The organism is Streptomyces sp. GL_140 (assembly GCF_057834465.1).
The window spans coordinates 1,800,215-1,857,053 of the sequence record NZ_CM174404.1 but is presented as its reverse complement, the minus strand read 5'-3'; the positions used below and the strand labels follow the sequence as shown (position 1 = coordinate 1,857,053).

Here is a 56,839-nt window from a genome sequence, read left to right as displayed (position 1 = left end):
GTGGGACGACCCCACCGGGGCCCGTTCGACACCGTTACCCTGGCCGCGTGCACCCTTGAAACCGAAGGGGTGCAAAGCCGACAGCCGTCGCAGCCCAGGGAGCAAAACCATGGCCTCGTTGCCTAACCCGCCCGCAGACACCCAGACCCGGGCAGATGCCCTCCGCCAGGCACTGGCGACCCGCGTGGTCGTCGCCGACGGAGCCATGGGAACCATGCTCCAGGCACAGGACCCCACGATGGAGGACTTCGAGCAGCTCGAGGGCTGCAACGAGATCCTGAACGTCACGCGCCCCGACATCGTGGCCAATGTGCACCGCGAGTACTTCGGGGCCGGGGTCGACTGCGTCGAGACCAACACCTTCGGCACCAACTACGCCGCCCTGGCCGAATACGACATCGCCGACCGCAACCTCGAACTGTCGGTGGCCGGTGCCCGGATCGCCCGCGAGGTCGCGGACGAGTTCACTGCTTCCACGGGGCAGCAGCGCTGGGTCCTGGGTTCGATGGGTCCGGGTACGAAGCTGCCGACGCTCGGCCACATCGACTACGCGACCATCCGCGACGCATACCAGATCAACGCCGAGGGCCTGCTGGCGGGCGGCGCCGACGCACTCCTCGTGGAGACCACGCAGGACCTGCTGCAGACGAAGTCCTCCATCGTGGGCGCCCGGCGGGCGATGGAGGCCCTCGGGGTGTCCGTTCCGTTGATCTGTTCGGTGACGGTGGAGACGACCGGCACGATGCTGCTGGGTTCGGAGATCGGTGCGGCGCTGACGGCGCTGGAGCCGCTGGGCATCGACATGATCGGTCTGAACTGCGCGACCGGCCCGGCCGAGATGAGCGAGCACCTGCGCTACCTGGCGCGCAACTCGCGCATCCCGCTGTCCTGCATGCCCAACGCCGGCCTGCCGGTCCTGGGCAAGAACGGCGCCCACTACCCCCTGACCGCGCCCGAGCTCGCGGACGCCCAGGAGACCTTCGTCCGCGAGTACGGGCTGTCCCTGGTGGGCGGCTGCTGCGGCACCACGCCGGAGCACCTGCGCCAGGTCGTGGAGCGGGTCCGCGGTCTTAACCCGGCCGTGCGCGACCCCCGCCCCGAGCCGGGTGCGTCCTCGCTGTATCAGACGGTGCCGTTCCGGCAGGACATCTCGTACATGGCGATCGGTGAGCGGACAAACGCGAACGGGTCGAAGAAGTTCCGTGACGCGATGCTGGAGGCGCGCTGGGACGACTGTGTGGAGATGGTCCGTGACCAGATCCGCGAGGGTGCGCACATGCTCGACCTGTGCGTGGACTACGTCGGCCGTGACGGTGTCGCGGACATGCAGGAGCTCGCCGGGCGTTTCGCGACCGCGTCCACCCTGCCGATCGTTCTCGACTCCACCGAGGTTCCCGTTCTCCAGGCGGGTCTGGAGAAGATCGGTGGCCGTGCGGTCATCAACTCGGTGAACTACGAGGACGGTGACGGTCCCCAGTCGCGTTTCGCGAAGGTCACCGCTCTGGCCCGGGAGCACGGTGCGGCGCTGATCGCGCTGACCATCGACGAAGAGGGCCAGGCCCGCACCGTCGAACACAAGGTCGCCATCGCCGAGCGTCTGATCGAGGACCTGACGGGGAACTGGGGGATCCGGGAGTCGGACATCCTCATCGACACGCTCACGTTCACGATCTGCACGGGTCAGGAGGAGTCCCGCAAGGACGGCATCGCGACGATCGAGTCGATCCGCGAGCTCAAGCGCCGCCACCCGGACGTCCAGACGACGCTGGGTCTGTCGAACATCTCCTTCGGCCTGAACCCCGCCGCCCGTGTGCTGCTGAACTCGGTCTTCCTGGACGAGTGCGTCAAGGCGGGCCTGGACTCGGCGATCGTGCACGCCTCGAAGATCCTGCCGATCGCGCGCTTCGACGACGAGCAGGTCGGCACCGCCCTCGACCTGATCTACGACCGGCGCGCCGAGGGCTACGACCCGCTGCAAAAGCTCATGGCCCTCTTCGAGGGCGTCAACACCAAGTCCCTCAAGGCCGGCCGCGCCGAGGAACTCCTCGCCCTGCCGCTGGACGAACGACTGCAGCGCCGCATCATCGACGGCGAGAAGAACGGCCTGGAAGCCGACCTCGACGAGGCGCTCCAGACCCGTCCCGCCCTCGACATTGTCAACGACACCCTGCTGGAGGGGATGAAGGTCGTCGGTGAGCTGTTCGGCTCCGGCCAGATGCAGCTCCCCTTCGTCCTCCAGTCGGCGGAGGTCATGAAGACCGCGGTCGCCCATCTGGAACCGCACATGGAGAAGAGCGACGACGAGGGCAAGGGCACGATCGTGCTGGCCACGGTCCGTGGCGACGTGCACGACATCGGCAAGAACCTCGTCGACATCATCCTGTCCAACAACGGCTACAACGTGGTCAACATCGGCATCAAGCAGCCGGTCTCCGCGATCCTCGAAGCCGCGCAGGAGCACAACGCCGATGTGATCGGGATGTCGGGTCTCCTGGTGAAGTCCACGGTGATCATGAAGGAGAACCTGGAGGAGCTCAACCAGCGCAAGCTGGCGGCCGACTACCCGGTCATCCTCGGCGGCGCCGCCCTGACCCGCGCCTACGTCGAGCAGGACCTCCACGAGATCTACGAGGGCGAAGTCCGCTACGCCCGCGACGCCTTCGAGGGCCTGCGCCTGATGGACGCCCTCATCGCGGTCAAGCGCGGGGTTCCCGGAGCCACCCTCCCCGAACTCAAGCAGCGGCGCGTGGCCAAGCGCGACACCCCGGTCCTGGATGCCGAGGAGGCGACGGAGCCCGTTGGCCGTTCCGACACGGCCGTCGACAACCCGATCCCCACCCCGCCGTTCTGGGGCACCCGGGTGGTCAAGGGCATTCCGCTGAAGGACTACGCGTCCTGGCTGGACGAGGGCGCGCTGTTCAAGGGCCAGTGGGGTCTCAAGCAGGCCCGCGCCGGGGGAGCCACGTACGAGGAGCTCGTCGAGTCCGAGGGCCGGCCGCGTCTGCGCGGACTCCTCGACAAGCTGCACACCGAGAACCTCCTCGAGGCCGCCGTCGTCTACGGCTACTTCCCCTGCGTCTCCAAGGGCGAGGACCTGATCATCCTCGACGAGGCGGGCAACGAGCGGACCCGTTTCACGTTCCCGCGTCAGCGCCGGGGCCGTCGTCTGTGCCTGGCGGACTTCTTCCGCCCGGAGGAGTCCGGCGAGATCGACGTGGTCGGTCTGCAGGTGGTCACCGTCGGATCGAAGATCGGCGAGGCCACGGCCAAGCTCTTCGCGTCCGACTCCTACCGCGACTACCTCGAGCTCCACGGCCTGTCCGTCCAGCTCGCCGAGGCCATGGCCGAGTACTGGCACGCCCGCGTCCGCGCGGAACTCGGATTCGGCGGCGAGGACCCCGCCCAGGTCGAGGACATGTTCGACCTCAAATACCGGGGCGCCCGCTTCTCCCTGGGCTACGGCGCCTGCCCCGACCTCGAGGACCGGGCGAAGATCGCCGACCTCCTCCAGCCCGAACGCATCGGCGTCCACCTCTCCGAGGAATTCCAGCTCCACCCCGAGCAGTCCACCGACGCCATCGTGATCCACCACCCGCAGGCGAAGTATTTCAACGCACGCTGACACGGACCGGCGTACACTTGTCGGTCCCATACAGGCCGGTCACCTGTTCCTCCGGGCATGCCCCCAGAGGTGAGGTGACCGGCCTTGTCGTCCCTCAGGACCTTCAGAGAGGTGCGCGCATGACGAGCACAGTTCCCGCCCCCGTCGCCCGTACGGCCGACGGACATGCCCTGCAGGCGGTGCTGCTCGACATGGACGGCACCCTCGTCGATACCGAAGGGTTCTGGTGGGAGATCGAGGTCGACGTCTTCGGCGAACTCGGACACCGCCTCGACGAGTCCTGGCGCGACGTGGTCGTCGGCGGCCCCATGACCCGCAGCGCCGGATTCCTCATCGAATCCACCGGCGCCTCGATCAGCCTCGCCGAACTCAGCGTGCTCCTCAACGAGCGCTTCGAAGCCCGCATCGCCGACCAGGTGCCCCTCATGCCCGGCGCCGAACGGCTGCTGTCCGAGCTGGCCCGGCACAACGTGCCCACCGCCCTCGTCTCCGCCTCCCACCGACGGGTCATCGACCAGGTCCTGCTCACCCTCGGCCGCGACCGCTTCCACCTCACGGTCGCCGGCGACGAAGTCGCACGCACCAAGCCGCACCCCGACCCGTACCTCCTGGCCGCCCGCACCCTGGGCGCACACCCCTCGCGCTGCGCCGTCATCGAGGACACCGCCACCGGCGTGGCCTCCGCCGAGGCGGCCGGCTGCCGGGTCGTCGCCGTCCCCTCGGTCGGCCGGATCGCGCCCGCCCCGGGCCGGACCATCGTGCGCTCGCTCGAAGACGTCGACCTGCCGTTCCTGCGCTCCCTCATCACTCCGATGAACTGACCGCGCACGCTGCGTACCCCACGATCCGCCCGCAGGACCTCGGTCCTACGGGCGGATCTTTCGCGCTGTACCCCGGAGGCCGAAATTCCATCCCTCCCGGGGGAGTTGTCCCAGGTGACCTTTGTCACCCACAAGGCCCCCTTCGCACCACTCCGAACCCCTCCACGCCACCCCTTGTGTCCGCATTGATGAGTACCTGACCGAAAATGCGGACGCCCCCGCGCTCACACCCGGTCCGCTCCCATAACGGTGCGATGACACCCCCGCCCCAACGGGTTCAAGCCACCCCTCCGCAGGCCACTAATGTCGATCCGGGCATAGCGCCGCACCTCAGCCGTCCCGGACACACACCCCTGTTCCGGAACCGCGTGGACCGATCGTCACAACACCGGCCCGATCGTTCCGCCCAGAACGGGCGACCGACGCGATGCCCTCCACGCCGCTTTGAACAAGTGCCGGGTTGAGGGAGTACTTCCAGCATGAACCGCAAGACCATGGTGCTGACGGCCGCCGCCGGACTGCTCACCCCCGCGCTGACCGCATGCGGCAGCACCAGCGGCGGAGGAGCGGGATCCGGAGCGATCATCGTCGGAACCACCGACCGGTTCGAGGCAGCCGACTACGCCCCCGCCCCGCTCGACCCCGCGTACGCCTACGACGCCGGCAGCTGGAACATCCTGCGCCAGACCGTCCAGACGCTGATGCACACCCCGCGCGGCGGCGGCCAGCCCGTCCCCGAAGCAGCCTCCGACTGCCGCTTCACCGACACCGGCAACGAGAGCTACCGCTGCACCCTGCGCCCGGACCTCAAGTTCGCCGACGGCGCCCCCCTCACCGCGCAGGACGTCAAGTTCTCCATCGAACGCGTCCTCGCCATCAAGGACGAGAACGGCCCCTCCTCGCTGCTCTCCACCATCGACACCGTCGAAGCCAAGAGCGCCGACACCGTCGTCTTCCACCTCAAGACCTCCGACGCCACTTTCCCGTACAAGCTCTCCACCCCCGCCGCGGGCATCGTCAGCGCCAAGAAGTACGACGCCAAGAAGCTCCGCGCCGGCTTCACCGTCGAAGGCTCCGGCCCGTACACGATGAAGGCCGAAGTCAAGGACAACCACCTCGTCCGCGCCGTCTTCAGCAAGAACCCGAACTACAAGGGCGACCTGAAGCTGCAGAACGACAAGGCCGAACTGCGCACCTTCGAAGACTCCGAAGCGATGGGCAAGGCCCTGGAACAGGGCAGCATCCACCTGGTCTCCCGCACCCTGTCGCCCGCGCAGATCACCGAGCTGTCCGCCAATCCGCCCAAGGGCATCAAGCTCGTCCCGATGCCCGGCCTGGAGATCCGCTACCTCGGCTTCAACACCGAGGCACCCGTCGTCAAGGACAAGGCCGTCCGCCAGGCCCTCGCGGCCGCCGTCGACCGAAACGCCGTCATCGCCAAGGTCTACGGGAAGTCCGCGCAGCCCCTGTACTCGCTGGTCCCCACCACCGTGACCGGCCACGTCAACTCGTTCTTCAACAAGTACGGCGAGGCCAACACCGCCAAGGCCGCCGACCTGCTGAAGGCCGCCGGGATCAAGACCCCGGTCAAGCTGACCCTCAACTACACCAACGACCACTACGGCGACGGCACCGCGGCCGAGTTCGAAGCCCTCAAGGCCCAGCTGAACTCCACCCAGCTCTTCGACATCACCGTCCAGGGCACCGACTGGGCCGACTTCCGGCCCGCGCAGAAGAAGGGCGACTACGCCGCCTACGGGCTCGGCTGGTTCCCCGACTACCCCGACGCCGACAACTTCCTCGCCCCGTTCCTGGAGCAGGACAACTTCCTGGGCACGCCGTACGCCAACAGCGCGGTGCGCACCAGGCTCATCCCCGAATCCCGGCGGGCGGTCGACCGAGGCGTCGCCGTCCCCGCGATCACGGAGATTCAGGACATCGTCGCCGAGGACGTACCCGTCCTGCCCCTGTGGCAGGGCAAGCAGTACGTCGCCGCGCGCGATGGGATCACCGGAGTGGAGTGGTCGGTCAACGCCATCTCCGACCTCCAGCTGTGGGAACTCGGCCGCGGCGTCAGCGGCTGACCAGCACGGCGGCCGACAGCGGACAACGCGGGCCGGAACAAGTAATCGGATCACCCAGTGAGACTGTGAAGGACGTTCGCGTGATGAGACGTAACCAGTGGTTGGTGGCCCCCCTCGGTGCGGCCACCGCCGCCGCGCTGCTCAGCGGTTGCGGTTCGACGGATGGCTCGAACGCCGGCAGCGGCAAGGGCGTGGTCATGGGCATATCCGACAAGGTGAAGGCCACGGACCCCGCCTCGGGCTACGACCCCGGCTCCTGGCTGCTCTTCAACAACGTCTTCCAGTCCCTGCTGAGCTTCCCCAAGGGCGGCACCACCCCGGAGCCCGACGCGGCGCAGTCCTGCGGGTTCGAAGGCAGCGAGAGCAAGGTGTACAAGTGCACCCTGCGCGGCGGCCTGAAGTTCAGCAACGGTGACAGCCTCACCTCCAAGGACGTCAAGTACTCCTTCGAGCGCACGCTGAAGATCAACGACGACAACGGTCCCGCCGTCATGCTGGCGTCGATCGACTCCATCGACACCCCGGACGACAAGACCGTCCTGTTCCACCTCAAGAACCCCGACGCGACCTTCCCCAGCAAGATCGCATCGGGCGCCGGCTCCATCGTCGACCACGCCGAGTACCCCGCCGACAAGCTCCGCACCGACGGCAAGGCCGTCGGCTCCGGGGTCTACAAGCTGGACTCCATCAACGACAAGAGCGCCAGCTTCTCCGTCAACGAGTCCTACAACGGCAAGGCCAAGCCGCGAAACAGCGGCGTGACCATGAAGTTCTTCAACGAGGACCAGGCCGCCCTCAAAAAGGTCCTCGAAAGCGGCGACGTCGACTTCGCCTTCCGCGGCCTGGCCGCCAAGGACATCGCCGGACTGGCCTCCCAGAGCGGCGACCAGAAGGTCGAGGTCGTCCAGGGCGCCGGCGCCGAAGTCGAACACCTCGTCTTCAACATGAACGACCCGGTCGCCGGAAAGCTCCCCATCCGCAAGGCCATCGCCTACCTCGTCGACCGCGAAGCCCTCGTCAAGCAGGTCTACGACGGAACCGCCACCTCGCTGTACTCGATCGTCCCGGCCGGCATCGCCTCGCACACCACCGCCTTCTTCGACCGCTACGGCGGCACCCCCCAGCCCGACAAGGCCAAGGCCGTCCTGCACGCCGCAGGCATCAAGGACAAGGTGAAGATCACCCTGTACTCGACGCCCTCGCGCTACGGCCCCTCCACGGACCAGGAATTCCAGCTGATCGCCAAGCAGCTGAACGACAGCGGCCTCTTCGACGCCACCGTCAAGTCCGTCGAGTTCGACCAGTACGAGAAGGACATCACCGACGGCAAGTACGGCGTCTACGTCAAGGGCTGGGTGCCCGACTACCCCGACGCCGACAACTTCACGCAGCCGTTCTTCGGCCCCGACAACATCCTGCACAACAACTACGAGAACAAGGAGATCACCGGGACGATCATCCCGTCGACCTCCACGAAGTCCGACCGCGCCGCCGCCAACGCCGAATACAGCCGGCTCCAGGACATCGTCGCCGACGAGATCCCGCTCCTGCCGCTCTGGCAGAGCAAGCAGTACGCCGTCACCCGCCCCAACGTGACCGGCCTGCAGTGGTCCCTCGACGCCTCCACCGTCTTCCGCTTCTGGGAGATCAGCAAGGGCTGAACCGGCCCCCGCACGGCAAAGGCCCGCCTCCGCACCGGGCGCATTCCAGGGGTCGTAGCAACACAGTGATCAACTGGCTGTCGCCAGGAGCTTAGCGAGACGCTCGGCTGGGGTTTCCCAGTCGAGCGTTTTGCGTGGGCGGCTGTTGAGTTCGGCGGCGACGGCGTCGAGGTGTTCGCGGGTATGGACGGAGAGATCCGTGCCCTTGGGGAAGTACTGCCGCAGCAGGCCGTTCGTGTTCTCGTTGGAGCCGCGTTGCCAGGGGCTGCCGGGGTCGCAGAAGTAGACGGGCATGTCTGTGGCGGTGCTGAACTCCTGGTGGAGGTGCATCTCGGAGCCCTGGTCCCAGGTGAGTGAGCGCCGCAGGTGGGCGGGGAGAGCGGAGACGGTCTGGATGAGCGCATCGCGGACGAGGGTGGGGTGCCGGCCGTCAGGCAGGTGGAGGAGAGTGACGAAGCGGCTTGAGCGCTCCACCAGTGTTCCGATCGCGGACTTGTTGGTCTTACCGACAATGAGGTCGCCCTCCCAGTGCCCAGGAATCGCGCGGTCGGCGGCCTCGGCCGGCCGCTCGCTGATCATCACCATGCCTTTCGACATGCGTGGCTGGCGCTTGGAGGACTGGCGGTGTGGCCGTCGCATGGCGCGTCCGGTCCGCAGGGCCCGGGTCAGCTCGCGGCGGAGTTCTCCGCGGCCCTGAACGTAGAGGGCCTGGTAGATCGTCTCGTGGACCACGTGCATCTCCGGCCGGTTGGGGAAGCGGGCCCGCAGAGAACGGCAGATCTGCTCCGGGCTCCAGCGTCGTTCGAGATGCTGCTGGATGAAGTTCCGCAGCTCGGGGTTACGAACGATCTTTCCCGGCTTCGGGCGGGGCCGCCGGGCGTCGGCCCTGGATTGTGCGGCGTGCGGGCGATAGGACCAGCGGGACGCGTTCCCGCGCACGGGCATGCCGTTGCGGCGTATCTCCCGGCTCACCGTCGAGGGGCTGCGGCCCAGCTCGGCCGCGATGGTGCGGATCGATGCCCTTTCACGCAACCGGTCGGCGATTTGGATGCGCTCGGACTCCCGCAGACAGCGGCTTGGGCCTGCCGATGGCGACTCCCGATGGGCCGGGGGAATCGCCTTCGACAGGCCCTTGTGAGCGTGGCGGCCGTTGCGCCACACCCTGCCGGTCCTCGCGTTGATCCCGACGAGCCGGCATGCCTCGATGTTGCTGTAGCCCTGCTGCACGAGCTGGAAGTATGCCGACCGCTCAGCGGCCAGCTTCTTCCGCCCCTGCGGCTTCCGGTCTTCCCGGATCTGGTGGTCCATCGCATCCCCTGAGCTGGGGTGTTGCAACGACCACTAGAACGGAAGCCGAGCGGAGGCGGGCCCTTCCCGTACCGGACGACCCCGCTACTGGCCGGCGCCCGGCCGCACCAGACCGCTCTCGTACGCGTACACCGCCGCCTGCACCCGGTCACGCAGACCCAGCTTCGTCAGCACATGACCCACATGCGTCTTCACCGTGGTCTCGCTCACGAACAGATCCGCCGCGATCTCCGCGTTCGACAACCCCCGCGCCACCAGCTTCAGCACCTCGACCTCCCGCTCGGTCAGCGTGCCCAGCGCATCCGGCATGCTGTCCTCACCCGACGGCAGATGACCCGCGTACTTGTCCAGCAGCCGCCGCGTGATGCTCGGCGCCAGCATCGCCTCGCCACCCGCCACCACCCGGATCGCCTGCACCAGCTCCACGGCGGGCGCATCCTTCAGCAAGAACCCGCTGGCCCCCGCCCGCAACGCCTCCACCACGTACTCGTCCAGATCGAACGTCGTCAGCACCAGCACCTTCGCCGGACCGTCCCGGCCCGGACCCGTGATCTGCCGGGTCGCCTCGACCCCGTCCATCCGCGGCATCCGGATGTCCATCAGCACCACATCGGGCTGCAACGCCCGCACCTGGTCCAGCGCCTGCAGACCGTCCCCGGCCTCACCGACCACCGCCAGGTCCTGCTCCGCCTCCAGGATCATCCGGAAACCGGTGCGCAGGAGCGGCTGGTCGTCGACCAGCAGTACGCGGATCGCCACGGGGTCTACCTCGTATTCGTCGGACGCCATCGGGGGACGCCGCCCATTGTGCCCTGACGCGAAGATCAGCCTTCCGCCCGGCGGTAGCCTGGGGAGATCGTCAGAGGGTAGGCCGGGGGAGTCCCCCCGAACTCGGGACACACCGCCTGATGATCACACCAACCGCACAGCTTCGTCTGCCGCGGCCGCCAGTCACCCGACTCCGTCGCCTCCCGGATCGCATCCCACAGCGCCAGCAGCTTGCGCTCCATCCGCTCCAGATCCTCGACCACCGGGTCGTACGTCACCACGTCCCCACTGCCCAGGTACACCAGCTGGAGCCGCCGCGGCAGCACCCCCTTCAACCGCCACACCACCAGCGCGTAGAACTTCATCTGGAACAGCGCACCCTCGGCGTACTCGGGCCGCGGAGCCTTGCCCGTCTTGTAGTCGACGATCCGCACCTCGCCCGTCGGCGCCACGTCCACCCGGTCGATGATCCCCCGCAGCCGCAGCCCCGAATCCAGCTCAGTCTCCACGAAGAACTCCCGCTCCACCGGCTCCAGCCGCGTCGGATCCTCCAACGTGAACCACCGGTCCACCAGCGCCTCGGCCTCCGACAGCCACCGCGCCAGACCCGCCCCCTCATCACCCTCCGGGAACAGCTCCGTCAGCTCCGGCTTCGACTCCAGCAACCGGTCCCACTGCCCCGGAATCAACGCCTTCGCCCGCGGAGCCGTCCGCTCCGGCGCCGGATGATCGAAGAGCCGCTCCAGCACCGCATGCACCAGCGTCCCCCGGGTCGCCGCCGCACTCGGCTTCTCCGGCAACTTGTCGATCACCCGGAACCGGTACAGCAACGGACAGCGCATGAAGTCACTCGCACGCGAAGGAGACAGCGAAGCCGGCGCCACCGCCACGGGTGCCACCGCCCGGCCGGGCTCGGAAGTGGGCTCACTACTGGCCGCCGCATCGTGCGGACCGCTGCCGGGGCTCGTCGTCATACCCAAAACCCTACGACCCGCCACCGACAGCACGCGCATACCATCGACTCAAAGCCCCCTCGCACTGCATGATCGGAGCATCACACCGCGCTACGGCGCACCCGGACACCACCGGGAAAAAGCAGAAAAACCGCCGACGCGACCACTGCGCCGGACAGCAGCGAACGAAGGAAAACCGTGGCAGACACCGAGGAAACCGGCGAGCGCGCGGGCCGGCGCTCAGGACCGGGAGGCGGACTCCTCATGGGCCGCCCCTTCGGCGTGCCCGTCTACGTCTCGCCCAGCTGGTTCCTCGTCGCCGCCCTCATCACCTGGGTCTTCGGCAACCAGCTCGACCGGATCCTCCCCGACCTCGGACCCGCCCGCTACCTCGTCGCCCTGTTCTTCGCCGTCGCCTTCTACGCCTCGGTCCTCGTCCACGAACTCGCCCACACCATCGCCGCCCTCCGCTTCAAACTCCCCGTCCGCCGAATCCAGCTCCAGTTCTTCGGCGGCGTCTCCGAGATCGAGAAGGAATCCGAGACCCCCGGCCGCGAATTCGTCCTCGCCTTCGTCGGCCCCCTCCTCTCCCTCCTCCTCGCCGGCGCCTTCTACCTCGGCATGAAAACCGTCGAACCCGCCAGCGTCCCCGGCGTCCTCCTCGCCGGCCTGATGCTCTCCAACCTCCTCGTCGCCGCCTTCAACCTCCTCCCCGGCCTGCCCCTCGACGGCGGCCGCATGCTCCGCGCCGTCATCTGGGGCATCACCGGCAAACCCATGACCGGCACCATCGCCGCCGCCTGGGTCGGCCGCGCCCTCGCCGTCGCCGTCCTCCTCGGCCTCCCGCTCCTCACCCACACCGGAGCCCTCGGCAACCCCACCCAGCAAATCGGCGGCATGGACACCGTCATGGACGCCCTCCTCGCCGCGATCCTCGCCGCCATCATCTGGACCGGAGCCGGCAACAGCCTGCGCATGGCCCGCCTGCGCGAACACCTCCCGGAACTCCAGGCCCGCAAACTCACCCGCCGCGCCATCCCCGTCGAGAACGCCACCCCGCTCTCCGAAGCCCTGCGCCGCGCCAACGAAGCCGGCGCCCGCGCCCTCGTCGTCGTCGACGGACTCGGCGACCCCACCGGCATCGTCCGCGAAACCGCCATCGCCTCCGTACCCGAACACCGCCGCCCCTGGATCGCCGTCAGCACCCTCTCCCAGGACCTCACCGACGGCATGAAGGTTTCAGCCGACCTCACCGGCGAAGAACTCCTCGACCACCTGCGCGCCACCCCCGCCTCCGAATACCTCGTACTCGAACCCGGCGGCGCGATCTACGGAGTCCTCTCCACCCTCGACGTCGAGAAGGCCTTCGTGAAGGCCATGGCGCGGCCCCAGTCCTGAAGCCAATACACTGGTCACATGTCCGAACCGACCGGTGCCGCCCGCCGACGCGGGCCCTTCGAGGTCGGGGACCAGGTTCAGCTCACCGACCCCAAGGGCCGCCACTACACGTTCACGCTCGAAGCCGGGAAGAACTTCCACACCCACAAGGGTGCCTTCCCGCACGACGAGCTGATCGGCTCCCCCGAGGGCAGCGTTGTCCGTACCACGGGCAACGTCGCCTACCTCGCGCTGCGTCCCCTGCTCCCCGACTATGTCCTGTCCATGCCCCGCGGTGCCGCCGTGGTCTACCCCAAGGACGCGGGCCAGATCCTGGCCTTCGCCGACATCTTCCCCGGCGCCCGAGTCGTCGAAGCAGGTGTGGGCTCCGGCTCCCTGAGCAGCTTCCTGCTGCGCGCCATCGGCGACCAGGGCATGCTCCACAGCTACGAGCGCCGCCCGGACTTCGCCGAGATCGCCACGGCCAACGTCGAGCGCTACTTCGGCGGCCCCCACCCCGCGTGGCAGCTGACCGTCGGCGACCTCCAGGACAACCTGTCCGACACGGACGTCGACCGCGTCATCCTCGACATGCTCGCCCCCTGGGAGTGCCTGGAGGCCGTCTCCAAGGCGCTGGTCCCCGGCGGCATCCTCTGCTGCTACGTGGCCACCACCACCCAGCTCTCCCGGACCGTCGAATCCATCCGCGAGTTCGGCTGCTACGCCGAACCGCAGCCCTGGGAATCGATGATCCGCAACTGGCACGTCGAGGGCCTGGCCGTCCGCCCGGACCACCGGATGATCGGCCACACCGGCTTCCTCGTCACCGCCCGCCGCCTCGCGGACGGCGTCGAACCGCCCATGCGCCGCCGCCGCCCCTCCAAGGGCGCCTACGGCGAGGACTACGACGGTCCGGGCCGGGGGCCCCTCCCAGCGGTAGCTGGGGGACAGTCCGGCAGCAAGTCCGACAGCAAGGCGGCGGCCCCGGCCGCCCCCGCCGTCACGGACACCACCCCCGACTCCGCCGACCTCGGCTGAGCCACAGGACGAACCGGCCCGCCAAGGCCACCCAACACAAAGACGCTGTGGCGCAGTTCCCCGAACCAACCGGGAACTGCGCCACAGCGTCTTTTCGTTGTCGTAGGCATACACCCGCCCGGTCCGGACCCACCCGTTCCACCCCGCTGTGAGGTGTGGCACGATGCTGGCTCCCCGTCACCCTTCGCACAGGAGACACCCCGCGTGCCGCACAGCCCCGCCGAGCCGGCGCCGACCCCGCAGACCCCGGCGCACCACCGGGCCCGGCCCGTCCACTGGCTCGCCACGGCCTCCGCCCTGGCCGCCGTCATAGCCGCCGCGGGATTCCTCCAGCCCGAAGAGGCCACCGGAGCCGCAGCGGGACCCGCAGCCTCCCCCCGCCCCACCGGCACCACCGGCCCTACGGACCCCACACACCCCGCGGAAAGCCCCGCGGCACAGGCCCCGGACGCGCACGCGGTCACGTACCCCCTGGACTGCCGGGGCGCCCCCCAGGCCGTCACGGCCACCGCCGAAGGCGACCTCGACGGCGACGGCCGCCCCGAGACCGTGGCCGCCGTACGCTGCGACGCCGGATCCGGAACCCCACCGCACGCCATCTACGTACTCACCCAGGACAAGGCCAAGGGCTCGGCCCCCCGTGTCGTCGCCACCCTGCTCGAAGCCGGCCGCAAACAGACCGCGACCGACCTCACTCTGCGCGACGGGACCGTCACCGCCACGCTCCACGGGTACTCATCGCCCGAAGTGCCCCGCTACAGCCCCGACACCGAGCAACTCGCCAAGTGGCGCTGGACCGGCGGAAAATTCCGCCAAGAGCTTACGGACTCGACCCCCACAGGTGTTTGAATCCTTACTCGGCGTCCGGACCGAAGACCTCGACCCTGTCCGAAACACGCCTTACATGGATGCAGTCGCCAGGACATTCCTTCGCCGAATCCACAACGTCCTGCAACAGCACCAACGGAACCGGAGTGGTCGCCCCCGCCTCCACGAGCAGCTCGTCGGCAGGGCTCTTCACATACGCCAGACCGTCGATGTCCAGCTCGAACACCTCCGGCGCGTACTGCACACAGATGCCGTCGCCGGTGCAGAGGTCCTGGTCGATCCAGACCTCAAGGGGCTCCGACACCCCGCCGGCGCCATCCGCCGGTGCCTCCTGCTGCACGGTCATATCTCCTGCCGTTCCCTGCTCCGAGTGATCCATCCCGGACACAACTCGCGGCAAGTCGCACGAGCTCTGACGGGTGTTGAACACTTCGACCTTACAACCGGCTGCTTTCCGATGTTGAAGGGTGGGTATTTCCTTGACGTGAGGGAGTACGCAAGGGTGAAGATCGGACACACCCCTACCGTCTTTGTGATCTAGGGGTTTCAATCACCACCAGCCCAGGTAGGGTCAGAAAGCGTCCAGCTCCCCTTGGAGGAGGTGAGGACCGTGGCAGCCCACGACGACGACATCAACCGCGGCATCCGGCCCGCGCGAGGGTCCGAGGACCCCGCCGGCCAGGTTGCCTATCTAGAGCAGGAAATCGCCGTCCTGCGACGTAAGCTCGCCGACTCTCCGCGACACACGAGGATTCTCGAAGAGCGGATCGTCGAGCTCCAGACAAACCTGGCAGGCGTCTCCGCCCAGAACGAGCGGCTGGCGAATACCCTGCGCGAGGCCCGAGACCAGATCGTGGCCCTCAAAGAAGAAGTCGACCGGCTCGCACAGCCGCCGGCCGGCTTCGGAGTCTTCCTGCAGTCCAACGAGGACGGCACCGTCGACATCTTCACCGGCGGCCGCAAGCTCCGAGTGAACGTGAGCCCCAGCGTCGAACCGGAAGACCTCCGGCGAGGCCAGGAGGTCATGCTCAACGAGGCCCTCAACGTGGTCGAGGCCATGGAATTCGAGCGGGCCGGGGACATCGTCACCCTCAAGGAAATCCTCGAGGACGGCGAGCGCGCCCTGGTGGTCGGGCACACCGACGAGGAAAGGGTGGTGAGGCTCGCCGAGCCGCTCCTGGACGTCACCATCCGCCCCGGCGACTCCCTGCTGCTCGAACCCCGCTCCGGCTACGTCTACGAGATCGTCCCCAAGAGCGAGGTCGAAGACCTCGTCCTCGAAGAGGTCCCGGACATCGACTACGACAAGATCGGCGGCCTGGGCGACCAGATCGAACTGATCCGCGACGCCGTCGAGCTCCCCTACCTCTACCCCGACCTCTTCAAGGAACACGAACTGCGGCCCCCCAAGGGCATCCTGCTCTACGGCCCCCCCGGCTGCGGCAAGACGCTCATCGCCAAGGCCGTCGCCAACTCCCTTGCCAAGAAGGTCGCCGAAGTCACCGGCCAGCCCGCCGGGAAGTCCTACTTCCTGAACATCAAGGGCCCCGAACTCCTCAACAAGTACGTCGGCGAGACCGAGCGGCACATCCGCCTCGTCTTCCAGCGTGCACGGGAGAAGGCGAGCGAGGGCACCCCCGTCATCGTCTTCTTCGACGAGATGGAATCCCTCTTCCGCACCCGCGGATCAGGCGTCAGCTCGGACGTGGAGAACACCATCGTCCCCCAGCTGCTCGCCGAGATCGACGGCGTGGAAGGCCTGGAGAACGTCATCGTCATCGGCGCCTCCAACCGCGAGGACATGATCGACCCGGCCATCCTGCGCCCCGGCCGACTCGACGTGAAGATCAAGATCGAGCGCCCCGGAGCCGAGGCCGCGAAGGACATCTTCGCGAAGTACCTCAAGGCCTCGCTGCCCCTGCACTCGGACGACCTGTCCGAACACCAGGGCTCCTCGGCCGACACCGTCCACAGCATGATCCAGACCGTCGTCGAGCAGATGTACGCCGAAACCGAGGAAAACCGCTTCCTCGAGGTCACGTACGCCAACGGCGACAAGGAAGTCCTCTACTTCAAGGACTTCAACTCGGGCGCGATGATCCAGAACATCGTCGACCGTGCCAAGAAGATGGCCATCAAGGCCTTCCTCGAACACCAGCAGCGGGGCCTTCGCGTCGCCCACCTCCTCCAGGCTTGCGTGGACGAGTTCAAGGAGAACGAAGACCTCCCCAACACCACCAACCCCGACGACTGGGCCCGAATCTCCGGAAAGAAGGGCGAGCGGATCGTATTCATCCGCACCCTCGTCACCGGAAAGCAAGGCGCGGACACCGGACGCTCCATCGACACGGTGGCCAACACCGGTCAGTACCTCTGACGAAGCGGGCCGGCTGCGGGAGCCCGCAAGGGCACCCGCAGCCGACTGCTTTACCGACTGCTCTTTTCAGCCGGTGACAGGTCGAAATTCAATGACCGAAATGATCTCCCCACCAGCGCGGAGTGGTTCTAGGCTCATCCGTACCGCAGGTAGCGCAGTGCGGGGACGGGCACCGCACACGACGCACCTGAGCACCAGCGGTACTTGAGCGCCGCTCCCGAACGGGAGCGCCGCCGGGCAAGGAGGGCCGCATGACCGTACGGCGAGTAATGGGGATCGAGACGGAGTACGGGATCTCCGTCCCGGGGCACCCGAACGCCAATGCCATGCTCACCTCGTCCCAGATCGTCAACGCCTACGCGGCGGCGATGCACCGGGCGCGACGCGCCCGCTGGGACTTCGAGGAGGAGAACCCGCTGCGGGACGCCCGCGGCTTCGACCTCGCCCGCGAGGCCGCCGACAACAGCCAGCTCACCGACGAGGACATCGGCCTCGCCAACGTCATCCTCACCAACGGCGCACGGCTCTACGTGGACCACGCGCACCCCGAATACAGCTCCCCGGAGATCACCAACCCGCTCGACGCCGTCCTCTGGGACAAGGCCGGCGAGCGGATCATGGCCGAGGCCGCCGTCAGGGCCGCCCAGCTCCCCGGGGCCCAGCCGATCCACCTCTACAAGAACAACACCGACAACAAGGGCGCCTCCTACGGCACGCACGAGAACTACCTGATGAAGCGGGAAACCCCCTTCTCGGACATCGTGCGCCACCTCACCCCCTTCTTCGTCTCCCGCCTCGTCTTCACCGGCGCCGGCCGCGTCGGCATCGGCCAGGACGGCCGCGAACACGGCTTCCAGATCAGCCAGCGCGCCGACTACTTCGAAGTCGAGGTCGGCCTGGAGACCACCCTCAAGCGCCCCATCATCAACACCCGCGACGAACCGCACTCGGACGCCGAGAAGTACCGCCGGCTCCACGTGATCATCGGCGACGCCAACCTCTCCGAGATCTCCACCTACCTCAAACTCGGCACCACCGCACTCGTCCTGTCCATGATCGAAGACGGCTACATCAACGTCGACCTCGCCGTGGACCAACCCGTACGCACCCTTCACCAGGTCTCCCACGACCCCGACCTGCACCACCTGATCACGCTGCGCAGCGGTCGGACACTGACCGCGGTACAGCTCCAGATGGAGTACTACGAGCTGGCCAGGAAGTACGTGGAGGAGCGTTTCGGCTCCGACGCGGACGAGCAGACCAAGGATGTGCTGGCCCGCTGGGAGGACGTCCTGGGCCGGCTGGAGAGCGACCCGATGAGCCTGTCGGGAGAGCTCGACTGGATCGCGAAGCGGGAGATCCTGGAGGGCTACCGGCGCCGGGACGGCCTCGGCTGGGACGCCGCGCGGCTCCACCTGGTGGACCTCCAGTACGCGGACGTACGGCCCGAGAAGGGGCTGTACAACCGCCTGGTGGCCCGCGGCAAGATGAAGCGGCTGCTGGACGAGACAGCGGTGGAACGGGCGCAGAGCAAGCCCCCGGAGGACACCCGGGCGTACTTCCGGGGCCGGTGCCTGGAGCAGTACGCGGACGACGTGGCAGCGGCTTCGTGGGACTCGGTGATCTTCGACCTGCCGGGCCACGACTCGCTCCAGCGGGTCCCGACCCTGGAACCCCTGCGGGGCACCCGGGCCCACGTGAAGGAGCTCCTGGACCGCTGCCGCACGGCGGAGGACCTGGTAAGGGTGCTGTCGGGGCGCTGAGCCTTTCCGATACCCGGGCGGGGGCTGAAAGGCCCCCGGTCCGGGAATCATGAAGACATCCGGACGTTATGAAAGTACCGGGACGGATGTCGGACCCTCCTTGTAGGGTCCGAAGTAGAGTCTGATCTTGAGGGATCCCGAATTCGCGGGGTCTTTCGACGTGAGCGTGCGAACCGAGCGGGGTGAGGTAGACATGGCGACCAAGGACACCGGCGGCGGACAGCAGAAGGCGACGCGCTCGACCGAGGAGGTCGAGGAGGCGGCGGTCGAGGAATCGACCGACCTCAAGGAGCGACAGGAAAAGCTCTCCGACGACGTCGACTCGGTACTTGACGAGATTGACGATGTACTTGAAGAAAACGCAGAGGATTTCGTTCGGAGCTTCGTACAAAAAGGCGGCGAATAGCCTTCGAATCTAAGGTGAATCCGCCAGTGTGTGCTCCATGTCCCATGGAACGAAGTGGTGCAGCGGGTGTACCCGTGACATACCACTGAGCGGATTCGCTTCAGATCGCAACCGGAGGGATGGGCTTCAGCCCAGATGCCGGGAATGTGTGGCGGCGTACGGTGCCGAGCACTACCGGCGCCGTCAGGCAGCCAAGGGCAAGACAGTCAAAGAGCATGTGGAAGTGCCGGTGGGGCACAAGCTCTGCCGACTGTGCGGTGAGGTCAAACCACACAGTGAATGGCACAAGAACGCAAGTGCTTCTGACGGGCTGTCCACTCGCTGCAAGACCTGCCGTGCCGTCCTGGGCCGGGCAGGTCATCTCAAACGCTCCTACGGCATCACCGAAGCCGAGCGGGACGCGATGATCGCCGCTCAGGGCGGGGTCTGCGTCCTCTGCCAAGAGAGTCCGGCAGAGCATGTGGATCACGATCATCGGACGGGTAGGGTCCGAGGCGTACTTTGCTTCGGCTGCAACGCAGGAATTGGGCAGCTCAAGGATCGGCCGGACGTCATGAGGCGTGCAGCCGCTTACGTGGAAGGAAACCTGTGGAACCCAACATTCGAAGCACAGGGCGTCTGCCGGCAGCCTTCCTGACGCCGGGGTCGTCGTCCTTCATGGACTTCTTGGGCGCGCACCAGCCCGAGATGCTCCCGGGCAACCGGAAGCTGCCCGACGGGATCATCGAGGCGCCGCACGGGACGACCATCGTGGCCGCCACCTTCCCCGGCGGGGTCGTGCTCGCCGGTGACCGGCGGGCGACCATGGGGAACATGATCGCGCAGCGGGACATCGAGAAGGTGTTCCCGGCTGACGAGTACTCCGCGGTCGGGATCGCCGGCACCGCCGGTCTGGCCGTGGAGATGGTGAAGCTGTTCCAGCTGGAGCTGGAGCACTTCGAGAAGGTGGAGGGGGCGACCCTCTCCCTCGAAGGTAAGGCGAACCGGCTGTCGACCATGATCCGGAGCAATCTGGGGATGGCGATGCAGGGGCTGGCCGTCGTGCCGCTCTTCGCGGGGTTCGACGAGGCCAAGGAGAGGGGCCGGATCTTCTCCTACGACGTGACCGGCGGCCGCTCCGAGGAGCACGGCTTCGCCGCCACGGGTTCCGGCTCGATCTTCGCGCGCGGCTCGATGAAGAAGCTGTACCACTCGAAGCTGACGGAGGAGGAGGCCACGACGCTGGTTGTCCAGGCGTTGTACGACGCCGCCGACGACGACTCGGCGACCGGCGGCCCGGACCTCTACCGCCACATCTATCCCATCGTCACCGTCATGACCGAAGAGGGATTCCGCAGGCTGACCGACGAGGAGTCCTCGGAGCTGGCCCGCAAGATTACGAATCGTCGGCTGGAGCAGCCCGACGGCCCGCGCGCCGCCCTGCTCTGACCATCCGTCGCCCCGTAGGAGCCCAGAAGAAAGGGACGGACAGCCGGTGTCGACTCCGTTCTATGTGTCACCCCAGCAGGCCATGGCCGACCGGGCGGAATACGCCCGGAAGGGCATCGCCCGGGGCCGCAGCCTTGTTGTGATCCAGTACGCCGACGGCATCGTGTTCGTCGGTGAGAACCCGTCCCGCGCGCTGCACAAGTTCAGCGAGATCTACGACCGGATCGGCTTCGCGGCCGCCGGCAAGTACAACGAGTACGAGAATCTGCGGATCGGCGGTGTGAGGTACGCGGATCTGCGTGGATACACCTACGACCGTGACGATGTGACGGCCCGTGGGCTGGCGAACGTCTACGCGCAGACGCTCGGCACGATCTTCTCCTCGGCCGGTGAGAAGCCGTACGAGGTGGAGCTGGTCGTGGCCGAGGTCGGTGCGACGGCGGCCGGTGACCAGATCTACCGGTTGCCGCACGACGGTTCGATCGTGGACGAGCACGGTTCGGTGGCGGTCGGTGGCAACGCCGAGCAGATCAGTACCTACCTCGATCAGCGGCACCAGGACGGGATGACGCTGTCCGAGGCCTTGAAGCTGGCGGTGCAGGCGCTGTCGAGCCAGGCGAACGGTACGGACAAGTCGATTCCGGCGGAGCGGCTGGAGGTGGCGGTGCTGGACCGTACGCGGGCTCAGCAGCGCAAGTTCAAGCGGATCCGGGGCCGGCAGCTGTCGCGGCTGCTGGAGGCGGATGTTCCGGCGGCGGCTCAGGCGGATGCCGTGTCGAACGACGAGGCTCCGGACGAGGAAGCCGAGTAGAGCGAGCCCGTAGTGGGTGTGAGCGCCCCTGGCCTTTTGGCCGGGGGCGCTTTCGCGTACCCGGGGGTTCCCCGGGGGCTCAGGTGGTCGGTGCGGGGCCCGAGGATTCGCGGACGACGAGTTCGACGGGGATGTCGGGGGCGGTCCAGGGGGTGCCTTCGAGGGCGGCGAGGAGGGCGGTCATGCCCTGTTCGCCGACGCGTTCGGCGGGGAGTCGGACGGTGGTGAGTTCGGGTTCGACGGCGGTGGCGAGGGCGAGGTCGTCGAAGCCGGTGACGGAGAGGTCCTCGGGGATGCGCAGGCCGAGGCGGCGGGCGGCCTTGCAGGCTCCGGCGGCGAGGATGTCGTCGTCGCAGACGATGGCGGTGGGGCGGCCGTGGGGGGTCTCCAGGGCGGTTTCCACGGCCGTACGGGCGGCGTCGACGCTGAGGTGGGCCCGTACGGTGCGCAGCTCGGTGGAGGGGCCGAGGAGGGCGGTGAGGGCTTTGGCGCGGACGTCGAAGGTCCATGAGTCGACGGCGGAGGCGAGGTGGAGGTAGCGGCGGTGGCCGTGGTGCTGGAGGTGTTCGGTGACTTGGCGCATGCCGTCGGCGATGGCGAGGTTGACGTGGGCGGCGGCGGTGTGGGAGGTGGGGTCGCTGTCGAGCATGACGAGGGGGAGGGTGTCGCCGCCGAGGGCGTGGAGGGTGTTGGCGGCCATGGAGGAGGCGATGACTCCGTCGAGGGCGGCGCGGGCGGAGGCGAAGGGGTCGCGGGCGGGTCCGGTGCCGTCGGGGGAGGGGTAGAGGACGACGCCGAAGCCGTGTTCGGAGGCGATGCGGGCGGCGCCGGTGTAGACGCGGGCGAAGAATTCGTTGGTGAGGGCGGGGACGACGAGGAGGGCGGTGCGGGTGGAGCCGAGGCGGAGGTTGCGGGCGGCGAGGTTGGGGCGGTAGCCGAGTTCGGTGGCGGTGTGGCGGACGTGGTCGGCGGTGCGTTCGGAGACGCGGCCGCGCCATTTTTCGCCGAGGACGAGGGAGACGGTGGCCTGGGAGACCCCGGCGGCGGTGGCCACGTCGCGGCTGGTGGGTCTCGTCACATGGTGCTCCTGAAGTGCGAGGTCGCGGGGGGTTTGGTGGGTTCGGCGGGTGGACCGGCGGTCTGTGGACATGGTACGTATGACGCGTCAAGTTATACGTATTACCCCGGCGGGGTCCGGGCAGGAGGGGGCATTGATGGCCGCGGGTTACGCGGAGCTGCTCAGGACCCGGCACGCCGCGAGGCTGCTGGTGGGCACGCTCATAGGTCGGCTGCCGAACGGGACCGCGCCGATCGCGATCGTGCTGTTCACGCGGGCCGAGGGGGGCAGCTATTCCCTGGCCGGGGCGCTGGCCGCGGTGTACGGGGTGGCCAATGCGGTGGGGCAGCCCCTGCTGGGCCGGGCGGTGGACCTGTACGGGCAGCCGCGGGTGCAGTTGCCGGCGGCGGTGGTGTCGGCGCTGGGCATGGTGTGGCTGGCGTTCGCGGGTACGGGTTCGGCGGCGTGGGCGTACGGGGCGGTGGTGGTGGCGGGTCTGTTCACGCCTCCGCTGGAGGGCGGGCTGCGTGCGCTGTGGCCGGGGGTGCTCGGTGGCCGCGAGGAGCGGGTGCATGCCGCGTACGCGATGGACGCGGTGGCGCAGGAGGTCATGTTCACGGTCGGTCCGCTGCTGGTGACGTTGTGCGTGGCGCTGTGGGATCCGGCGGTGGCGCTGCTGGTGATCAATGGGATCGGGGTGCTCGGGGCGCTGTCGGTGGTGGTGTCGGAGCCTTCGCGGACGTGGCGTTCGGAGCCGCGTGAGGCGCATTGGCTGGGGGCGCTGCGTTCTCGTGGGCTGCTGGCGCTGCTGGGTGCCTTCTTCTTCGTCGGGACGGCGCTGGGGTCGATCACGGTGGCGGGTGTGGCGTACGCGGACGACCACGGGAACCAGGCGGTGTACGGCTGGCTGATGGCGGCGCTGGGTCTGGGTGCGCTGATCGGTGGTCTGGGGTACGGGGCCCGGCAGTGGGCAGGTGCGCCGGAGCGGCGGCTGCGGTTGCTGGTGGCGTTGCTGGCGGTGTGTTACCTGCCGCTGGTGCTGGTGCCGGGTCCGTGGGCGATGGCGGCGCTGGCGGCGTTGGCGGGGGTGTTCCTGGCGCCTTGTCTGGCCTGTGCCTTCATCGTGGTGGACCGGCATGCTCCGGTGGGCACGGTGACGGAGGCGTTCTCCTGGCTGGTGACGTTCTTCGGGGTGGGTGCGGCGATCGGTACGGGTGTGGCGGGTCCGGCGGTGGAAGCGGGCGGTACGGCGGCCGGGTTCGCGGTGGCGGGTGTGGCGGGTGTGGCGGCGGTTCTGGTGCTGACGGTCACTCGGAAGGTGCTGGAACGTACCCGGGTGAGCGCTCCGCCGGAGGTCTCCGGGGGCGGCTCTCGGGAAAATGATCGAAACGACGCTCGCGAACTCGGTTTCAGAACAGAGCAGAAGGCGTAATGTTCAGTCATGGACCGCCGCATTTTCGGGCTGGAGAACGAGTACGGCGTCACGTGCACGTTCAGGGGACAGCGCCGACTGTCTCCTGACGAAGTGGCGCGCTACCTCTTCCGCCGTGTTGTGTCATGGGGCCGCAGTAGCAATGTCTTCCTGCGGAACGGCGCCCGCCTCTACCTCGACGTGGGTTCGCATCCGGAGTATGCAACTCCCGAATGCGACAACCTGATCGAACTGGTCACCCACGACAAGGCCGGCGAGCGCATTCTCGAGGGCCTGCTCGTCGACGCCGAACGCCGCTTGCACGAGGAGGGAATCGCGGGCGACGTCTATCTGTTCAAGAACAACACCGACTCGGCGGGAAACTCGTACGGCTGCCATGAGAACTACCTGGTGGCCCGGCACGGGGAATTCTCCCGGCTGGCGGACATTCTCATCCCGTTCCTCGTCACGCGGCAGTTGATCTGCGGCGCGGGCAAGGTGCTGCAGACGCCGCGGGGTGCGGTCTACTGCGTGAGCCAGCGGGCCGAGCACATCTGGGAGGGCGTCAGTTCCGCGACGACCCGTTCCCGGCCGATCATCAACACGCGTGACGAGCCGCACGCGGATGCCGAGCGGTACCGCCGTCTGCACGTCATCGTGGGCGACTCGAACATGTCCGAGACGACCATGCTGCTCAAGGTCGGGGCGACCGATCTGGTGCTGCGCATGATCGAGGCGGGCACGGTGATGCGGGACCTGACGCTGGAGAACCCGATCCGGGCGATCCGCGAGGTCAGCCACGACATCACCGGTCAGCGCAAGGTGCGTCTGGCGAGCGGCCGGGAGGCCTCGGCGCTGGAGATCCAGCGCGAGTACTACGACAAGGCGGTGGACTTCGCCGAGCGCCGGGGCATCCGTGAGGGTGTCGTGGACCAGGTGCTGGAGCTGTGGGGCCGGACTCTGGACGCGATCGAGGCGGAGGACCTGGACCGGATCGGGACCGAGATCGACTGGGTGATGAAGTACCAGCTGATCGAGCGGTACCGGGCCAAGCACAACATGACGATGTCGAATCCGCGGGTGGCTCAGATAGACCTCGCCTACCACGACATCCACCGTCGGCGCGGGCTGTACTACTTGCTGGAGCGCAAGGGGCAGGCTGCGAGGATCTGCAATGACCTCAAGATCTTCGAGGGCAAGTCGGTGCCTCCGCAGACGACGAGGGCGCGGCTGCGCGGTGACTTCATCCGTCGTGCGCAGGAGCAGCGGCGGGACTTCACGGTCGACTGGGTGCATCTGAAGCTGAACGACCAGGCGCAGCGCACGGTGCTGTGCAAGGACCCGTTCCGGTCGGTGGACGACCGGGTGGAGAAGCTGATCGCGGGGATGTAGGACCCCGCGGAGCGCAGTGTGACATACCACTGATCTGGGACAGGGCCCCGTACGAATCTCGTACGGGGCCCTGCGCACGCCTTAGAGTGGCGACGACCTATGTGCCGTCTGAGATCTGAGGAACACGTGCGCCGACTTGCCGGCCTGCTTGTCGTACCCCTTCTGCTGCTTTCGACAGCGGCCTGTGGTGACAGCGGCTCCGAGATGAAGAACGGGGTGCCCTCGATCACGAAGGGGGCCAAGTTCGGGGAGAGCCCCACCCTGGCGAAGGGGTCGGGCACCCCGCCGAAGGAACTGAAGGTGGTGACCATCAGCGAGGGCGACGGCCCGGCGCTGAAGAAGGGCGACGCCGCCCAGGTCAACTACCTCGGTCAGGTCTGGGACGGTACGAAGCCGTTCGACCAGAGCTTCGGCAAGGGCAAGCCGTTCGACGTGACCATCGGCGCCGGCCAGGTCATCAAGGGCTGGGACCAGGGCCTTGAGGGCAAGAAGGTCGGCAGTCGTCTGGAGCTCGTGATTCCGCCGGACCTCGGGTACGGGGCGCAGGGTCAGGGCGCCGACATCAAGCCGAATGCCACGCTGGTCTTCGTCGTGGACATCGTCAAGGGCACCTCGATCCCGGCTTCGGCCAAGGGCAAGGAGGTCCCGCAGGACAACAAGGACCTGCCCAAGGTCGCTACGAACACGGACGGCAAGGAAGTCGCCGTGACGGTTCCCAAGGACGCCACGCCGCCGGCCAAGCTGGTCTCGGACTACGTGCTGGAGAGCGACGGCGCAGTCGTCAAGGACACCGACAACGTCGTGGTCAAGTTCAACGGCAAGACGTGGAAGGACGACAAGACCTTCGAGAGCACGTACGCCACCGACCAGTCGGTGACCTGGCCGATGGCCCAGCTTTCGGTCAAGGGTCTCAAGGAGGGCCTGGTCGGCAAGAAGGTCGGCAGCCGTGTCCTGCTGGTGATCCCGCCGGACGCGGGCTTCGGCGACAAGGAGCAGGGCACCATCCCGGCCAACTCGACGCTGGTCTTCAGCCTCGACATCCTCGCCGTGGTGTAAGACTGTCCCGGTTGTCCCCCTGTTCGTACGTTTGAGGAGCAGTACCGTGAGCGACAAGCTCGAGAAGCCCGAGATCGACTTCCCCGAGGGCGATGTCCCGACCGACCTCGTGATCGAGGACATCTGGGTCGGCGACGGCGCTGAGGCCAAGGCCGGGTCCAACGTGTCCGTCCACTACGTGGGCGTGGCCTTCTCCACCGGCGAGGAGTTCGACGCCTCCTGGAACCGCGGCGCCCCGCTGCCGTTCACGCTCGGTGTCGGCCAGGTCATCTCCGGCTGGGACAAGGGCGTCCAGGGCATGAAGGTCGGTGGCCGTCGCAAGCTGACGATCCCGGCCCACATGGCGTACGGCGACCGTGGCGCCGGCGGTGCCATCAAGCCGGGCGAGACGCTGATCTTCGTGTGCGACCTGATGGCCGCCTGACCGGTCGGTCGTGCAAGTCGTTGGGCCCCTGCCGGTCGGCAGGGGCCCTCGCTTTTTGCCCAGGCGGACCGGGGCGGTACGGTCAACGGTCACGAGGGTGTACGCGGTCGGGGTGCGAGGGGCCGCGCGGCGAGAAGGGCGGATGGGTCTCGATGGCGATTGCCAAGGCCGAGCGGCTGATGAATCTGGCGCTGTGTCTGCTGGGGACCCGACGGCCGCTCAGCAAGCGCGAACTGCGCGGTTCCATCGAGGCGTACATGGAAGCCGGGAACGACGACTCCTTCAACCGGATGTTCGAGCGGGACAAGGACGATCTGCGGGAGCTCGGGCTGGTCATCGAGACCGTCGAGAACCTGGAGGGCGACACCGGTTACCTGGCCCGCCGCGACAGCAACCGGCTTCCGCCGGTGGCCCTGGACGCCGAGGAGGCCGCGGCGCTGGGGCTCGCGGCGAAGGTGTGGCAGCAGGCCCGGCTGGCCGGAGCGGCCAGCGGCGCCCTGCAGAAGCTGCGGGCCGGGGGGATGCCCGAGGCCGGGGATCCCTACGAGGGCCAGCACAGTGCCATCGAACCGCGGATCCCGGTCCACGAGGCGGCCTTCGAGCCGCTGATGCTGGCCTGCCGCGACCGCCGTCCGGTGGTCTTCGACTACCGCAGGTCCAACGCGGCGCGCCCCGAGACCCGTCAGGTCGAGCCGTGGGCGCTGGAGTGCTGGCGCGGCCACTGGTACCTGGCCGGCTTCGACCGCGACCGCGGGGCGGAGCGGGTTTTCCGGCTCTCCCGGATCACGGGGAAGGTCCGTTCGCGCGCGGCCAAGTACACCGCCGATGTTCCCGACGTGGTGACCGTGCGGGAGACCGTGGCGAGCTGGGCCGGGGAGGGCGGGGACCGTTCCGCGCTGATCCGGCTGCGGGCCGGTGCGGGTTATCCGCTTCGGGCCAAGGCCACCGCCGTGCGCGAGAGCGCGGGCGGGGAGGGCTGGGACGAGCTGGAGATCCCGTACGGGCACGGGCTCGACGCCTGGCTGGTGGAGTTCGGCCCCGACGTGGTCGTGGTGGAGCCCGCCGATCTGCGGGCCGATGTGGTCGACCGGCTGCGTGCCGTGGCCAAGGGCTGACCCGGCCCGTTTGCGCAGGCCCGGCCCGATGCGGTGGCCGGGCCCGGTTCCGCGGGCCGCTCCCGCGGTCTGTTCCGTCCCGTAGCACGTGCCCTGAGGGGGAGACGTACCAGCATGGCTGCCAACGCCATCGACCAGACGCGCCGGATGCTGTCCCTGGTGACGTACCTGCGCGAGCGACCCGGCGCGCACGTCGCCGACGTGGCCCGCGCGTTCGGGATCACCGAGGACGAGCTGATCTCGGACCTCGACGTGCTCCCCATGTGCGGAACCAGTTTCCGCGGCGGGGACCTGCTCGACATCGACACCGACGGGGAGCGCATCTGGTGGCGCAACCCCGACGCCTCGGGGGAGTCCACCGCGGAGCCGCTGCGGCTGGCCGCCGACGAGGCGACGGCGCTGCTGGTCGCCGCCCGTGCGGTGGCCACCCTGCCGGGGTTGCGCGAGAGCGACCGCGACGCGCTGCTGCGGGCCACCGCCAAGCTGGAGGCGGCCGCGGGCGAGGCCGCCGGGGCCAGCTCGCGGCTCTCGGTGACCTTCGAGTCCGAGGGCGGGGTCTTCGCCGATGTGGACCGGGCCATCGCGGAGCGGCGCCGGCTGTGGCTGCGCTACTACTCGCCCGCCCGCGACGAGCTCACCGAGCGCAAGGTGGATCCGATCCGGCTCTTCGCCGTCGGGCACACGTACATGGAGGGGTGGTGCCACCTCTCCGAGGCCCGGCGCACCTTCCGGCTGGACCGGGTCGCGGAGATCCGGCTGCTGGACGAGCGGGCCGATCCGCCGGCGATCGAGCCCCGGGACCTGTCCGAGGGGCTGGTCCAGCCGGCGGCCGAGGACCCGGAGGTCGTGGTCGAGGTCGGTCCCGGCGGGCGCTGGGTCGCGGAGTACTACCCGCACGACAGCGCGGAGGAGCTGCCCGAGGGCGGCCTGCGGATCACCCTGCGCAGCCCCGATCCGGCGTCGCTGCGTCGGCTCGCGCTGCGGCTGGGCCGCGAGGGGCGCATCGTGGCCCCCGTGGAGCTGGCGGACAGTGCGCGCAGGGCGGCCAGGGAGGCGCTGGCCGCGTACGAGGACGAGGCTGCCGGGGAACAGGTCTGAGGGGGCCGGGCACGATGTCGCCGACGCCACCAGGGCCGGAGGACGTGCCCGTGCGGGCCGTACCGTCCGATTCCGCCGCTCCGGCCGCTTCCGCCCCGGCCACTCCTGCTCCGGCCGCTTCCGGCCCGGCCGCTCCCGGGCCGGTGGCTTTCACGGCGGCCTGTCCGGACTGCCGGGCCCGCTTCGAGCTGGACGCGGGCGCCCTGCGCCTGGCGATCGGCGGCAGCAGGCGGACCACCTTCTACTCCTTCACCTGCCCCGAGTGCGGGGCGGCGGTCCGCAAGCCGGCCGGCGAGCGGATCGTGGAACTGCTGACCGGGGGCGGCGTGAGCACCCTGCGCAGTGTCTGAGACGGCCGGTGGCCTAGGCTCTGGTCATGCTGTGGCCGATGTTCGCAATCGCTCTGGGTTTCCTCGGGCTCGCCGTCCTCGCCGTGCTCGCCGTGCGGGTCTTCGTGGAGGTGCGCCGGCTTTCCGGTCAGGTGGCGGACGCCGGCCGCCGGATCGCGGACGCCTCGGGTGATCTGGAGCGGGCCGCGACGGACCTGGCCAGGTCGGGGCGCTCCGCCCGGCTCTAGGGCCTGTCGTCAAAGCGCCCGCGGGCCGCGGTGCCTATAGGAACGGTCCTCGAACGGGGCCGTTCCCGCAGGCCATGGCACGGGGCCATAGCCATGGTGGGGCAACCGTCGTACTGTCTGACCACGCACGCGGCGATGCCTCAGGGGATTGCCGGGCGTTAACCCCCGGGGGTTACGATCCTTGTCAGAGCGGTTCAAGGACTTGGGTCCTGGCCGCCTGCGACCACAACCAGCCGTTTCGGTGAGAAGGAAGACACACATGATCGGCAACCTGAAGCCCCTCGAGATCCTCCTGATCGTCGCCGTGATCTTCCTGCTGTTCGGTGCCAAGAAGCTTCCCGACATGGCCCGCTCGCTCGGCAAGTCCGCCCGCATCCTCAAGAGCGAGGCGAAGGCGATGAAGAAGGACGGCGAGGCCGAGGACGGCGCCGCCGCTTCCGTTGCCGACCCGGCTCCGCAGCAGCAGGCAGCGGCCCCGCGCACGATCCAGGCCTCGCCCGGTGACGTCACCAGCGCCCGGCCCGTCAACGAGACCAACCACACCACCCAGAGCTGACTCCGGCCGGCCACGGCCGGGCCAGTCATCTGCGACGAGACAAGGGACGTGGGTTGCTCAAGTCTGCCCGCAAGCAGGAGAAGCTGGAACAGAAGGCGAAGGACGCCGAAGGGCGGATGCCTCTCGTCGAGCACCTGCGTGAGCTGAGAAACCGGCTGCTGAAGGCGGTCCTCGCGGTCCTCCTGATCACCATCGTGGCCGCGGTGTACTACAAGGACATCATCGACTTCATGCTGAAGCCGATGCTGGACTCCGTCGGCTGCACCAACGGCGTGGTCGAGCAGCGCAACGGCCGGGCCTGTGCCGACATGACGGTCAACGGTCTCATCGCGCCCTTCTCCATCGCACTGAAGGTCTCGCTGACGGCCGGTGTGGTCCTCTCCGCACCGGTGTGGCTGTACCAGCTCTGGGCCTTCGTGGCCCCGGGTCTGCACAACAACGAGAAGAAGTACGCGATCGGCTTCGTGGCGGTCGGCGCCCCGCTGTTCGGTGCCGGCGCGGTTCTCGCGTACAAGATCCTTCCGCAGACCGCGGTGATCCTGCTCGAGTTCACTCCCGACGACGCGCGCAACCTGCTGCCGGTCGACGACTACCTCGACCTGGTCACGCGCATGGTCGTGGTCTTCGGTCTGGCGTTCGAGCTGCCGCTGCTGCTGATCCTGCTCAACTTCACCGGCGTCCTGACCGCGAAGCGGCTGCTCAGCTGGTGGCGAGCGATGGTGCTGGGCATCACGATCTTCGCGGCGTTCGCGACTCCCACCGGTGACCCGCTCACCATGATGTCGCTGGCCTCCCCGATCATCGCCCTGTACTTCATCGCGCTCGGCATCTGCATGATCAACGACCGCAGGCGCAAGAAGTCGAACCCCGACGCGGAACTCGACGACGACGAGGCCGCCGACCTGGACCTGACCCCCGCGGCGCTCGGCGAGATCGAGTCGGCCCCGGCCCCCAGCGCCCTGCCGGAGCAGGCCGACGGCGGGCGGGCACGGATCAACGGTTACGACGACGCCACGTGATCGACGCCGACCGAGCCTGACAGGTACATTCCCCCGGGTGAGTGCTGAGATCACCCTCTTCGTCAATCCCACAGCCGGACGCGGCCGGGGCGCGCACGCCGCGCAGCCGGCCGCTTCCGCGCTCCGGGACGCCGGTTTCTCCGTACGGACCGTCGTCGGCGCCGATGCCCCCGACGCGCTGGCCCGGCTGCGGGCGGCCGTCCGCGGGGGCACCGGCGCCGTGATCGCGGTGGGCGGCGACGGCATGGTCTCCCTCGCGCTCCAGGCCGTGGCCGGAACCCTGGTACCGCTGGGGGTGGTCGCGGTGGGCACCGGGAACGATTTCGCGCGCGCCACGGGACTGCCCGTACGGGAGCCCGCGCGGGCGGGGCGGCTGGCCGCCGAGGCGCTCAAGGAGGGCCGGATCCGCGAGATCGACCTGGGCCGGGTCACCCGCGGCGGGGTCGCCGGTGACGGCGAGGGCGACGGCACCTGGTACGGGACCGTGCTGTGCTCCGGATTCGACTCGCGGGTCAACGACCGGGGCAACCGGATGCGGCTGCCGGTGGGCAAGTTCAAGTACGACCTGGCGATGATCGCGGAACTGGCCGCCTTCCGGCCCTTCCCCTACCGGATCACCCTCGACGGCGGTCCGGTCATCGAGACCGAGGCCACGCTGGTGGCCGTCGGCAACGGGTCCTCGTACGGGGGCGGCATGCGCATCTGCGCGGACGCCGAGCCCGACGACGGGCTCTTCGACGTCACGGTCGTCGGGGACTGCAGCCGCGCCACCCTGCTGAAGGTGTTCCCGCGCGTGTACCGGGGAACCCATCTCTCGCATCCCAAGGTCACCGTCCACCGGGCCGCGAAGGTGACGCTGGAGGCGGCCGGCATCACCGCCTATGCGGACGGGGAGCCGCTGGGGCCGCTGCCGGTGAGCGCCGAGTGCGTCCCCGGAGCCCTGCGCCTCCTGTCGTAGGCGCTGCGACCCCGTCGTAAAGACCGCGACTGTTGTCAGAGGCGGCGGGTAGGCTCGATGACAAGATGACCGAAGAACTATCACCCGCCGAGCGGTACGCCGCTGCCCGGATCCGCGCCGCCGAAGAGGCCACCGCCCTGGCGCCGTTCCGCGAGATGTACGAATTCGATCTGGATCCGTACCAGATCGAGGCCTGCAAGGCACTGGAGGCCGGCAAGGGCGTCCTCGTCGCCGCCCCGACCGGCTCGGGCAAGACGATCGTCGGCGAGTTCGCCGTACACCTGGCGCTCCAGCAGGGCCGCAAGTGCTTCTACACGACGCCCATCAAGGCCCTGTCGAACCAGAAGTACGCCGACCTCGCCAAGCGCTACGGCGCCGACAAGGTCGGCCTGCTCACCGGCGACAACAGCGTCAACTCCGAGGCTCCGGTGGTCGTCATGACCACCGAGGTGCTGCGCAACATGCTGTACGCGGGCTCGCAGTCGCTGCTGGGTCTGGGCTACGTCGTGATGGACGAGGTCCACTACCTCTCCGACCGGTTCCGCGGAGCCGTCTGGGAGGAAGTGATCATCCACCTCCCCGAGTCGGTGACCCTGGTCTCGCTCTCCGCCACCGTCTCCAACGCCGAGGAGTTCGGCGACTGGCTGGACACGGTGCGCGGCGACACCCAGGTGATCGTCTCCGAGGAGCGGCCCGTACCGCTGTGGCAGCACGTCATGGCCGGCCGGCGGATCTACGACCTCTTCGAGGAGGAGTCCGACCACGGCGGTCGCGGCTCGGCGCGCCGAGAGGTCAATCCCGACCTGCTGCGGATGGCGCGCGAGGAGAACACCAGCCGCTACAACCCGAAGGACCGGCGGCGCGGGAAGATGGTCCGCGAGGCCGACCGCGAGCGCGAGCGGCGCTCCCGCGGCCGGATCTGGACCCCTTCGCGTCCCGAGGTCATCGCCCGCCTGGACGGTGACGGGCTGCTGCCCGCCATCAACTTCATCTTCAGCCGGGCCGGCTGCGAGGCCGCCGTCCAGCAGTGCCTGTACGCGGGGCTGCGGCTCAACGACGACACGGCGCGCCTGAAGGTGTGCGAGATCGTCGAGGAGCGGACCTCGGCGATCCCCGCCGAGGACCTGCACGTCCTGGGGTACTACGAGTGGCTCGAAGGCCTGGAGCGGGGCATCGCCGCGCACCACGCGGGCATGCTGCCCACCTTCAAGGAGGTCGTCGAGGAGCTCTTCGTACGGGGCCTGGTGAAGGCCGTCTTCGCCACCGAGACCCTGGCGCTGGGCATCAACATGCCGGCGCGCACGGTCATCCTGGAGAAGCTGGTCAAGTGGAACGGCGAGCAGCACGCCGACATCACCCCCGGCGAGTACACGCAGCTCACCGGCCGGGCCGGTCGGCGCGGCATCGACGTCGAGGGCCATGCGGTGGTCCTGTGGCAGCGGGGCATGGACCCGGCGGGCCTGGCCGGGCTCGCGGGTACCCGTACCTATCCGCTGCGTTCCAGCTTCAAGCCCTCGTACAACATGGCGGTCAACCTGGTCCAGCAGTTCGGGCGGCACCGCTCGCGCGAGTTGCTGGAGACCTCCTTCGCGCAGTTCCAGGCCGACCGCTCGGTCGTCGGGATCTCGCGGCAGGTGCAGCGCAACGAGGAGGGGCTGGAGGGCTACCGGGAGGGCATGACCTGCCACCTGGGGGACTTCGAGGAGTACGCGCGGCTGCGCCGTGACCTCAAGGACCGTGAGAACGACCTGGCCAAGCAGGGTGCGGCCCAGCGCCGGGTGCAGGCGGCCTCCTCGCTGGAGAAGCTGAAGCCGGGCGACATCATCCACGTGCCGACGGGCAAGTTCGCCGGGCTCGCGCTGGTCCTGGACCCGGGCGTGCCGGCCGGGCGGTCCAACGGGCACCGCGGGCACGAGTACACGGAGGGTCCTCGCCCGCTGGTGCTCACCGCGGAGCGGCAGGTCAAGCGGCTCGCCGCGATCGACTTCCCGGTCCCGGTGGAGGCCGTCGAGCGGATGCGGATCCCCAAGACGTTCAACCCGAAGTCCCCGCAGTCGCGTCGGGACCTGGCGTCCCAACTGCGCGTCAAGGCCGGGCACATCACGGTGGAGCGGCACCGGGGCGGCCGGGCGGCCGCGGCGGACGACCGGGAGATCTCGCGGCTGCGCAGCGAGCTGCGGGCGCACCCGTGCCACGGCTGCGACGAGCGGGAGGACCACGCCCGCTGGGCGGAGCGCTACCACCGGCTGCAGCGGGACACGCAGCAGCTGGAGCGGCGCATCGAGGGCCGGACGAACACCATTGCCCGCACCTTCGACCGGATCCACGCGCTGCTGACCGATCTGGACTACCTGCGCGAGGACGAGGTCACCCCGCACGGCCGGCGTCTGGCCAGGCTCTACGGGGAGCTCGACCTGCTGGCGTCCGAATGCCTGCGGGCGGGCATCTGGGAGGGGCTGAGCCCGGCCGAGCTGGCCGCCTGTGTCTCGGCGCTGGTCTTCGAGGCGCGGCAGTCCGACGACGCGGTCGCGCCGAAGGTGCCGGGCGGCGCGGCGAAGGCGGCGCTGGGCGAGATGGTCCGCATCTGGGGCCGGCTCGACGCTCTGGAGGAGGAGCACGGCATCAACCAGGCGGAGGGCGTGGGCCAGCGCGAGCCGGACCTCGGCTTCGCGTGGGCGGTGTACCAGTGGGCTTCCGACAAGACCCTGGACGAGGTGCTGCGCGAGGCGGAGATGCCGGCGGGTGACTTCGTGCGCTGGTGCAAGCAGGTCATCGACGTCCTGGGGCAGGTGGCCGCCGCGGCGCCCTCCTCCTCGGCTCCGCCGTCCTCGGCGGGCGGCAGCACGGTGGCGCGCAATGCCCGCAAGGCCGTGGATGCGCTGCTGCGCGGTGTGGTGGCCTACAGCTCCGTGGGCTAAGGGGACTTGGACCTTCCTCTAAATCCAGTCATGGCCGGATCTGACTTCTTGCCATGATCAATTCGATGGGCGCTGTGCGACGATCGGGCCATGACTGGGGGAACGGACGAAGGTCCGAGACGGGTCGGTCGGCCACGCGCCGATCGGCTGCGACCGGACAGCGGCAGGCCGCCGCGCGAGGAACTCCTCTACGCGGCGGCCGAGCTGTTCACGGTCAAGGGGTACGCGGCCACCACCACGCGGGCGGTGGCCGAACGGGCCGGAATGCGCCAGGCCACGATGTACCACTACTTCGCCGGCAAGGAGGAACTCCTCGCCGAACTCCTGGAGTCCACGGTCGCACCCTCGCTGGTGCTGGCCCGCCGGCTGCTCCTGGAAAGGGACCGGCCCGCCACCCTGCGGCTGTGGGAGCTGTGCCGCGCCGACGTGATGCTGCTGTGCGGCGGCCCGTACAACCTCGGCGCGCTCTACCTGCTGCCCGAGGTGGGCGGTTCGCGGTTCGCCCACTTCATGCGGATGCGCCTCGAACTCAAGGACGCCTACCTGGAGTTGCTCGACGGCACCTGCGTCGGCACCGAACTCGCCGCCGACCGGGCCGAACTGGTGCTCCGCAACGACCTGGTCTTCGGCCTCATCGAAGGGGTCATGCTGATCCACCGCTCCGACCCCGCGCGCCCCGTGACCGCCTTCGCGGAGGCCACCGCCGACGCGGCGCTGCGGATCGCGGGCGCCGACGGCCGGTGAGACCGCCCCTGCCTAGGCCGTCTCTTTCGGGCCCCGGGACCGGGCGTCCGCCGGGCCCGCGGGGCCCGCTTCCCAGCCGGCCGGGTCGTCCCAGGCCTGGAGGGTCAGGCCGCTCTCGATGCGGTGCGCGGTCCCGGTGACCGGGTCGGTGAACTCCAGCGTGCGGGCCAGGAGCTGGAGCGGGCGGCGGTAGTCGTCCGGATCCGGATCGCCGACCACCGGATAGACCGGGTCGCCCAGGATCGGCAGGCCGAGGCTGTTCATGTGCACCCGCAGCTGGTGGGTGCGCCCGGTGTGCGGGGTCAGCCGGTAGCGCCCCACGCCGCCCTTGGTATCGACGAGTTCGGCCAGCGTCTCGGCATTCGGTTCGGCGCCCTCGACCTCCACCGCCGCCATCACCCCGCGGACCTTCTCGATGTGGCTGCGCAGGGTCCGGGGAAACTCCACCGCCGGGTCGTGGGGCGCGAGCGCCTCGTACTCCTTGCTGATCCGCCGCTCCTGGAAGAGCAGCTGGTAGGCGCCGCGGTCCTCGGGGCGGATGCTGAACAGCACCAGCCCGGCCGTCATCCGGTCCAGCCGGTGCGCGGGGCTCAGCGCGGGCAGGCCGAGCTCCACCCGGAGCCGGGCCAGGGCCGTCTGGAAGACGTGGCTGCCGCGCGGGGTGGTGGCCAGGAAATGCGGTTTGTCGACCACCAGCAGGTGCTCGTCGCGGTGCACGACCCCGATCGGGAAGGGCACCACCGGCTCGGGCGGCATGTCCCGGTGGAACCAGAGGAAGGCCCCCGGCTCGTACGAGTCCTCCGGGCGCAGCACCCGGCCGCCGACGCCCAGCACCCGGCCGCCCGCGAGCAGGCGGGCCATGGACTCGGAGCCGCGCGTGCCCTCGTAGCGCGCCGTGAGGTAGGCGCCGAGATCCGGCCACATCCCCTCCGGGTCGGGGGGCAGCCGCATGCGGACCGGGTCGATGCCGCGGACCTGCGGCAGGGGCGATTCGGGGATGTGGGATCTGCGCTTCATCGGGGTACAGGCTAGGGGGTGTCAGCGGGTGAAGGTGCCCTGGTGGTTGGCGTCCAGGTATTCGACGCGCAGGGCGCCGTCGGTGAAGAACACCCCGGTGCGGCCCACCGCGTTCTCGCCCGCGGTCTCGAAGCTGAAGGTGTCGCCGTCGTAGTGGGTGAGCGGGTAGCGCTGTGGACTCGGGCCCAGCGAGAGGGTGAGGCCGCCGCCGGGTTCCGCGGTGACGGTGGCCCTGCCGTAGTACGGGTTGTCGTACGTGCCCGTGTACGCGGTGTCGGCCTTCGCCGGCTTCGCGCCGCCGGCCGGGGAACGGGCGTAGTCGGTGGGGGAGCGGCCGGTGTTCAGGAGCTGGGCGTAGAGGGAGGACGTCAGGGGGAGCCAGTCGGTGGTGGTGCGGCCGTGCTCGGCGAAGTCGAAGAAGTCCAGGGCCACGGCGTCGGCCACGCCGATCGGGGCGCCGTTGGTCAGGACGACGATGCCGAGCTTCTCCAGGGGGAGCATGGTGACGTTGGTGTTGGCGCCGAGGTCGAAGGCGCCGGAGTGGCCGAGGCGGACCCGGCCCGCGCTGTCGTAGGAGACGTTCCAGCCCATCCCGTAGAAGTCGGTCCTGCCCTGGGCGTTGCTCGGCTGCGAGACGATCTCGGGGAGGTGGGTGCGGGCGAGGTTGTCCGCGGGGACGATCCTCTTCCCGTCGAGGAGGCCGTCGCCCAGCTGGAGCCGCAGCCAGCGGGCCATGTCGCGGGCGGTGGAGCTGACCCCGCCGGCCGGTGCCTGGGCGTCGGGGTCGCGGACGTAGCGGGGGCTCCAGGTGCCGTCGGGGTTCTTGACGTGGGTGGCGGCGTGGTCGGGTGCCTGCGCGAAGGCGGAGAACTCGGTGCTGGTGTGCGTCATGCCGGCCGGCTTGAAGAGGGTGTCGTCGGCGAGCTTCTGCCAACTGACGCCGTGGTCCCGGGCGATGGCCTCGGCGGCGGCGGTGAATCCGAAGTTGGTGTAGGCGTAGCTCGCGCGGAACGGGGCCAGCGGCTCCAGGCGCAGGTGGTCCAGGATGTACGACTGGTCGTAGCCCAGGTCTTCGAGGAGGTCCCCGGCGTGGTCCGGCAGGCCGCTGCGGTGGGACAGCAGGTCGGCGGCGGAGAGGTGGGCGGTGACCCAGGGGTCCGCCAGCGCGAAGCCGGGCAGTTCCAGGTGGCGGTCGAAGTCGCCGGGGGCCTTGAGAGCGCCCGCGGCGACGGTGGAGGTGATCGGCTTGGAGAGCGAGGCGAGCTGGAAGACGGTGTCCGGGTCGACGGCCCCCGGCTCGCCGACGCGGCGGACGCCGAAGCCCTTGAGGTAGACGACCTGGTCGTCGTGGACGACGGCGACGGAGATCCCGGGGACGCCGGTGGCGCGCATCATGTCCGCGACGGTCCGGTCGAGGCGCCCCACCGCCTTGTCGACCTGCGCGTCGGTGATCTCCGCCTTCGGCTGGGGAGGCGGGGTGGGGTCGGTGGCCGCCGCGGCCGTCCCGGTGGTGACCAGGAGTACGGCGGCTCCGGCCGAGCCGAACGCGCGGAGCGTACGCATGCGGCCATTGTCCCGCCGGTCGGGTGAAGCCGCCCGGCGGGCCGGCGGTCAGGACGCCGCGGCGAGGAGCTGTTCCTGCTCCGCTTCGACGCGGGCGTTCCAGTCGCGCTTGATCGCGCGCCAGCCCTCGTCGGTTTCGCCCAGGCGCCAGTAGCCGGAGATCGACAGGTGCTCGCGGGGGACGCCGCGTTCCAGGCGCAGGTGGCGGCGGAGCGACTTCACGAAGCCGGCCTCGCCGTGGACGAAGGCGTGGACGTCCGCGGAGGGGAAGGTCAGGGCCCGGACGGCTTCCGTCAGGGCCTCGCCGACGGGGCGGGAGCCGCGGTGGATCCAGACCGGGACGGTGCCGTCCGGGGTGGAGATCCTCTGCTCGTCCTCGGGGCCCTCGACCTCGACCAGTGCGTGGACCCGGGCGCCGGCGGGCATCCGCTCCATGGCCGCGCCGATCGCCGGCAGCGCGCTCTCGTCGCCGACGAGGAGGTGCCAGCCGGCCGCCGGGTCCGGGGCGTAGCCGCCGCCCGGCCCGAGGAAACGTACGAGTTCACCCGGCTGGACGCGGGCCGCCCAGGGGCCGGCCAGTCCTTCGTCCCCGTGGACCACGAAATCGAGGGTCAGCTCGCGCTGCGCAGGGTCCCAGGCGCGCACCGTGTACGCCCGCTGGCGCGGCCATTCCTCGCGCGGACGGGTCGTGCGGATCCGTTCGAGGTCCCACGAGTCGTAGGTGACGCCCTCGGGCGGGAACAGGATCTTCACGTAGTGGTCGGTGTACGAGCCCGCACCAAAACCGGCCAGTCCGTCACCGCCCAGCACGATCCGCACCATGTGCGGGGTCAACCGCTCGGTGCGCACGACGACTGCGGTGCCGACCGTGCGGACGCGTCCTTCTGCCACGACGTCTCCTTGACTCCCTGACCCTGACTTCCGTGAAGCTTAGGATTACCTAAGTTAGCACCTCAGTGCCGCAGCGCGCTGCTCAGGCGTTCAATTGCTCCACCCAGACCCCATCTGTGGCCCAGAGCGGCGACGAGTTCCGGGTGGGCGGGGAGCGCCGGGAGGGCCGGATCGAAGGCGGGCAGCCGCACGTCGCGGGCCACCTGGACGACCTTGGGGGCCACCGCGAGATAGGGCCGGGATTCGTCCAGCCGCTTGCGCTGGGTGGGGGTCAGCTTCGACTTCGGATCGTCGATCGCGGCGATGATTCCGGCCAGGTCCCCGTAGGCGTCCAGCAGCTTCGCCGCGGTCTTCTCGCCGACGCCGGGCACGCCCGGCAGGCCGTCGCTCGGGTCTCCGCGCAGCAGCGCCAGGTTCGCGTAGCCGGGGCCGTCGACCCCGTACTTCTCGCGCAGCCACGCCTCGTCGGTCACCTGGAGGGTGCCGACCCCCTTCAGCGGGTACAGGACGCGCCGCTGCTTCGCGTCGTCGACCAGCTGGTACAGGTCGCGGTCGCCCGTGACGATGTCCACCGGGCCGGTGGCGCGGGTCGTCAGGGTGCCGATCACGTCGTCCGCCTCGTAGCCGGCGACGCCCACCCGGGCGATCCCGAAGGCGTCCAGGGCCGCCTCGATGATCGGCACCTGCGGGGCGAGGGTGTCCGGGGTCTCCTCGACGTCCGGGCCCGTCGCGGTCTCCTCGGCGACCCGGTGGGCCTTGTAGGAGGGGATCAGCTCCACCCGCCAGTGCGGCCGCCAGTCGGCGTCCATGCAGGCGACCAGGTCGTCGGGCCGGTGGTCCTGCACGAGGCGGCCGATGAAGTCGAGCAGGCCGCGCACGGCGTTGACCGGGGTGCCGTCGGGGGCTTTCACGGAGTCCGGCACACCGAAGTACGCGCGGTAGTAGAGGGAGGCGGTGTCCAGGAGCATCAGGCGTCGTGTCGTCGTCACGGTCTCGATGATGCCTTGAGGCCCGGTGGAAAGTGCGTGAGGTTCGGTCCGCTCGGCTCTTGAGCGCGAAACCGGGGCCGGTTGCTGCGTAAGGTGCTTACAGCACACCAACGTGCGATGTGTGATGTGTGACGGACCAGGACAAGGGGAGGGCAGCCCCGCCATGGACGACAGGGATGGCACCGACGGCAAGAACGGCACGAGCGCTGTCAGCGGCGCGGTCAACGGCACGGACGACAAGGACCGGGACCGGGACCGGGATTCCAAGGAACCGCTCCGGGTGGGCGTGGCCGTGCGCAAGCGCCGCCGGGCCCTGAGCCTGACCCTTGCCGCGGTGTCGGCCCGCAGCGGCCTTTCGGTTCCCTTCCTGAGCCAGATAGAGAACGAACGGGCCCGGCCCAGCATGCGGTCCCTGGAGCGGGTCGCCGACGCGCTGGAGACCACGGCCGTGGAACTGCTGGCCGCTTCGGACACCGCGCGCACCGTGGACCTCGTACGGGCCGGTGACGCTTCGGGGCTCACCCCCGTTCCCGGCGTACGGCCCCTCGTGCGCGGGCACCACCAGTTGCACGCACTGGAGTTCACCGGGGACCAGGACGCCGGCCGCGAGTACCAGCACCGCAACGACGAGCTGATGTACGTGGTCTCGGGCGCCTGCCAGGTGGAGGCCGAGGGACGGGCCTACCGGCTGGAGAACGGCGACGCGCTGTTCCTGTCCGGCGGCGTACGGCACCGCTGGCGGGCCGTCACCGAGGACACCCGGATCCTGATCGTCGCCGTCGGCGAGCACATCCACGCCACCTCCGAACCGCCCTCGCCCGGACACTGAGCCGGATGCGGACCCGGATGCGGGTCGTCTCGCTGGTGCCGTCCCTGACCGAGGCGGTCGCGGTGAGCGCGCCCGGGGCACTGGTCGGCGTGACCGACTGGTGCACCCACCCGGGCCCCGCCGAGCTGGGGGACGTGACGCGCGTCGGGGGGACGAAGAACCCGGACGTACGCCGGATCACCGAGCTGCGCCCGGATCTGGTGATCGCCAACGAGGAGGAGAACCGGGCCCCCGACCTCGCGGAGCTGCGGGCGGCCGGGCTGCGGGTGCTGGTCACCGAGGTACGGGACCTCCCGCAGGCGCTGAGCGAGCTGGAGCGGCTGCTGGTGGGGGCCATGGGGCTGAAGCGACCCGGGTGGCTGTCGGACGCCGAGGCCGCGTGGGCCAGGGTGGCCCCGGCCGGGGAGCCGCGCCTGGCCTTCGTACCGATCTGGCGCAGGCCCTGGATGGTGCTCGGCCGGGACACCTTCGCCGGGGACCTGCTGGCCCGCCTCGGGGTGCGCAACGCCTACGCCGGGCACGCGGAGCGCTACCCGAGGATCCCGGCGGCCGAGCTGGCGGCGGCGGGCTGCGATCTCGTGGTGCTGCCGGACGAGCCCTACCGCTTCACGGCCGGGGACGGGCCCGAGGCCTTCCCCGCCCTGCCCGCGGCCCTCGTCAGCGGACGCCACCTGACCTGGTACGGACCTTCGCTGGCCGAGGCTCCCGCCGTGCTGGCGGCGGCCCTGCGGGCGGCGCGGATCCGGCAGGATCCGAAAGGGACGACCTAGCGGGGCGCGGCCAGCAGCCGGCCGGTGCACAGGCCGCGCAGGGTGTTCGCGGCGGCCGCCAGCCAGGCGGTGACCAGGGCCAGGAACAGGGCGGCGGCCAGCCAGTCGAAGGCGACGAGGCCGGTGTGGCGGGCCAGCCCGGCGGCGCCGGTGACACAGGTGCCGACGGGGAAGGTCAGCGCCCACCAGGTCATGGCGAACCCCATGCCGTTGCGGGCGGCCCGCACCAGCATCGCGGCGGCCAGCGCCAGCCACAGCAGGGCGAATCCCATCACGGGGACCCCGTAGACCACCGCGAAGGCCCCGAACCCGCCGGCGTAGGGGGCGGCTATCGACCGGGGGGCCATGTCGGCGAGGGAGTTCACGGCGGTGGTGGACTGGCCGAGGGGGCCGAGGACCAGGAACAGGGTGGGGGTCAGCGCCAGGGGCAGGGGGCCGCTCACGATCAGCCGGCCGAACACCAGGGGGAGCATCAGCAGGGTGGCGAGCAGGCTGATCCCGAACATGGCGTAGCAGGCGAGCAGCATGGCCTCGCGGGCCTGACCGGCGGCCAGGTGGGGGATCAGCAGGGGGCCCAGCGCGGCGGAGACCATGGGGGCGACCACGGGCAGCAGCCAGACGGGGGTGGCCTGGTGGGCCTCGACCTTGTGGCGGACCACCATCAGGTAGGGGACGGCGGCGGCGGCCAGCAGGCCGATCGCGGTGCCGGCGGTGAACAGGACCGTGTCGACGGCGACGGCGGCGGGGACCCCGATGAGGTCCTTGCCGACGATGAGGGTGCCGCCGCCGACGGCCAGCAGGGCCATCGACAGACAGCCGTAGAAGGGGGCCACGGCGGGGTCCAGGAGGTGGGCGCGGGCCTGGTCGCGGTGGTGGAGCCAGTGCCCGGCGCGTGCGGTCAGCAGCACGGCGAGGGCGGCGGCGGACAGCGCCCAGAAGATCTGGCAGAGCACGCGCTGGCCTGGGAGCTGGTAGGGGAGGGTCGCCCCGGCGTTGGCGATGATCGCCGTGCCCATGACGGAGGCGTACCAGTTGGGGCCGAGGTGGCGCAGTGCGGGGGCCTTGTGGGGCCGGGCGGTCCCGGGGGTGGTGGGACGGGGACGTACGAGGGTGGTGGCCATGGATCCAGCGTCCCGCCGGCCAGGGGCGGACGGCAGAGGTCATGTTGCTATGAGGGCATAAACTGAGGTTATGGGTAATGAGCAGTGGGCCGAGGCACCGATACCGCTGGCGCACCGGGTCCCGGACCTGGGTGCCATGGAGCTGCTGCTGGCGGTGGCCCGGGTCGGTAGTCTGAGCGGGGCCGCCCGGCGGCTCGGGATCACCCAGCCCGCCGCCAGCAGCCGGATCCGCGCGATGGAGACCCGGCTCGGGGTGGCGCTCGTGGACCGCTCCCCGCGGGGATCGACGCTGACGGCGGAAGGCGCGCTGGTCACCGACTGGGCGCGGCGGGTGGTGGAGGCGGCCGAGGCCTTCGACGCGGGCGCGCAGGCGCTACGGGGCCGTCGCGACTCCCGGCTGCGGGTGGCGGCCAGCATGACCATCGCCGAATACCTGCTGCCCGGCTGGCTCATCGCCCTGCGCGGGCAGCGCCCCGACACGGCGGTGTCCCTGCACGCGGGGAACTCGGCGGTCGTCGCCGAACGGGTCCTGGCGCACGAGGCGGACCTCGGCTTCGTGGAGGGGCTCAGCGTGCCGGAGGGGCTCGACGCGGTGGTGATCGCGCAGGACCGCCTCGTGGTGGCGGTGGCTCCGGGGCACCCGTGGGCGCGGCGTTCGAAGGGGGTGGAAGCGGCGGAGCTGGCGGCCACCCCGTTGATTCTGCGCGAGTGGGGGTCGGGAACCCGGCAGGTCCTGGACGCGGCGCTGGCCGGCTGCGGCGGGCTGGCGCAGCCGCTGCTCGAACTGGCCTCCACCACGGCGGTGAAGGCGGCGGCGGAGAGCGGAGCCGGGCCGTGCGTGCTGTCGGAGCTGGCGGTTGGGGACGAGCTGGCGGCCCGCCGCCTGGTGTGCGTCCCGGTCCTCGGCGCCCCGCTGGACCGGGCGCTGCGCGCGGTCTGGCCGACGGGGTCCCGGCCGGCGGGCCCGGCGCGTGATCTGCTGTCGCTGACCAGGCACTGACCGGACACTGAACGGGCGCTGACCGGGCACTGACCGGGCCGCGCGGGGCCTTCGGACGGGGCCTGCGCGGGGGCCGGCGTCCGCGTGGACGGGCTCCGGACCGCCGTCGCGGGCCTGCCCCGCAGGGCCGGGGTCAGCCCGGGGACATGCCCCGTTCGACGTCGACGGCGTGGCGCATGCGGTCCTCGGTCGCGGCCATGACGGCCCGCGGGCACGCGCGGCGCAGCTTCTCCACCAGCGGCCCGACGGTGGCCGAGGAGACGTGCGGGGCCGCGTACGTGGTGTGGGCCGCCTTCCCCAGTTCCAGGAGCAGCACCATTTCGTCGGTTTCGGTCCGCTCGTCGTCCTCTCCCGGCTCCACCAGGACCCGGGAGACGAGCCCGACCTGGAGCGGGCGCACCGCGGTGAGCGCGTCCAGCGGGTAGGCGCGGGTGCGTCCGTACCGCAGGCGGAGCAGCAGCCGGGGGCGGGCGCCCGTCTCGATGCGCACTTCGACGACCGACCGCCACGTGCGGACCCAGCGCCGTCCCGAGTATCCGGTGGCGAAGAGGGGGTAGAGCCCGATCAGGAAGGCCGCGTCCGGCGAGACGAAGGCGCACAGGACCGCCAGCGGTGCCAGCACGCCGAGGGGTATCGCCCCTGCCTCGAAGATCCACGGCTTCTCGTGCCCAACCCGCCAGCGGTACACCGTCGTTCCCGTGTCGTCCATTCCCACAGGATCGGCGCCCACGTCCGCGCGCACCACCCTCCGGGCGGTCCGGGAGGGCGGTGCGCGCGGGAAGAGGCTCCGGGATGCCGGTGCCGGCGCCGGCGGGTGACGGCCGGTCAGTCAGGAGTGGAGCAGAGCGCCGGCGCGGAGGCAGCCGTGACGAGGGCGGACATCACGCGGGTGTCCTTGTCGCGTTCCGGGTGCCACTGGACGCCCAGGACCCAGCGGGAGGGGTCTTCGAGTTCGATGGACTCGATCGTGCCGTCCACCGCGTGGGACGAGGCGATCAGGCCCTCGCCCAGGCTTGCCACGCACTGGTGGTGGTAGGTGGGGACCTCCGACTCCTCCGGGACCAGGGCCGCGTAGCGGGTGCCCGGGACCGGGCGGACCGGGTGCCAGGAGACGATTCCGTCGCCCGCGACGTGCCCGTCGATGTGCTGGATCAGCGTCCCGCCCAGGGCCACGTTCAGGGCCTGCATGCCCCGGCAGATCCCGAGGAGGGGGGTCCGGGAGGACAGGGCGGCGGTGATCAGGGCGAGTTCCCACTCGTCGCGCTGGGTGGCGGGCGGGCCCGTACGGGGATCGCGCGGAGCCCCGTAGCGGACCGGGTCCACGTCCGGGCCGCCCGCGACGACCAGGCCGTCCAGTCGGCTCAGTACCTCCCGCGCCACCTCCGGTTCGTCCGGCGGCAGCAGCACGGCCGTGCCGCCCGAGGCCTGGACGAGCTCGTAGTACCCGGTGGGGACGAGGGCGGTCGGGACGTTCCACACGCCGTAGCGGGTGGATGCCTCGACGTAGGTGGTGATGCCGATGAGCGGCCTGGGCACGGTTCTTACCTCCAGGGGGGAAGGGGACGGCGGGATCAGTCGCGGGACAGCTCGGCCTCGGCTTCCGCCAGCGCCGCGAACTCCTCCTCGGGCGCGGAGGCCACCAGGTGGTGCCGACTGTAGAACGCGAAGTAGGCGAGGGCGACGGCGTACACGGCCAGCGCGATGAATGCCGCGTCCTTGTCCACCAGGAATGTAGCGACGAGGGCCGAGATGGCGAGGACGAAGGCCACCGAGGAGGTCGCGATGCCGCCCGGGGTGCGGTACGGGCGCTCCAGGCCCGGTTCGCGACGGCGCAGCACGATGTGGGAGAGGGCCATCAGGGCGTAGGAGATGGTCGCGCCGAACACGGCGATGTTGAGCATGCGCGGGCCGTTGCCGGTGGCGGCGGCGAGTGCGAAGCCGATGGCGCCGGGGATGAGCAGGCCCAGGTACGGGGCCTTGCGCTTCGAGGTCAGGGACAGGAAGCGCGGCAGGTAGCCCGCGCGGGAGAGGGCGAACAGCTGGCGGGAGCCGGCGTAGATGAGGGAGAAGAAGGAGGCCACGAGTCCGGCCAGGCCCGCGTAGTTGACGAAGGTCTTCAGCCAGGAGAGCTCGGAGTTCCCCTCCAGGGCGACGACGAGCGGGTTGCCGGCGTCCTTGATCGCGTCGGCCCCGCGGGCACCGGTGGAGGCGAGGAAGGTGATCAGGGCGAGGAGGATGAGGATGCCCATGGAGATCGACAGGGCGCGCGGCATGGACCGGACCGGGTCCTTGGCCTCCTCGGCGGCCAGCGGGACGCCTTCGACGCCGAGGAAGAACCACATGCCGAAGGGGAACGCGGCCCAGATGCCGAGGAAGCCCAGCGGCAGCCAGGAGCTCGCGCCCGCGGCCGTCGTGTCGACGGCGATGTTGTCGAGGTTGGCCGGGTCGAACTCGGTGAAGGCGCCGATCGCGAAGACGATCAGGGCGGTCACGGCGATGGCCGTGACGATGAAGGAGAAGGTCAGGGCCTCGCCGACGCCCCAGAGGTGGATGCCGATGAAGATCGCGAAACAGGCGAGGTAGACGGGCCAGCCGGAGGTGAGGCCGAAGAGGTTCAGGGATTCGACGTAGTCGCCGATGAAGATGGCGATGGCGGCCGGGGCCAGTATGTACTCGATGAGGATCGCGGTGCCGGTGAGGAAGCCGCCCCAGGTGCCCAGCGCGCGGCGGGCGAAGCCGTAGCCGCCGCCCGCGGTGGGCAGGATCGCCGAGAGCTCGGCGAGGGAGAAGACGAGGCACGCGTACATCGCGCCCATCAGGACGGTGGCGATGGCGAGGCCGCCGAAACCGCCTTGGGCGAGGCCGACGTTCCAGCCGGAGAAGTCGCCGGAGACCACGTACGCGACGCCGAGACCGGTCAGCAGCAGCCAGCCGGCGCTGCCGCGGCGCAGGGTGCGGCGTTCCAGGTAGCCGTCGCCGCCGTTCCCGGGGGATGCGTTGTCCAAGGACGTGGTGGGTTCGGGCACGGCTGCCAGCCGTGCGCCGGTGTCGTCGGCCATGTGCGCTCCTGCCTAGGGCAATGGTTGTGGGGCGTACCTTTGCCGTTCGGGAGTGGCGGGCGCAAGACCCCTGCGTTAAACGGGGGTTACGAATGTCTCTCTCAGGCCAGGAAACCCCGCAGCAGCGCCGCCGTGCCGCAGCAGTGTTCGCGCATCACCTCGCGCGCCGCGTCCGCGTCCCGCTCCAGCACCGCCTCCACCAGCACGCTGTGCTGCTGCTGGGAGTGCTCCAGGTTGCGCACCAGCAGCGGGATGCAGTCGAGCAGGTCGTTCACGGTGGCCCGGACGGCCGCGTACTGGGCCGTCAGGGTGGCGGATCCGGCCAGTTCGCACAGGGTGAGGTGGAAGAGCGTGTCCTGGCGGCGGTAGTCGGACAGCGGGGCGTCGTGGGTGGCGGTCAGTGCGGCCAGCAGTCGCTCGACGTCCTTCTCCGGGAGCCCCTGGGAGGCGCACAGGCCGGCCGCGCCGACCTCCAGGACCTCGCGGAAGCGCAGTACGTCCTCGATGTCCACACCGGCGACCCGCCGCCGCAGCTCCTCCTCGGCGCCCCCGGCCGGGGTGTCGGGGCGGTGCAGCACAAACGTTCCGCCGTACCGCCCGCGCCGGGCCTCCACCAGGCCCTGGTCCTGGAGCACCTTGAGCACCTCGCGGAGCGTGACCCGGCTGATCCCCATCCGCTCGGCCAGCTCGCGCTCGGGCGGCAGCCGTTCCCCGCCCGGTACCAGGCCGAGCCGGACCACCTGGAGGATCTGCTCCAGCGCCTCCTCGAAACCGTTGCCCGCCCGCACCTGACGCAGTACGGGATTGAGCCGCGAGATCGCGCCGTCTTCGCCGATCGTGTCGGTCATATGAACTCCTCCCCTTCCCAAGCAATGGTTCTGTTCAATACCTTAGGCCTCCTCGGCTCACCGAAGGAGAGATTCCCGTGGTAGACCGCAAGCCGCCGCTTTCGCCCGAAGAGCTCCGTGCTCTCGTCGCGAGCGGTGAGATCGACACAGTGGTCCTGGCCTTCCCCGACATGCAGGGGCGGCTCCAGGGCAAGCGGTTCGCCGCACAGTTCTTCCTCGACGAGGTCCTCGCGCACGGCACCGAGGGCTGCAACTACCTCCTCGCCGTCGACACGGACATGAACACCGTCGACGGGTACGAGATGTCCTCCTGGGACCGGGGCTACGGCGACTTCGCCATGCACCCCGACCTCGCCACCCTGCGCCGGATCCCCTGGAACCCGGGCAGCGCCTTCATCCTGGCCGACCTCGCCTGGAACGACGGCTCGCCCGTGGTCGCCGCGCCCCGCCAGATCCTGCGCCGCCAGCTGGAGCGGCTCGCCGATCACGGCTACACCGCGATGGTGGGCACGGAACTGGAGTTCATGGTCTTCCAGGACACCTACGAGGCGGCCTGGAACTCCAACTACCGCGGCCTGACCCCCGCCAACCAGTACAACATCGACTACTCCGTCCTCGGGACCGGCCGCATCGAACCCCTGCTGCGCCGCATCCGCAACGAGATGCAGGCCGCCGGCCTGATCGTCGAGTCGGCCAAGGGCGAGTGCAACCTGGGGCAGCACGAGATCGCCTTCCGCTACGACGAGGCGCTGACCACCTGCGACCAGCACGCCGTCTACAAGACCGGCGCTAAGGAGATCGCCGCCCAGGAGGGCGTCTCGCTCACCTTCATGGCCAAGTACGACGAGCGCGAGGGCAACTCCTGTCACATTCACCTCTCGCTGGGCGACGCAGACGGACGCAATGCGATGGCCGGGGAGGGCCCGGACGCGCACGCCCACGGCGGTATGTCACCGGTGATGCGCCACTTCCTGGCCGGCCAGCTCGCCGCGCTGCGCGACTTCTCCCTTCTCTACGCCCCCAACATCAACTCGTACAAGCGTTTCAGGCCGGGATCCTTCGCGCCGACCGCAGTCGCCTGGGGCGTGGACAACCGGACCTGCGCGCTGCGCGTCGTCGGCCACGGCCGCTCCATGCGCTTCGAGAACCGCCTCCCCGGCGGTGACGTCAACCCGTACCTCGCCGTCGCGGGCCTGGTCGCGGCCGGGCTCTACGGCATCGAGAACCGTCTGGAACTGCCCGAGCCCTGCGCCGGCAACGCCTACACCGCCGACTTCGCGCACGTTCCCACCACCCTGCGCGAGGCCGCCGAGCTCTGGGAGAACAGCGAGATCGCGAAGGCCGCCTTCGGCCCCGAAGTCGTCGCCCACTACCGGAACATGGCCCGCGTCGAACTGGACGCGTACGACTCCGCGGTGACCGACTGGGAGCTGCGCCGCTCCTTCGAACGCCTGTAAACCCGCTCCACCGGCTCCACCCACCGCACCCGAACGTCTGAGAGGCACCACGTGTCCGATGCGCTGGCCCCCTTCCAGCTGGAAGTGCTGAACCCGGCCACCGAGGAAATCGTCGCCCTCGTCCCGGCCGCCACACGGGACGACGTCGACGCCGCCGTCGCGCGGGCCGCCGCGGCCCAGCGGATCTGGGCGGCGGCGGCCCCCGCCGACCGGGCGAGACTGCTGCGCCGCTTCGCCGCCGTGGTCGACGCGAACATCGAGGAACTGGCCCGGCTGGAGGTCCGCGAGGCGGGCCACACCATCGGCAACGCCCGCTGGGAAGCCGGCAACGTCCGTGACCTGCTCGAATTCGCCGCCGGGGGAGTCGAGAGGCTCTCCGGCCGGCAGATCCCGGTCGCCGGCGGCATCGACGTCACCTTCCTCGAACCCCTCGGCGTCATCGGCGTGATCGCCCCGTGGAACTTCCCGATGCCGATCGCCGCCTGGGGCGCGGCCCCGGCCCTGGCCGCGGGCAACGCGGTCATCGTCAAGCCCGCCGAGACCACCCCGCTCACCGCGCTGCGCCTCGCCGACCTCGCCCTGGAGGCCGGACTGCCCGAGCACCTCTTCCAGGTGCTGCCGGGCCGGGGCGCCGTCGCGGGCGACGCCCTCGTCGAGCACCCGGGCGTGGCGAAGATCGTCTTCACGGGTTCCACCGCCGTCGGCAAGCGGATCATGGCCAAGTGCGCCGACCGGGTGAAGCGGGTCACCCTCGAACTCGGCGGCAAGAGCCCCAACATCGTCTTCGCCGACGCGGACCTGGAGGCGGCCGCGGCGGCCGCGCCGATGTCCTTCCTGGACAACACCGGGCAGGACTGCTGCGCCCGCACCCGGATCCTCGTACAGCGCTCCGCGTACGACCGGTTCATGGAGCTGCTGGCCCCCGGGATCGAGAACGTGGTCGTCGGGGACCCGTCCGACGAGAAGACGCAGATGGGTCCGCTGATCTCGCGGGTGCAACTGGACCGCGTACGGTCCTACGTCACCGACGACCTCACGGCGATCCGCGGCAACGCCCCCGAGGGGCCGGGCTTCTGGTTCCCGCCGACCCTCGTCACCGGAGTCGGCCCCGACGCCCCCGTCGCCGCCGAGGAGGTCTTCGGCCCCGTGGCCGTCGTCCTGCCCTTCGAGGACGAGGAGGACGCCGTACGCCTGGCCAACGCCACCGAATACGGCCTCTCCGGATCCCTGTGGACCCGCGACATCGGCCGCGCGCTGCGCGTCTCGCGCGCCGTCGCCGCCGGCAACCTGTCGGTCAACTCCCACAGCAGCGTCCGCTACTGGACCCCCTTCGGGGGGTACAAGCAGTCCGGGCTCGGCCGCGAGCTCGGACCCGACGCCCTCACCGCATTCACCGAGACCAAGAACGTCTTCATCAGTACGGAGGCCTGACCCCATGACCACTCAGAACGCCGAAGAGACCGTCTGCCGCCGCCTGGTCGGCCGCACCGCCGTCATCACCGGAGCCGGCAGCGGCATCGGCCTCGCCACCGCCCGCCGGCTGGCCTCCGAGGGAGCCAACGTCGTCTGCGGCGACATCGACGAGACCGCCGGCAAGGCCGCGGCCGAAGAGGTCGGCGGCACCTTCGTGAAGGTGGACGTCACCAGCCCGGAGGAGGTCGAGGCCCTGTTCAAGACGGCCTTCGACACCTACGGCTCGGTCGACATCGCCTTCAACAACGCCGGCATCTCGCCGCCGGACGACGACTCCATCCTCACCACCGGCCTGGAGGCCTGGAAGCGCGTCCAGGACGTCAACCTCACCTCCGTGTACCTGTGCTGCAAGGCCGCCCTGCCCTACATGCAGCGCCAGGGCCGCGGCTCGATCATCAACACCGCCTCCTTCGTCGCCCGGATGGGCGCCGCCACCTCGCAGATCTCGTACACCGCCTCCAAGGGCGGCGTGCTCGCCATGTCCCGCGAGCTCGGCGTGCAGTTCGCCCGCGAGGGCATCCGCGTCAACGCGCTCTGCCCGGGGCCCGTCAACACCCCGCTCCTCCAGGAGCTGTTCGCCAAGGACCCCGAGCGGGCCGCCCGCCGCATCGTGCACATCCCGCTGGGCCGGTTCGCCGAGCCCACCGAGATCGCCGCGGCCGTCGCCTTCCTCGCCAGCGACGACTCCTCCTTCATCAACGCCACCGACTTCCTGGTCGACGGCGGCATCTCCGGCGCGTACGTCACGCCCCTGTAGGCCCCACGGCCCCACCGGGCGTTCACCCGCAAGCCATCCCCCCGACAGCCGGGCGTCGCACGACGCCCGGCTGTCGTGCTCTAGCGTCCGAGATGATCTTCGTAGGAATCAGGAGTGTCCACCTCAGTGACCCGACTCGACACCGTCCGACGGCTCCAGGCCGTCGGCGCCGCCGTCGCGATAGCCGCCGGCACCCTCGTGGCCGCCGCACCCGCCGCCCAGGCGGCCCGCCCCGGCGCCCCGTGTACCACCCCGCAGCTCAAGGCCGGCTGGTACGGGGACAACCAGGCCCGGCTCCAGCAGCTCATCGACGAGTACGGCAAGTGCAACCCGTACCGGCCCAGCCGCAACAAGCCCGTCGCCGTCTTCGACTGGGACAACACCGTCGTCAAGAACGACGTCGGCGACGCGACCATGTACTGGCTGCTGCGCAACGGCAGGATCCGCCAGCCCGCCAAGGGCGACTGGACCACCACCAGCCGCTACCTGACCCCGGCCGCCGCCAAGGCCCTGGCCGAGGCCTGCGGGGCCCTCGCGAAGCCCGGAGCCCCGCTGCCCACCGGCGCCCCCGAGGGCGTCGGCTGCGCCGACGAGCTCCTGGCCGTCTACGGCACCGCCGCGACCCGCTCGGCCGCCCCTGCCTTCGCCGGCTGGGACCACCGGACCATCGAGCCCGCCTACGCCTGGCTGCCACAGCTCATGCAGGGCTGGACCGCCCGCGAGATCCGCTCCTTCGCCGCCGCCGCGCAGAGCGAGAACCTGGCCGCGCCGGTCGATGCCAAGCAGCAGGTCGGCTCCGCCACCGCCACCGGCTGGGTGCGCTACTACGACCAGCAGAAGGACCTCATCGCCGGTCTGCAGAAGGCCGGCTTCGACGTCTGGATCAGCTCGGCCTCGCCGCAGCCGGTCGTCGAGGTGTGGGCCAAGGGCGTCGGCGTGGACCCCTCGCACGTCATCGGCATCCGCAACACCACCACGGGCGGCGGGAAGTTCACCTCCCACCTCCAGGGCTGCGGGTCCGTCAAGGACGGCGAGGACACGATGATCACCTACGTGGACGGCAAGCGCTGCTGGATCAACAAGCAGGTCTTCGGGGTCCGCGGCGCCGCGGCCGAGAAGGTCCAGCCGGCCGCCCGCCGCCAGGTGTTCGCCGCGGGCGACTCCGACACCGACGTCACGTTCCTGCGCGACGCGACCGCGCTGCGGCTCGTCGTCAACCGCAACAAGAACGAGCTGATGTGCCGTGCGTACGACAACAGCGACGGCAAGTGGATCGTGAACCCGATGTTCATCCAGCCGAAGAAGCAGAAGGCGGCCGCCTACCCGTGCGCCACCACCGGCTTCACCGGCCGCGACGGCACCGCGGGACCCGTCCTGCGGGGTGACACGAGCGTCATCCCCGACCAGACGGACACCGTCTACTAGACCGGCCCGGTAGACCGGACCGATAGACCGGTCCGGTCACAGGAAGGTGCGGCCCTCGCCCCGGTAGGTCGGTGCGGTGGCCGTCACCCGGTCGCCCTCGACGAGGTGCAGCTCGTCGAAGCGCTCGCACAGCTCGCCGGCCTTCGCGTGCCGGAACCAGACCCGGTCGCCGATCAGCAGATCGTCGGCCGGGCTGCCGAGCAGCGGGGTCTGCACCTCGCCCGCCCCCTCCTGGGGGTCGTAGCGCAGGCCCTGCGGGAGGTACGGGACCGGCAGCCGGTCCGGGCCGGGCGCCCCGGAGGCCGGATAGCCGCCGCCGAGCACCGTCACCACCCCGACGCCGGGCCGGCGCACCACCGGCTGGGCGAACAGCGCCGCGGGCCGGCCGCTGAAGGAGGTGTAGTTGTCGAAAAGTCGCGGTACGTAGAGCCCCGAACCGGCGGCGATCTCCGTGACCGCGTCCTCGGCGGCGGTCTGCTGCACGCTGCCGGTGCCGCCCCCGTTGACGAACTCCAGGTCCGGGACCACGGCGCGCACGGCCCGTACGGCCTCGGCCCGGCGGGCGGCCAGCTCTTTGCGGGCGGCGCCCTGCATCAGCCGGATGACGCGCGAGCGCACCGGACGCCCGGCGAGCGAGTCGCCGACCCCGGCCACGTGGCCCTCGTAGCCCATCAGTCCGACGACCCGGAAGCCGGGCCGGGAGACCACCGCGCGGGCGAGCGCGGCCAGCTGGGCCGGTTCGCGCAGCGGGGAGCGGCGGGCGCCGACGCGCACCTTGCCGCCGAGGAGCTGCAGGGCGGTGTCCAGCTCCAGGCAGACCCGGATCTCCTGCGTCCCGCCGTCGCGGGCCCGGTCGATGAGCTCCAGCTGGGCGATGTCGTCGATCATCACGGTCACCGCGCCGGCCAGCTTCGGATCGGCCGCGAGCTCGGCGAAGCCGGCCCGGTCGGCCGACGGGTAGGCCAGCAGCACGTCCTCGAACCCGGAGCGGGCCAGCCAGATCGATTCGCCGAGGGTGTACGACATGATCCCGGCGAACCCGGGCCGGGCCAGGACCCGTTCGAGCAGCACACGGCACCGTACGGACTTGCTGGCCACCCGGATCGGCTTCCCGCCGGCCCGGCGGACCAGGTCGTCGGCGTTGGCGTCGAACGCCTCCAGGTCCACGAGGGCGAGCGGGGCGTCGAGGTGCGCGGTGGCCCGGTCGTATCGGGCCCGATCGGCGGCGGGGGAGTTCATGGGCGGCAGCCTGCCAGATGGGTGTACCCGTGGGTAGGGGGGTGGGCGGGGTTCCCGGGCTCCGGGCCAGGTCAGGGCCCCCAGGTGACGGTCGGGTCAAAATTTGGTCTCGACCAGTGGATGCCCGTTTTGGCCGTTGAGACAGTCGTTCGAATGTGACTACTGTCGCCCGTCCCCGGCCGATGTCCGGCGGGGAGTCACTACTCAGGGGGAAGCGCCAGATGGCGATCCGTAAGTCCACCATGCAGGAGCAGGTCGCACAGGCCATCCGCGAGATCGAGCCGACCGACCGTCCGGTGGTCACCTTCCACACCATCACCGGCCCGAGCCCCTGGCTGATGAACGAGCTCGGCCTGATCGGCCAGCTCTTCGTGAAGTACTACTTCGTCACCCTGACCGAGCAGGTCGTCGTCGTCCACCGCGCCTCCCGGGTCAGCAACCGCCCCAAGGAGCTCGTGCACGTCATCCCGCTCGCCGAGGCCCGTGACAAGGTCACCGACGTGAACCGCAACACCCTGTGGTCCTCCCTGCGCTTCCTCTTCCCGGGCGACGAGAAGCCGACGCGCCTGAACATCAACCGGTACTGGCGCAATGAGCTCGACCAGTTCGTACCGGCGCTGAGGGGCAATCAGATCGCCCAGTAGTCGCACCGCCCGGCGCAGCGCCGTCCCCGCGGCCCGCGCAGGCGGGTCCGCGCGGGCGGGCGCGTAAGGTTGTGGGCAGGCAGCCGTACGGAACGGGGGGCGGAGCCGCCGGATGAGCACGTCCACACCGCACGGCGAGGTCCTGGCCGCGCCCGACCGGCCCCCTGCCCCGCCCCGGCGGCGGCCCGCAAGGGTGTTCGCAGCCGTGGTGTGCGGCCTCCTGGGCCTCGGTCTGACCGGAGCCGCCGGTTGCACGGCCGTCGCCGAACACCGCGCGAAGCACCGCCCCTTGGCCGCCGGAGCCGCCTACCTCAAGGCCGCCTCCCTCTGGCACGAGACCCCCGTCGACGCCCTCTTCCCGCCCGTCCTCACCGGGGACGACGCCGGGCCCGGCGGCGCCGACCGCACGTGGACCCGTATCGCCCTCGCCCCCGACGCCGACTGCCCCGCCGCCCTCGGCGCCGACTGGCAGGCCCTGCTCGCCGGAGCCGGCTGCACCCGCGTGCTCCGGGCCACCTACACAGACGCCACCCGCAGCTCGCTCGTCACCGCCGGCATGGTCTTCACCCCCGGCGACGCCGCCGCCATGAACTCCCTGCGCGGCCGGCTCACCGCCCCGCCCGGCTACGGATTCCCCGACGACCGGCGCGCCGCCTGGACCGCCTCCGTGCTGCCCGAGGCCCCCGTCGTCGTCTACGGAGTCTCCGCGTTCACCGACGGCCGGATCCTGGACGCCCCCCGCCCCGCCGAGGACACGATGGCCAAGGACGCCACCGGAGCCGTGGCCCAGGCGGGCCTCGGCCACGAGGCCAAGGCCGTCACCGATCAACTGGCGCGCGCCGTACGGGCCCTCGCAGCCCCGCCCGCCCCGGAACCGGCCCGATGAGCCGCCCGGGAGCCGAGCCGGTGAGCCGCTCCGCAGCCGAGCCGGTGAGCCGCTCCGCAGCCGGGCCGGTGCGCCGGCGTGCGGCCGCCGCGGGGATCGCATTCGGAGCCCTCCTCGTCGCCGTCGCCGCGCCCCCGGCCGCCGCCGACGCCGTCCGCGACCGCCAGTGGGGCCTGATCGCCCTGCGCGCCGAGGAGGCCTGGGGCACCACCCGGGGCAAGGGGGTCACCGTCGCCGTCCTGGACACCGGGGTCGACTCCACCCACCCCGACCTGGCCGGCCAGGTCCTGGACGGCACCGACCTCGTCGGCATGGGCGCGGGCCCCGGGGACCGCGCCTGGGCCCGGCACGGCACCGCCATGGCCGGGATCATCGCCGGGCACGGCCACGGCCCCAACCGCCGCCAGGGCGTCTTCGGCATCGCCCCCCAGGCCAAGATCCTCCCGGTCCGCGTGATCCTGGAGGAGGGCGACCCCGGCCGGGCCAAGGCCCGCGACAGCAAGGGCGGCGCCCTCGCCGAGGGCATCCGCTGGGCCGTCGACCACGGCGCCGACGTGATCAACCTGTCCCTCGGCGACGACAGCAGCTCCGCCCACCACGAGGCGGGCGAGGACGAGGCCGTCCAGTACGCCCTCGCCAAGGGCGTCGTCGTCGTCGCCTCAGCCGGCAACGGCGGCGAACAGGGCGACCACGCCTCCTACCCGGCCGCCTACCCGGGGGTCATCGCCGTCACGGCCGTCGACCGCAACGGCAGGAAGGCGCCCTTCTCCACCCGCAGCTGGTACGCCACCGTCAGCGCCCCCGGGGTCGACGTGGTCATCGCCGACCCCGACCGCTCCTACTACGAGGGCTGGGGCACCAGCGCCGCCTCCGCCTTCGTCTCCGGCGCCGTCGCCCTGGTCAGGTCCGCCCACCCCGGGCTGTCCCCGGCGCAGATCAAGAAGCTGCTGGAGAGCACCGCCTCCGACTCCCCGGCCGGCGGCCGCGACGACTCCCGCGGCTTCGGCATGGTGGACCCCGTCGCCGCCCTCCAGGCCGCCGAGTCGCTGTCCGCCGAACCGCCGGTCCCGCTGCCCGTCCCGACCGGGCAGCCCTACTTCGGCTCCGGCCCCGAGCCGGTGCGCAGCCCCGAGCGCGGCGCCCGCCTGGGCGCTCCGGCGGGAGCCGCAGCGGGGCTGGCGCTGCTCGTGGTGGCCGGCGTACTGGCCCGGCGGCCCCGGGCCGCGCGGCGGGATAGGGTCGGGTAACTGTGGCGAACAAAAACATTCCGGACCCAGGCTTCTCCGACGACGACGGCTCCG

52 protein-coding genes (1 of these 52 only partly in view) are annotated in these 56,839 nt (G+C 70.3%); 37 read left to right on the top strand and 15 right to left on the bottom strand.

All coding sequences use genetic code 11. The features are described from left to right. The first annotated feature begins 109 nt into the window (after positions 1-109). From metH to AC3IYJ_RS08635, 4 genes are all read left to right on the top strand, one after another. A complete protein-coding gene (metH, locus tag AC3IYJ_RS08650; protein ID WP_489400738.1) occupies positions 110-3,622 on the top strand; it encodes a methionine synthase in 3,513 nt (1,170 codons plus the stop codon). 119 nt (positions 3,623-3,741) lie between these two features. After that, positions 3,742-4,443 (top strand): HAD family hydrolase, encoded by a 702-nt coding sequence (locus AC3IYJ_RS08645; protein WP_489400737.1) that lies wholly within the window; start codon positions 3,742-3,744, stop codon positions 4,441-4,443. A 479-nt stretch (positions 4,444-4,922) separates the two neighbouring features. Then, positions 4,923-6,527 (top strand): ABC transporter substrate-binding protein, encoded by a 1,605-nt coding sequence (locus tag AC3IYJ_RS08640; protein WP_489400736.1) that lies wholly within the window; start codon positions 4,923-4,925, stop codon positions 6,525-6,527. 83 nt (positions 6,528-6,610) lie between these two features. Continuing rightward, a complete protein-coding gene (locus tag AC3IYJ_RS08635; protein ID WP_489400735.1) occupies positions 6,611-8,188 on the top strand; it encodes an ABC transporter substrate-binding protein in 1,578 nt (525 codons plus the stop codon). A 69-nt stretch (positions 8,189-8,257) separates the two neighbouring features. On the opposite strand, the gene AC3IYJ_RS08630 is transcribed toward AC3IYJ_RS08635, so the two are convergent. The 3 genes from AC3IYJ_RS08630 to AC3IYJ_RS08620 all read right to left on the bottom strand — a co-directional run bounded on the left by AC3IYJ_RS08630 (position 8,258) and on the right by AC3IYJ_RS08620 (position 11,238). Then, entirely contained in the window at positions 8,258-9,496 is a 1,239-nt protein-coding gene (locus AC3IYJ_RS08630; protein WP_489396633.1) for an IS30 family transposase, read from the bottom strand. Between the two features lie 84 nt (positions 9,497-9,580). Then, on the bottom strand, positions 9,581-10,255 hold the full coding sequence (locus AC3IYJ_RS08625) for a response regulator (protein WP_489402740.1): 675 nt from the start codon (positions 10,253-10,255) through the stop codon (positions 9,581-9,583). Positions 10,256-10,320: 65 nt separating this feature from the next. After that, positions 10,321-11,238, bottom strand: coding sequence for a RecB family exonuclease (locus AC3IYJ_RS08620; RefSeq protein WP_489400734.1), 918 nt, complete (start codon positions 11,236-11,238; stop codon positions 10,321-10,323). Positions 11,239-11,481: 243 nt separating this feature from the next. On the opposite strand from AC3IYJ_RS08620, the gene AC3IYJ_RS08615 reads away from it, so the two are divergent. The 3 genes from AC3IYJ_RS08615 to AC3IYJ_RS08605 all read left to right on the top strand — a co-directional run bounded on the left by AC3IYJ_RS08615 (position 11,482) and on the right by AC3IYJ_RS08605 (position 14,481). Further along, on the top strand, positions 11,482-12,615 hold the full coding sequence (locus AC3IYJ_RS08615) for a site-2 protease family protein (protein ID WP_489402739.1): 1,134 nt from the start codon (positions 11,482-11,484) through the stop codon (positions 12,613-12,615). An 18-nt stretch (positions 12,616-12,633) separates the two neighbouring features. After that, the gene (locus AC3IYJ_RS08610; RefSeq protein ID WP_489400733.1) at positions 12,634-13,632 is read left to right on the top strand and encodes a tRNA (adenine-N1)-methyltransferase; all 999 of its coding nucleotides are present in this window, start codon (positions 12,634-12,636) and stop codon (positions 13,630-13,632) included. Between the two features lie 204 nt (positions 13,633-13,836). Continuing rightward, positions 13,837-14,481, top strand: a complete 645-nt coding sequence (locus tag AC3IYJ_RS08605) for a hypothetical protein (RefSeq protein ID WP_489400732.1) — start codon at positions 13,837-13,839, stop codon at positions 14,479-14,481. Positions 14,482-14,485: 4 nt separating this feature from the next. Here AC3IYJ_RS08605 and AC3IYJ_RS08600 read toward each other — a convergent pair whose 3' ends face one another. Beyond that, positions 14,486-14,806, bottom strand: a complete 321-nt coding sequence (locus AC3IYJ_RS08600; protein WP_489400731.1) for a ferredoxin — start codon at positions 14,804-14,806, stop codon at positions 14,486-14,488. 264 nt (positions 14,807-15,070) lie between these two features. Between AC3IYJ_RS08600 and arc the strand changes: the two genes are divergently transcribed. From arc to prcA, 6 genes are all read left to right on the top strand, one after another. Next, positions 15,071-16,837 carry a proteasome ATPase gene (gene arc / locus AC3IYJ_RS08595; RefSeq protein ID WP_489400730.1) on the top strand — a complete coding sequence of 589 codons (1,767 nt, stop codon included), beginning with the start codon at positions 15,071-15,073 and terminating at the stop codon, positions 16,835-16,837. Positions 16,838-17,088: 251 nt separating this feature from the next. Beyond that, the gene (dop, locus tag AC3IYJ_RS08590) at positions 17,089-18,600 is read left to right on the top strand and encodes a depupylase/deamidase Dop (RefSeq protein ID WP_384651362.1); all 1,512 of its coding nucleotides are present in this window, start codon (positions 17,089-17,091) and stop codon (positions 18,598-18,600) included. 193 nt (positions 18,601-18,793) lie between these two features. Then, complete coding sequence (locus tag AC3IYJ_RS08585) at positions 18,794-19,006, top strand: ubiquitin-like protein Pup (protein WP_030233608.1); 213 nt, start codon at positions 18,794-18,796, stop codon at positions 19,004-19,006. Between the two features lie 37 nt (positions 19,007-19,043). Continuing rightward, positions 19,044-19,643 (top strand): endonuclease VII domain-containing protein, encoded by a 600-nt coding sequence (locus tag AC3IYJ_RS08580; RefSeq protein ID WP_489400729.1) that lies wholly within the window; start codon positions 19,044-19,046, stop codon positions 19,641-19,643. Continuing rightward, on the top strand, positions 19,595-20,434 hold the full coding sequence (prcB, locus tag AC3IYJ_RS08575; protein WP_489400728.1) for a proteasome subunit beta: 840 nt from the start codon (positions 19,595-19,597) through the stop codon (positions 20,432-20,434). Before AC3IYJ_RS08580 ends, prcB begins: the two co-directional genes overlap by 49 nt. 46 nt (positions 20,435-20,480) lie before the next feature. Further along, positions 20,481-21,245, top strand: a complete 765-nt coding sequence (gene prcA, locus AC3IYJ_RS08570; protein WP_489400727.1) for a proteasome subunit alpha — start codon at positions 20,481-20,483, stop codon at positions 21,243-21,245. Between the two features lie 79 nt (positions 21,246-21,324). On the opposite strand, the gene AC3IYJ_RS08565 is transcribed toward prcA, so the two are convergent. Beyond that, the gene (locus AC3IYJ_RS08565) at positions 21,325-22,323 is read right to left on the bottom strand and encodes a LacI family DNA-binding transcriptional regulator (protein WP_489400726.1); all 999 of its coding nucleotides are present in this window, start codon (positions 22,321-22,323) and stop codon (positions 21,325-21,327) included. 136 nt (positions 22,324-22,459) lie between these two features. On the opposite strand from AC3IYJ_RS08565, the gene AC3IYJ_RS08560 reads away from it, so the two are divergent. The 13 genes from AC3IYJ_RS08560 to AC3IYJ_RS08500 all read left to right on the top strand — a co-directional run bounded on the left by AC3IYJ_RS08560 (position 22,460) and on the right by AC3IYJ_RS08500 (position 35,570). After that, positions 22,460-23,734, top strand: coding sequence for an MFS transporter (locus AC3IYJ_RS08560; RefSeq protein WP_489400725.1), 1,275 nt, complete (start codon positions 22,460-22,462; stop codon positions 23,732-23,734). A gap of 9 nt (positions 23,735-23,743) precedes the next feature. Continuing rightward, positions 23,744-25,105 (top strand): Pup--protein ligase, encoded by a 1,362-nt coding sequence (gene pafA, locus AC3IYJ_RS08555; RefSeq protein ID WP_371615091.1) that lies wholly within the window; start codon positions 23,744-23,746, stop codon positions 25,103-25,105. A 126-nt stretch (positions 25,106-25,231) separates the two neighbouring features. Continuing rightward, positions 25,232-26,161 carry an FKBP-type peptidyl-prolyl cis-trans isomerase gene (locus AC3IYJ_RS08550; protein WP_489400724.1) on the top strand — a complete coding sequence of 310 codons (930 nt, stop codon included), beginning with the start codon at positions 25,232-25,234 and terminating at the stop codon, positions 26,159-26,161. A 46-nt stretch (positions 26,162-26,207) separates the two neighbouring features. Then, positions 26,208-26,585, top strand: coding sequence for an FKBP-type peptidyl-prolyl cis-trans isomerase (locus tag AC3IYJ_RS08545; RefSeq protein WP_489400723.1), 378 nt, complete (start codon positions 26,208-26,210; stop codon positions 26,583-26,585). Positions 26,586-26,737: 152 nt separating this feature from the next. Continuing rightward, a complete protein-coding gene (locus tag AC3IYJ_RS08540) occupies positions 26,738-27,700 on the top strand; it encodes a helix-turn-helix transcriptional regulator (RefSeq protein ID WP_489400722.1) in 963 nt (320 codons plus the stop codon). 114 nt (positions 27,701-27,814) lie between these two features. Further along, positions 27,815-28,798, top strand: a complete 984-nt coding sequence (locus AC3IYJ_RS08535) for a helix-turn-helix transcriptional regulator (RefSeq protein WP_489400721.1) — start codon at positions 27,815-27,817, stop codon at positions 28,796-28,798. 14 nt (positions 28,799-28,812) lie between these two features. After that, positions 28,813-29,148: a hypothetical protein gene (locus AC3IYJ_RS08530; RefSeq protein ID WP_489400720.1), complete on the top strand. Its 336-nt coding sequence runs from the start codon at positions 28,813-28,815 to the stop codon at positions 29,146-29,148. A 26-nt stretch (positions 29,149-29,174) separates the two neighbouring features. Next, positions 29,175-29,375, top strand: coding sequence for a hypothetical protein (locus AC3IYJ_RS08525; protein ID WP_489400719.1), 201 nt, complete (start codon positions 29,175-29,177; stop codon positions 29,373-29,375). 259 nt (positions 29,376-29,634) lie between these two features. After that, on the top strand, positions 29,635-29,931 hold the full coding sequence (tatA, locus tag AC3IYJ_RS08520) for a Sec-independent protein translocase subunit TatA (protein ID WP_489400718.1): 297 nt from the start codon (positions 29,635-29,637) through the stop codon (positions 29,929-29,931). Positions 29,932-29,984: 53 nt separating this feature from the next. Further along, positions 29,985-30,950, top strand: a complete 966-nt coding sequence (gene tatC, locus AC3IYJ_RS08515; RefSeq protein WP_489400717.1) for a twin-arginine translocase subunit TatC — start codon at positions 29,985-29,987, stop codon at positions 30,948-30,950. Positions 30,951-30,987: 37 nt separating this feature from the next. Continuing rightward, the gene (locus AC3IYJ_RS08510) at positions 30,988-31,908 is read left to right on the top strand and encodes a diacylglycerol kinase (protein WP_489400716.1); all 921 of its coding nucleotides are present in this window, start codon (positions 30,988-30,990) and stop codon (positions 31,906-31,908) included. 65 nt (positions 31,909-31,973) lie between these two features. After that, positions 31,974-34,826, top strand: coding sequence for a DEAD/DEAH box helicase (locus tag AC3IYJ_RS08505; RefSeq protein WP_489400715.1), 2,853 nt, complete (start codon positions 31,974-31,976; stop codon positions 34,824-34,826). A 90-nt stretch (positions 34,827-34,916) separates the two neighbouring features. Next, positions 34,917-35,570 carry a helix-turn-helix domain-containing protein gene (locus tag AC3IYJ_RS08500; protein ID WP_489400714.1) on the top strand — a complete coding sequence of 218 codons (654 nt, stop codon included), beginning with the start codon at positions 34,917-34,919 and terminating at the stop codon, positions 35,568-35,570. A gap of 12 nt (positions 35,571-35,582) precedes the next feature. Here the strand turns inward: AC3IYJ_RS08500 and AC3IYJ_RS08495 are convergent, their stop codons facing one another. The 4 genes from AC3IYJ_RS08495 to AC3IYJ_RS08480 all read right to left on the bottom strand — a co-directional run bounded on the left by AC3IYJ_RS08495 (position 35,583) and on the right by AC3IYJ_RS08480 (position 40,009). Continuing rightward, positions 35,583-36,587, bottom strand: a complete 1,005-nt coding sequence (locus AC3IYJ_RS08495; protein ID WP_489400713.1) for a pseudouridine synthase — start codon at positions 36,585-36,587, stop codon at positions 35,583-35,585. Between the two features lie 21 nt (positions 36,588-36,608). Further along, positions 36,609-38,150 carry a serine hydrolase gene (locus AC3IYJ_RS08490; protein WP_489400712.1) on the bottom strand — a complete coding sequence of 514 codons (1,542 nt, stop codon included), beginning with the start codon at positions 38,148-38,150 and terminating at the stop codon, positions 36,609-36,611. A 48-nt stretch (positions 38,151-38,198) separates the two neighbouring features. After that, on the bottom strand, positions 38,199-39,041 hold the full coding sequence (locus AC3IYJ_RS08485) for a siderophore-interacting protein (RefSeq protein ID WP_489400711.1): 843 nt from the start codon (positions 39,039-39,041) through the stop codon (positions 38,199-38,201). A 62-nt stretch (positions 39,042-39,103) separates the two neighbouring features. Beyond that, positions 39,104-40,009 carry a 5'-3' exonuclease gene (locus AC3IYJ_RS08480; protein ID WP_489402738.1) on the bottom strand — a complete coding sequence of 302 codons (906 nt, stop codon included), beginning with the start codon at positions 40,007-40,009 and terminating at the stop codon, positions 39,104-39,106. A gap of 301 nt (positions 40,010-40,310) precedes the next feature. Here AC3IYJ_RS08480 and AC3IYJ_RS08475 point away from each other — a divergent pair, with 301 nt between their 5' ends. After that, on the top strand, positions 40,311-40,859 hold the full coding sequence (locus tag AC3IYJ_RS08475; protein WP_489402737.1) for a helix-turn-helix domain-containing protein: 549 nt from the start codon (positions 40,311-40,313) through the stop codon (positions 40,857-40,859). A 17-nt stretch (positions 40,860-40,876) separates the two neighbouring features. Further along, positions 40,877-41,629 (top strand): helical backbone metal receptor, encoded by a 753-nt coding sequence (locus tag AC3IYJ_RS08470; protein WP_489402736.1) that lies wholly within the window; start codon positions 40,877-40,879, stop codon positions 41,627-41,629. Here the strand turns inward: AC3IYJ_RS08470 and AC3IYJ_RS08465 are convergent. Next, complete coding sequence (locus AC3IYJ_RS08465; RefSeq protein ID WP_489400710.1) at positions 41,626-42,750, bottom strand: TDT family transporter; 1,125 nt, start codon at positions 42,748-42,750, stop codon at positions 41,626-41,628. The genes AC3IYJ_RS08470 and AC3IYJ_RS08465 overlap by 4 nt on opposite strands. A 70-nt stretch (positions 42,751-42,820) precedes the next feature. On the opposite strand from AC3IYJ_RS08465, the gene AC3IYJ_RS08460 reads away from it, so the two are divergent. Further along, a complete protein-coding gene (locus AC3IYJ_RS08460) occupies positions 42,821-43,750 on the top strand; it encodes a LysR family transcriptional regulator (RefSeq protein WP_489400709.1) in 930 nt (309 codons plus the stop codon). A gap of 133 nt (positions 43,751-43,883) precedes the next feature. On the opposite strand, the gene AC3IYJ_RS08455 is transcribed toward AC3IYJ_RS08460, so the two are convergent. The 4 genes from AC3IYJ_RS08455 to AC3IYJ_RS08440 all read right to left on the bottom strand — a co-directional run bounded on the left by AC3IYJ_RS08455 (position 43,884) and on the right by AC3IYJ_RS08440 (position 47,657). Next, entirely contained in the window at positions 43,884-44,459 is a 576-nt protein-coding gene (locus tag AC3IYJ_RS08455; protein ID WP_489400708.1) for a hypothetical protein, read from the bottom strand. A 116-nt stretch (positions 44,460-44,575) separates the two neighbouring features. Then, positions 44,576-45,286, bottom strand: coding sequence for a gamma-glutamyl-gamma-aminobutyrate hydrolase family protein (locus tag AC3IYJ_RS08450; protein WP_489400707.1), 711 nt, complete (start codon positions 45,284-45,286; stop codon positions 44,576-44,578). A gap of 35 nt (positions 45,287-45,321) precedes the next feature. Then, positions 45,322-46,809, bottom strand: coding sequence for an ethanolamine permease (gene eat / locus AC3IYJ_RS08445; protein ID WP_489400706.1), 1,488 nt, complete (start codon positions 46,807-46,809; stop codon positions 45,322-45,324). 101 nt (positions 46,810-46,910) lie between these two features. After that, the gene (locus AC3IYJ_RS08440) at positions 46,911-47,657 is read right to left on the bottom strand and encodes a FadR/GntR family transcriptional regulator (RefSeq protein ID WP_489400705.1); all 747 of its coding nucleotides are present in this window, start codon (positions 47,655-47,657) and stop codon (positions 46,911-46,913) included. A gap of 77 nt (positions 47,658-47,734) precedes the next feature. On the opposite strand from AC3IYJ_RS08440, the gene AC3IYJ_RS08435 reads away from it, so the two are divergent. The 4 genes from AC3IYJ_RS08435 (at position 47,735) to AC3IYJ_RS08420 (ending at position 52,769) form a co-directional block, all read left to right on the top strand. After that, positions 47,735-49,114, top strand: coding sequence for a glutamine synthetase family protein (locus tag AC3IYJ_RS08435; protein WP_489400704.1), 1,380 nt, complete (start codon positions 47,735-47,737; stop codon positions 49,112-49,114). Between the two features lie 51 nt (positions 49,115-49,165). Next, positions 49,166-50,545, top strand: coding sequence for an aldehyde dehydrogenase family protein (locus tag AC3IYJ_RS08430; RefSeq protein ID WP_489400703.1), 1,380 nt, complete (start codon positions 49,166-49,168; stop codon positions 50,543-50,545). Positions 50,546-50,549: 4 nt separating this feature from the next. Then, positions 50,550-51,344: a 3-oxoacyl-ACP reductase gene (locus AC3IYJ_RS08425; RefSeq protein ID WP_489400702.1), complete on the top strand. Its 795-nt coding sequence runs from the start codon at positions 50,550-50,552 to the stop codon at positions 51,342-51,344. Between the two features lie 126 nt (positions 51,345-51,470). Beyond that, a complete protein-coding gene (locus AC3IYJ_RS08420; protein ID WP_489400701.1) occupies positions 51,471-52,769 on the top strand; it encodes a haloacid dehalogenase-like hydrolase in 1,299 nt (432 codons plus the stop codon). A gap of 36 nt (positions 52,770-52,805) precedes the next feature. On the opposite strand, the gene AC3IYJ_RS08415 is transcribed toward AC3IYJ_RS08420, so the two are convergent. Then, positions 52,806-54,008 (bottom strand): amino acid deaminase/aldolase, encoded by a 1,203-nt coding sequence (locus AC3IYJ_RS08415; protein WP_489400700.1) that lies wholly within the window; start codon positions 54,006-54,008, stop codon positions 52,806-52,808. Between the two features lie 221 nt (positions 54,009-54,229). Between AC3IYJ_RS08415 and AC3IYJ_RS08410 the strand changes: the two genes are divergently transcribed. From AC3IYJ_RS08410 to AC3IYJ_RS08395, 4 genes are all read left to right on the top strand, one after another. After that, a complete protein-coding gene (locus AC3IYJ_RS08410) occupies positions 54,230-54,652 on the top strand; it encodes a hypothetical protein (RefSeq protein ID WP_330295531.1) in 423 nt (140 codons plus the stop codon). A gap of 112 nt (positions 54,653-54,764) precedes the next feature. Next, positions 54,765-55,538, top strand: coding sequence for a hypothetical protein (locus tag AC3IYJ_RS08405; protein WP_489400699.1), 774 nt, complete (start codon positions 54,765-54,767; stop codon positions 55,536-55,538). Further along, entirely contained in the window at positions 55,535-56,785 is a 1,251-nt protein-coding gene (gene mycP / locus AC3IYJ_RS08400) for a type VII secretion-associated serine protease mycosin (protein WP_489400698.1), read from the top strand. Before AC3IYJ_RS08405 ends, mycP begins: the two co-directional genes overlap by 4 nt. Positions 56,786-56,787: 2 nt before the next feature. After that, positions 56,788-56,839 carry the 5' portion of an SseB family protein gene (locus AC3IYJ_RS08395; protein WP_489400697.1) on the top strand. 689 nt of this gene lie beyond the right edge of the window, so only the first 52 of its 741 coding nucleotides appear in the window; it begins with the start codon at positions 56,788-56,790; its stop codon lies beyond the right edge, outside the window.

Excerpts from the sequence above, each read along its gene's own strand:
- metH (WP_489400738.1), top strand. The coding sequence starts at position 110 with ATGGCCTCGTTGCCTAACCCGCCCGCAGACACCCAGACCCGGGCAGAT.
- AC3IYJ_RS08645 (WP_489400737.1), top strand. The coding sequence starts at position 3,742 with ATGACGAGCACAGTTCCCGCCCCCGTCGCCCGTACGGCCGACGGACAT.
- AC3IYJ_RS08640 (WP_489400736.1), top strand. The coding sequence starts at position 4,923 with ATGAACCGCAAGACCATGGTGCTGACGGCCGCCGCCGGACTGCTCACC.
- AC3IYJ_RS08635 (WP_489400735.1), top strand. The coding sequence starts at position 6,611 with ATGAGACGTAACCAGTGGTTGGTGGCCCCCCTCGGTGCGGCCACCGCC.
- AC3IYJ_RS08630 (WP_489396633.1), bottom strand. The coding sequence starts at position 9,496 with ATGGACCACCAGATCCGGGAAGACCGGAAGCCGCAGGGGCGGAAGAAG.
- AC3IYJ_RS08620 (WP_489400734.1), bottom strand. The coding sequence starts at position 11,238 with ATGACGACGAGCCCCGGCAGCGGTCCGCACGATGCGGCGGCCAGTAGT.
- AC3IYJ_RS08615 (WP_489402739.1), top strand. The coding sequence starts at position 11,482 with ATGGGCCGCCCCTTCGGCGTGCCCGTCTACGTCTCGCCCAGCTGGTTC.
- AC3IYJ_RS08610 (WP_489400733.1), top strand. The coding sequence starts at position 12,634 with ATGTCCGAACCGACCGGTGCCGCCCGCCGACGCGGGCCCTTCGAGGTC.
- AC3IYJ_RS08600 (WP_489400731.1), bottom strand. The coding sequence starts at position 14,806 with ATGACCGTGCAGCAGGAGGCACCGGCGGATGGCGCCGGCGGGGTGTCG.
- dop (WP_384651362.1), top strand. The coding sequence starts at position 17,089 with ATGACCGTACGGCGAGTAATGGGGATCGAGACGGAGTACGGGATCTCC.
- AC3IYJ_RS08585 (WP_030233608.1), top strand. The coding sequence starts at position 18,794 with ATGGCGACCAAGGACACCGGCGGCGGACAGCAGAAGGCGACGCGCTCG.
- AC3IYJ_RS08580 (WP_489400729.1), top strand. The coding sequence starts at position 19,044 with ATGTCCCATGGAACGAAGTGGTGCAGCGGGTGTACCCGTGACATACCA.
- AC3IYJ_RS08560 (WP_489400725.1), top strand. The coding sequence starts at position 22,460 with ATGGCCGCGGGTTACGCGGAGCTGCTCAGGACCCGGCACGCCGCGAGG.
- pafA (WP_371615091.1), top strand. The coding sequence starts at position 23,744 with ATGGACCGCCGCATTTTCGGGCTGGAGAACGAGTACGGCGTCACGTGC.
- AC3IYJ_RS08540 (WP_489400722.1), top strand. The coding sequence starts at position 26,738 with ATGGCGATTGCCAAGGCCGAGCGGCTGATGAATCTGGCGCTGTGTCTG.
- AC3IYJ_RS08535 (WP_489400721.1), top strand. The coding sequence starts at position 27,815 with ATGGCTGCCAACGCCATCGACCAGACGCGCCGGATGCTGTCCCTGGTG.
- AC3IYJ_RS08530 (WP_489400720.1), top strand. The coding sequence starts at position 28,813 with ATGTCGCCGACGCCACCAGGGCCGGAGGACGTGCCCGTGCGGGCCGTA.
- AC3IYJ_RS08525 (WP_489400719.1), top strand. The coding sequence starts at position 29,175 with ATGCTGTGGCCGATGTTCGCAATCGCTCTGGGTTTCCTCGGGCTCGCC.
- tatA (WP_489400718.1), top strand. The coding sequence starts at position 29,635 with ATGATCGGCAACCTGAAGCCCCTCGAGATCCTCCTGATCGTCGCCGTG.
- AC3IYJ_RS08505 (WP_489400715.1), top strand. The coding sequence starts at position 31,974 with ATGACCGAAGAACTATCACCCGCCGAGCGGTACGCCGCTGCCCGGATC.
- AC3IYJ_RS08500 (WP_489400714.1), top strand. The coding sequence starts at position 34,917 with ATGACTGGGGGAACGGACGAAGGTCCGAGACGGGTCGGTCGGCCACGC.
- AC3IYJ_RS08495 (WP_489400713.1), bottom strand. The coding sequence starts at position 36,587 with ATGAAGCGCAGATCCCACATCCCCGAATCGCCCCTGCCGCAGGTCCGC.
- AC3IYJ_RS08490 (WP_489400712.1), bottom strand. The coding sequence starts at position 38,150 with ATGCGTACGCTCCGCGCGTTCGGCTCGGCCGGAGCCGCCGTACTCCTG.
- AC3IYJ_RS08480 (WP_489402738.1), bottom strand. The coding sequence starts at position 40,009 with ATGCTCCTGGACACCGCCTCCCTCTACTACCGCGCGTACTTCGGTGTG.
- AC3IYJ_RS08470 (WP_489402736.1), top strand. The coding sequence starts at position 40,877 with ATGCGGGTCGTCTCGCTGGTGCCGTCCCTGACCGAGGCGGTCGCGGTG.
- AC3IYJ_RS08465 (WP_489400710.1), bottom strand. The coding sequence starts at position 42,750 with ATGGCCACCACCCTCGTACGTCCCCGTCCCACCACCCCCGGGACCGCC.
- AC3IYJ_RS08460 (WP_489400709.1), top strand. The coding sequence starts at position 42,821 with ATGGGTAATGAGCAGTGGGCCGAGGCACCGATACCGCTGGCGCACCGG.
- AC3IYJ_RS08455 (WP_489400708.1), bottom strand. The coding sequence starts at position 44,459 with ATGGACGACACGGGAACGACGGTGTACCGCTGGCGGGTTGGGCACGAG.
- eat (WP_489400706.1), bottom strand. The coding sequence starts at position 46,809 with ATGGCCGACGACACCGGCGCACGGCTGGCAGCCGTGCCCGAACCCACC.
- AC3IYJ_RS08440 (WP_489400705.1), bottom strand. The coding sequence starts at position 47,657 with ATGACCGACACGATCGGCGAAGACGGCGCGATCTCGCGGCTCAATCCC.
- AC3IYJ_RS08425 (WP_489400702.1), top strand. The coding sequence starts at position 50,550 with ATGACCACTCAGAACGCCGAAGAGACCGTCTGCCGCCGCCTGGTCGGC.
- AC3IYJ_RS08415 (WP_489400700.1), bottom strand. The coding sequence starts at position 54,008 with ATGAACTCCCCCGCCGCCGATCGGGCCCGATACGACCGGGCCACCGCG.
- AC3IYJ_RS08410 (WP_330295531.1), top strand. The coding sequence starts at position 54,230 with ATGGCGATCCGTAAGTCCACCATGCAGGAGCAGGTCGCACAGGCCATC.
- AC3IYJ_RS08405 (WP_489400699.1), top strand. The coding sequence starts at position 54,765 with ATGAGCACGTCCACACCGCACGGCGAGGTCCTGGCCGCGCCCGACCGG.
- mycP (WP_489400698.1), top strand. The coding sequence starts at position 55,535 with ATGAGCCGCCCGGGAGCCGAGCCGGTGAGCCGCTCCGCAGCCGAGCCG.